Origin of the sequence: Paenibacillus sp. USDA918EY, from assembly GCF_009870825.1 — a bacterium.
Classification (GTDB): domain Bacteria; phylum Bacillota; class Bacilli; order Paenibacillales; family Paenibacillaceae; genus Paenibacillus_AQ; species Paenibacillus_AQ albilobatus.
In genome coordinates this window covers 1-57,671 of the sequence record NZ_WTWY01000005.1, presented here as the reverse complement: position 1 = coordinate 57,671, position 57,671 = coordinate 1, and the positions used below count along the sequence as shown (strand labels likewise).

Annotated in this window: 48 protein-coding genes and 1 pseudogene; 11 read left to right on the top strand and 38 right to left on the bottom strand. The window is 47.8% G+C overall.

Annotated elements, in window-relative coordinates; genetic code table 11:
• Positions 1-76 precede the first annotated feature (76 nt).
• A complete protein-coding gene (locus GQY55_RS12350) occupies positions 77-814 on the bottom strand; it encodes a hypothetical protein (protein ID WP_160041735.1) in 738 nt (245 codons plus the stop codon).
• Positions 815-1,463: 649 nt separating this feature from the next.
• Here GQY55_RS12350 and GQY55_RS12345 point away from each other — a divergent pair.
• Positions 1,464-2,276: a class I SAM-dependent methyltransferase gene (locus tag GQY55_RS12345; protein ID WP_160041733.1), complete on the top strand. Its 813-nt coding sequence runs from the start codon at positions 1,464-1,466 to the stop codon at positions 2,274-2,276.
• Positions 2,277-2,498: 222 nt separating this feature from the next.
• Here GQY55_RS12345 and GQY55_RS12340 read toward each other — a convergent pair whose 3' ends face one another.
• From GQY55_RS12340 to GQY55_RS12325, 4 genes are all read right to left on the bottom strand, one after another.
• Entirely contained in the window at positions 2,499-3,470 is a 972-nt protein-coding gene (locus tag GQY55_RS12340) for an alpha/beta hydrolase fold domain-containing protein (protein ID WP_160041731.1), read from the bottom strand.
• A 284-nt stretch (positions 3,471-3,754) separates the two neighbouring features.
• A complete protein-coding gene (locus GQY55_RS12335; protein WP_160041729.1) occupies positions 3,755-4,039 on the bottom strand; it encodes a CD3324 family protein in 285 nt (94 codons plus the stop codon).
• Positions 4,040-4,788: 749 nt separating this feature from the next.
• On the bottom strand, positions 4,789-5,811 hold the full coding sequence (locus tag GQY55_RS12330; protein ID WP_160041727.1) for a 2,3-butanediol dehydrogenase: 1,023 nt from the start codon (positions 5,809-5,811) through the stop codon (positions 4,789-4,791).
• Positions 5,812-6,036: 225 nt separating this feature from the next.
• Complete coding sequence (locus GQY55_RS12325) at positions 6,037-6,573, bottom strand: TetR/AcrR family transcriptional regulator C-terminal domain-containing protein (RefSeq protein ID WP_160041725.1); 537 nt, start codon at positions 6,571-6,573, stop codon at positions 6,037-6,039.
• Positions 6,574-7,075: 502 nt separating this feature from the next.
• On the opposite strand from GQY55_RS12325, the gene GQY55_RS12320 reads away from it, so the two are divergent.
• The gene (locus GQY55_RS12320; protein ID WP_306434032.1) at positions 7,076-8,005 is read left to right on the top strand and encodes an alpha/beta hydrolase; all 930 of its coding nucleotides are present in this window, start codon (positions 7,076-7,078) and stop codon (positions 8,003-8,005) included.
• 84 nt (positions 8,006-8,089) lie between these two features.
• Here the strand turns inward: GQY55_RS12320 and GQY55_RS12315 are convergent, their stop codons facing one another.
• From GQY55_RS12315 to GQY55_RS12240, 16 genes are all read right to left on the bottom strand, one after another.
• Positions 8,090-9,358, bottom strand: a complete 1,269-nt coding sequence (locus GQY55_RS12315; RefSeq protein WP_160041723.1) for a cytosine deaminase — start codon at positions 9,356-9,358, stop codon at positions 8,090-8,092.
• Positions 9,327-10,604 carry a cytosine permease gene (codB, locus tag GQY55_RS12310; protein WP_160041721.1) on the bottom strand — a complete coding sequence of 426 codons (1,278 nt, stop codon included), beginning with the start codon at positions 10,602-10,604 and terminating at the stop codon, positions 9,327-9,329. Before codB ends, GQY55_RS12315 begins: the two co-directional genes overlap by 32 nt.
• Positions 10,605-11,134: 530 nt before the next feature.
• On the bottom strand, positions 11,135-11,521 hold the full coding sequence (locus GQY55_RS12305; protein WP_160041719.1) for a cupredoxin domain-containing protein: 387 nt from the start codon (positions 11,519-11,521) through the stop codon (positions 11,135-11,137).
• A 57-nt stretch (positions 11,522-11,578) separates the two neighbouring features.
• Positions 11,579-11,773, bottom strand: a complete 195-nt coding sequence (locus GQY55_RS12300; RefSeq protein ID WP_160041717.1) for a twin-arginine translocase TatA/TatE family subunit — start codon at positions 11,771-11,773, stop codon at positions 11,579-11,581.
• 62 nt (positions 11,774-11,835) lie between these two features.
• On the bottom strand, positions 11,836-13,515 hold the full coding sequence (locus tag GQY55_RS12295; RefSeq protein ID WP_160042268.1) for a GMC family oxidoreductase: 1,680 nt from the start codon (positions 13,513-13,515) through the stop codon (positions 11,836-11,838).
• Between the two features lie 67 nt (positions 13,516-13,582).
• Positions 13,583-14,368, bottom strand: a complete 786-nt coding sequence (locus tag GQY55_RS12290; protein WP_236575571.1) for a gluconate 2-dehydrogenase subunit 3 family protein — start codon at positions 14,366-14,368, stop codon at positions 13,583-13,585.
• Positions 14,369-14,852: 484 nt separating this feature from the next.
• Positions 14,853-15,887 (bottom strand): hypothetical protein, encoded by a 1,035-nt coding sequence (locus GQY55_RS12285; protein ID WP_236575595.1) that lies wholly within the window; start codon positions 15,885-15,887, stop codon positions 14,853-14,855.
• On the bottom strand, positions 15,856-17,508 hold the full coding sequence (locus GQY55_RS12280; protein WP_160041713.1) for a glycoside hydrolase family 3 protein: 1,653 nt from the start codon (positions 17,506-17,508) through the stop codon (positions 15,856-15,858). The genes GQY55_RS12285 and GQY55_RS12280 overlap by 32 nt, the downstream gene beginning before the upstream one ends.
• Before the next feature lie 20 nt (positions 17,509-17,528).
• Complete coding sequence (locus GQY55_RS12275; protein WP_160041711.1) at positions 17,529-18,554, bottom strand: zinc-dependent alcohol dehydrogenase; 1,026 nt, start codon at positions 18,552-18,554, stop codon at positions 17,529-17,531.
• Positions 18,555-18,700: 146 nt separating this feature from the next.
• A complete protein-coding gene (locus tag GQY55_RS12270) occupies positions 18,701-19,504 on the bottom strand; it encodes an ABC transporter permease (RefSeq protein ID WP_160041709.1) in 804 nt (267 codons plus the stop codon).
• A 12-nt stretch (positions 19,505-19,516) separates the two neighbouring features.
• The gene (locus GQY55_RS12265; RefSeq protein WP_160041707.1) at positions 19,517-20,326 is read right to left on the bottom strand and encodes an ABC transporter permease; all 810 of its coding nucleotides are present in this window, start codon (positions 20,324-20,326) and stop codon (positions 19,517-19,519) included.
• Positions 20,323-21,306 carry an ABC transporter ATP-binding protein gene (locus GQY55_RS12260; protein WP_160041705.1) on the bottom strand — a complete coding sequence of 328 codons (984 nt, stop codon included), beginning with the start codon at positions 21,304-21,306 and terminating at the stop codon, positions 20,323-20,325. Before GQY55_RS12260 ends, GQY55_RS12265 begins: the two co-directional genes overlap by 4 nt.
• 60 nt (positions 21,307-21,366) lie before the next feature.
• On the bottom strand, positions 21,367-22,542 hold the full coding sequence (locus tag GQY55_RS12255; protein WP_160041703.1) for a radical SAM protein: 1,176 nt from the start codon (positions 22,540-22,542) through the stop codon (positions 21,367-21,369).
• Entirely contained in the window at positions 22,514-23,620 is a 1,107-nt protein-coding gene (locus tag GQY55_RS12250) for a hypothetical protein (protein WP_160041701.1), read from the bottom strand. Before GQY55_RS12250 ends, GQY55_RS12255 begins: the two co-directional genes overlap by 29 nt.
• Positions 23,621-23,644: 24 nt before the next feature.
• Positions 23,645-25,015 (bottom strand): hypothetical protein, encoded by a 1,371-nt coding sequence (locus GQY55_RS12245; RefSeq protein WP_236575570.1) that lies wholly within the window; start codon positions 25,013-25,015, stop codon positions 23,645-23,647.
• A gap of 25 nt (positions 25,016-25,040) precedes the next feature.
• Positions 25,041-25,316, bottom strand: a complete 276-nt coding sequence (locus GQY55_RS12240) for an acyl carrier protein (RefSeq protein ID WP_160041697.1) — start codon at positions 25,314-25,316, stop codon at positions 25,041-25,043.
• 347 nt (positions 25,317-25,663) lie between these two features.
• On the opposite strand from GQY55_RS12240, the gene GQY55_RS12235 reads away from it, so the two are divergent.
• The gene (locus GQY55_RS12235; protein ID WP_160041695.1) at positions 25,664-27,283 is read left to right on the top strand and encodes a GMC family oxidoreductase; all 1,620 of its coding nucleotides are present in this window, start codon (positions 25,664-25,666) and stop codon (positions 27,281-27,283) included.
• An 86-nt stretch (positions 27,284-27,369) separates the two neighbouring features.
• On the opposite strand, the gene GQY55_RS12230 is transcribed toward GQY55_RS12235, so the two are convergent.
• Positions 27,370-28,338 carry a cation diffusion facilitator family transporter gene (locus GQY55_RS12230; protein WP_236575569.1) on the bottom strand — a complete coding sequence of 323 codons (969 nt, stop codon included), beginning with the start codon at positions 28,336-28,338 and terminating at the stop codon, positions 27,370-27,372.
• Between the two features lie 258 nt (positions 28,339-28,596).
• Between GQY55_RS12230 and GQY55_RS12225 the strand changes: the two genes are divergently transcribed.
• Positions 28,597-28,722 carry a sporulation protein YjcZ gene (locus GQY55_RS12225; RefSeq protein WP_160041693.1) on the top strand — a complete coding sequence of 42 codons (126 nt, stop codon included), beginning with the start codon at positions 28,597-28,599 and terminating at the stop codon, positions 28,720-28,722.
• Between the two features lie 52 nt (positions 28,723-28,774).
• Here the strand turns inward: GQY55_RS12225 and GQY55_RS12220 are convergent, their stop codons facing one another.
• Positions 28,775-30,811: a penicillin-binding transpeptidase domain-containing protein gene (locus GQY55_RS12220; protein ID WP_160041691.1), complete on the bottom strand. Its 2,037-nt coding sequence runs from the start codon at positions 30,809-30,811 to the stop codon at positions 28,775-28,777.
• 360 nt (positions 30,812-31,171) lie between these two features.
• Between GQY55_RS12220 and GQY55_RS12215 the strand changes: the two genes are divergently transcribed.
• Entirely contained in the window at positions 31,172-31,639 is a 468-nt protein-coding gene (locus GQY55_RS12215) for a DinB family protein (RefSeq protein WP_160041689.1), read from the top strand.
• A 135-nt stretch (positions 31,640-31,774) separates the two neighbouring features.
• Here the strand turns inward: GQY55_RS12215 and GQY55_RS12210 are convergent, their stop codons facing one another.
• Together GQY55_RS12210 and GQY55_RS12205 are read right to left on the bottom strand one after the other, a co-directional pair.
• The gene (locus GQY55_RS12210; RefSeq protein WP_160041687.1) at positions 31,775-32,230 is read right to left on the bottom strand and encodes a GNAT family N-acetyltransferase; all 456 of its coding nucleotides are present in this window, start codon (positions 32,228-32,230) and stop codon (positions 31,775-31,777) included.
• 170 nt (positions 32,231-32,400) lie between these two features.
• Positions 32,401-32,814, bottom strand: a complete 414-nt coding sequence (locus tag GQY55_RS12205) for a nuclear transport factor 2 family protein (RefSeq protein ID WP_160041685.1) — start codon at positions 32,812-32,814, stop codon at positions 32,401-32,403.
• Between the two features lie 476 nt (positions 32,815-33,290).
• Between GQY55_RS12205 and GQY55_RS12200 the strand changes: the two genes are divergently transcribed.
• The 4 genes from GQY55_RS12200 (at position 33,291) to GQY55_RS12185 (ending at position 37,754) form a co-directional block, all read left to right on the top strand.
• Entirely contained in the window at positions 33,291-34,082 is a 792-nt protein-coding gene (locus GQY55_RS12200; RefSeq protein ID WP_160041682.1) for a hypothetical protein, read from the top strand.
• A 4-nt stretch (positions 34,083-34,086) separates the two neighbouring features.
• Positions 34,087-34,548, top strand: a complete 462-nt coding sequence (locus tag GQY55_RS12195) for a hypothetical protein (protein ID WP_160041680.1) — start codon at positions 34,087-34,089, stop codon at positions 34,546-34,548.
• A 272-nt stretch (positions 34,549-34,820) separates the two neighbouring features.
• A complete protein-coding gene (locus GQY55_RS12190) occupies positions 34,821-35,513 on the top strand; it encodes a hypothetical protein (RefSeq protein WP_160041678.1) in 693 nt (230 codons plus the stop codon).
• Between the two features lie 81 nt (positions 35,514-35,594).
• Positions 35,595-37,754 (top strand): catalase, encoded by a 2,160-nt coding sequence (locus GQY55_RS12185; protein ID WP_160041676.1) that lies wholly within the window; start codon positions 35,595-35,597, stop codon positions 37,752-37,754.
• Positions 37,755-37,790: 36 nt separating this feature from the next.
• Here GQY55_RS12185 and GQY55_RS12180 read toward each other — a convergent pair whose 3' ends face one another.
• From GQY55_RS12180 to GQY55_RS12165, 4 genes and pseudogenes are all read right to left on the bottom strand, one after another.
• A complete protein-coding gene (locus tag GQY55_RS12180) occupies positions 37,791-39,026 on the bottom strand; it encodes an RNA polymerase sigma factor (RefSeq protein ID WP_160041674.1) in 1,236 nt (411 codons plus the stop codon).
• A gap of 186 nt (positions 39,027-39,212) precedes the next feature.
• Positions 39,213-39,587 carry a GyrI-like domain-containing protein gene (locus tag GQY55_RS12175; RefSeq protein WP_160042262.1) on the bottom strand — a complete coding sequence of 125 codons (375 nt, stop codon included), beginning with the start codon at positions 39,585-39,587 and terminating at the stop codon, positions 39,213-39,215.
• A 192-nt stretch (positions 39,588-39,779) separates the two neighbouring features.
• Complete coding sequence (locus GQY55_RS12170; protein WP_160041672.1) at positions 39,780-40,283, bottom strand: DinB family protein; 504 nt, start codon at positions 40,281-40,283, stop codon at positions 39,780-39,782.
• A 474-nt stretch (positions 40,284-40,757) separates the two neighbouring features.
• A pseudogene (locus GQY55_RS12165) lies at positions 40,758-41,507 on the bottom strand (aldo/keto reductase); the annotation flags it as partial.
• A gap of 324 nt (positions 41,508-41,831) precedes the next feature.
• Between GQY55_RS12165 and GQY55_RS12160 the strand changes: the two are divergent.
• Positions 41,832-43,403 (top strand): alkaline phosphatase family protein, encoded by a 1,572-nt coding sequence (locus GQY55_RS12160; protein WP_160041670.1) that lies wholly within the window; start codon positions 41,832-41,834, stop codon positions 43,401-43,403.
• Between the two features lie 130 nt (positions 43,404-43,533).
• Here the strand turns inward: GQY55_RS12160 and GQY55_RS12155 are convergent, their stop codons facing one another.
• Positions 43,534-44,388, bottom strand: coding sequence for a stalk domain-containing protein (locus GQY55_RS12155; protein WP_160041668.1), 855 nt, complete (start codon positions 44,386-44,388; stop codon positions 43,534-43,536).
• Between the two features lie 745 nt (positions 44,389-45,133).
• Between GQY55_RS12155 and GQY55_RS12150 the strand changes: the two genes are divergently transcribed.
• Positions 45,134-45,928, top strand: coding sequence for an SDR family NAD(P)-dependent oxidoreductase (locus GQY55_RS12150; protein WP_160041666.1), 795 nt, complete (start codon positions 45,134-45,136; stop codon positions 45,926-45,928).
• A 217-nt stretch (positions 45,929-46,145) separates the two neighbouring features.
• Here the strand turns inward: GQY55_RS12150 and GQY55_RS12145 are convergent, their stop codons facing one another.
• From GQY55_RS12145 to GQY55_RS12110, 8 genes are all read right to left on the bottom strand, one after another.
• Positions 46,146-47,114, bottom strand: a complete 969-nt coding sequence (locus GQY55_RS12145; protein WP_160041664.1) for a glycoside hydrolase family 43 protein — start codon at positions 47,112-47,114, stop codon at positions 46,146-46,148.
• A 10-nt stretch (positions 47,115-47,124) separates the two neighbouring features.
• Positions 47,125-48,888, bottom strand: a complete 1,764-nt coding sequence (locus GQY55_RS12140) for a glycoside hydrolase family 2 protein (RefSeq protein WP_160041662.1) — start codon at positions 48,886-48,888, stop codon at positions 47,125-47,127.
• Between the two features lie 62 nt (positions 48,889-48,950).
• Positions 48,951-51,392: a family 43 glycosylhydrolase gene (locus GQY55_RS12135; RefSeq protein ID WP_160041660.1), complete on the bottom strand. Its 2,442-nt coding sequence runs from the start codon at positions 51,390-51,392 to the stop codon at positions 48,951-48,953.
• A 3-nt stretch (positions 51,393-51,395) separates the two neighbouring features.
• Positions 51,396-52,235 carry a carbohydrate ABC transporter permease gene (locus GQY55_RS12130; RefSeq protein ID WP_160041658.1) on the bottom strand — a complete coding sequence of 280 codons (840 nt, stop codon included), beginning with the start codon at positions 52,233-52,235 and terminating at the stop codon, positions 51,396-51,398.
• Positions 52,236-52,265: 30 nt separating this feature from the next.
• Positions 52,266-53,159 carry a carbohydrate ABC transporter permease gene (locus tag GQY55_RS12125; protein ID WP_160041656.1) on the bottom strand — a complete coding sequence of 298 codons (894 nt, stop codon included), beginning with the start codon at positions 53,157-53,159 and terminating at the stop codon, positions 52,266-52,268.
• Between the two features lie 97 nt (positions 53,160-53,256).
• The gene (locus GQY55_RS12120) at positions 53,257-54,645 is read right to left on the bottom strand and encodes an ABC transporter substrate-binding protein (RefSeq protein ID WP_160041654.1); all 1,389 of its coding nucleotides are present in this window, start codon (positions 54,643-54,645) and stop codon (positions 53,257-53,259) included.
• Positions 54,646-54,880: 235 nt separating this feature from the next.
• Positions 54,881-55,804 (bottom strand): ArsR/SmtB family transcription factor, encoded by a 924-nt coding sequence (locus GQY55_RS12115; RefSeq protein WP_160041652.1) that lies wholly within the window; start codon positions 55,802-55,804, stop codon positions 54,881-54,883.
• A 232-nt stretch (positions 55,805-56,036) separates the two neighbouring features.
• Complete coding sequence (locus GQY55_RS12110; protein WP_160041651.1) at positions 56,037-57,554, bottom strand: S-layer homology domain-containing protein; 1,518 nt, start codon at positions 57,552-57,554, stop codon at positions 56,037-56,039.
• Between the last annotated feature and the right edge of the window lie 117 nt (positions 57,555-57,671).

The window sequence follows — 57,671 nt, the reverse complement described above, 5'->3', positions numbered from 1 at the left end:
GTGATGTCAACATTTAATAGAGATAAGATTCCCAATTTTTGTTACATGCACAAATCCGCGCCGCTTCCCAAACATATTATTTCTTTACCGCAGCCTTGAGCATCGCGATTTTCTTTTCTCTAGGGATATCCGAAGTGGCAGAGACCCCGTATTCGTATTTGCCGCCATCATACCAGAAAACGGATTTTGGATAGATATTCGCAGGAAGCGTATCGTTAAAGAACCCTTGCTTTTTGCTTCCCTCCGGATCTTTTGTATACTTTGAGAAAGTTAACGTGCTCTTTCCGTTCGTATACTTGAGACGGATATCCGCCGCTTCCTTCCACTCTATTTTCTTCGCATAGATCGGCTTGCCGCTTTTTTTGCCTTCGGCCTTTACTTCATCAACGAATTTCCCTTTTGTTGGACCTTCGATGGTCGCTGACAAGAACTTGTATCCAGCTGGCAGGTTTGCAGGCTGCTTCAGGATCGAACCCTCCAATGTGGAAGCTCTTTTCAAGTAGGCTTCGTAAGAAGAGAACTCTTCCACCAGTCCCCAATAGCTAAGTGAAAGTCCGCTATTTAATTGAGGATATTTATGATATAGGACATACGACTCGCCTGGCTTTTTGGATAGCTCCTTTATTCTGTTGATCTCATCTTCGATAAACTTTTTGTCCTTTTCAGGTATAGATTTGGTCGCCTCGGCTGTTTTTTTAACAGTTTCTTTCTGAGCTTCCTTATAGGATTTCGTTTCCGCCGCAAAGCTCGCCGAGGAACCCAGCAGTAATACACTGCTTAATGTTACGATTGCTGCTTTTGATGCTACATTCATTTTGTAATGCTCCTTTCCTGGGATTGTTTAGCAAACTACAATTGTAGTTGACATTAATTTATACTACAGTTGTAGTTGAATGATGTCAACCCATTTTTTATAAAATACATCTTGTTATACGGACAGTTTGTTTTTTCAGTGGATGATTAAACCTCTAACAACCGCGGGTTTAAGCGTTCATGTTGGAGATTTTCACTTATTTCATAGCAGTTTCATTCATTTCGTACCGATGAGCTGCAGCAACTCAAAAAAGGCTTTTCTTGCTATTTAAGATTCCCCTTTCGGTTCTAAAGCTTTAAAGAAAATGTCAACAGCCACCGATCAGTTTGGATGTATACAGTTTGATTTCGAAGTGTTAGAGTACGTATACAGTGTTCGACTCAAAATCTGAAAGGCGGAAACCAACCATGAATAACTTAAAAGGGAAAACAGCGATTGTTACGGGATTTTCGAAAGGAACTGGCCGTGTTATAGCCGAACTGCTTGCGAGAAATAGACACTTTTTGGATAATTTTGGGTGGAATTATTCATGGACAAATGTTACATTATTTGGGGATCATTCGTTCGTGTTTGTTAGGTGTTATTGGAATAACGGCAGGTCCGGATATACGTTTAGGCTCATATTTTTTATATTTGGGAGGGCGTCGATATGGATAAAAATCCGGTTCGAAGAACAAACATTATTGGTGCTGGCGAGGTTGGCAGCGCCATCTCGGTCGACATGGATAAGAGTTCCATACATAAAACAAACAGCATCTTTTGGGACTCAAAAGGAAATGACATCTTAGGGGCAACCGCGCTTCCTTTCTATGGAGCATTTGTCTCAGAAGAAACATGCCGACTTTTTGGCGATGTCTCGGGAAAAAAGATGCTGGAGATCGGCTGTGGAACCGGTCATTCCTTGCAATATCAGGGGGAACGCAATGCATCTGAACTATGGGCTCTGGATATGTCCGAAAAACAGATCGAAAAAGCAAAGCAACATTTGACCGCATGCGGACTTTCGGCAACCTTTATCTGCTCTCCCATGGAAGAAGAATGCGGCATACCAAAGGATTATTTCGACTTTGTTTATTCGGTTTACGCCATAGGCTGGACCACCGACCTTGAGGGTACATTTTGCCGAATCGCCTCCTACCTGAAAAAAGACGGCGTGTTTATTTTCAGTTGGTCTCACCCTATACACAAATGTGTTGCCGCAGAAAATGATATGCTTGTTTTTAAAAAATGTTATTTCGATGAATCCTGGTATTCGGTATCACTTGGCGAAAGTACGCTAACATTATCGGACCGTAAACTATCAACCTATGTAAATGCCTTGGCAAAAGCGGGATTTGTCATTGAACAGCTGATTGAGGAATCGGAGGATGAAATGATGCAATCGCGGCACGCTAACAGCGATTTTGCAAAAAAAGCAAAGTTGCTGCCTGTCACTTTTGTAATCCAGGCAAGAAAACTATAGTATCCGATGGTTCCTCCCTATGCGTTCAGATCTTGCACCCTCAAATGTGCGGCGTCCCTGATTGAAAATCCTGTCCGGTAGCAGGGGCGCCAATTCGAGAGCATGGATATACGCATATATGGTCCCGTCAGAATGTGCGTATTTTTATCGCCCTGCTGAGCGTTCGCCGGGAAGGCTCCTCCCCACCTGAACGCTCAGCCGCCGGGCATAATTTAAAGTGAATTACAATAAATCCAGGGCTTTCAGTAAGGCGTACTCACTTGATTTGGCGCCTTCTAGAGAAAAATGCGCATTCGGAAACATTGGAGCCAAATGGTGGTATCCAGGGAATACATGTAATTCAACTAAGACACCGTCAAAAGCCAATTGTTTTGCAAACATTAAAGCTTCATCTATGAACAAATCAATGCTGCCTATGCTTATATAAGTGGGGGGTAAACCGGCTAGCGATTTTGCACGTGCAGGCACGTAATACTCGCTTGTCCCCTCTTGACCGGGCTCATGCCCTAATACCGATTTCCAGCCGAAATAATTGCTTCCCTTTGTCCAAACAAACTCGCCGGCATACGGATGTTCTGGCGAAATACTCGTCCGGTCATCGAGCATAGGGCTGCGCAGTCGCAGATGGTGGATGTCGAATTCCTTCTGATCGCGAATGTATAGGGCTAGACCTGCTGCTAATCCGGCGCCTGCGCTGCTGCCTGCAACGGCAACTTTTTGAGTATCGATCGCCAATTCCCCGGCATGTTCAATGCACCATTTCAGGCCCGAATAACAATCCTGTAACTGACTTGGCTGAGTATGTTCCGGCGCTAAGCGGTAATATACGGATACGCAGCAAAAACCATGCTGCGCAGCCAGTGCGGCATTTCCTTGACGATCACCGACCGGGCTGCCCATAACCATCCCCCCACCGTGAATGGAATAATACAACGGCATTTGATTATATTTGGGCTCACGGGGTTTAATGATTTCTATGCGGATATCGGGACCGCCAAAATAACTTGGCACCGCCCTTTCTTCAAACGTGACAGGAAACTGCTGCGCGATATCGGTTTGCGGTAACATTTTTGCTGAATTTTCCCGGGATTCCATTAGCGTGCTTTCGGTAAGATCGCTTGTCGGAAATAAATCAATCGCACGGATAATCTCCTGGTCGACCAAATGTCTGCTCCTGCTTTGTTGTTCGTTCATCGTTCGTGTTTCCTCGCTTTCTTGTTCATTCCATTCTATTGCTGCACACTCGGAATTCGAATGGGGATGGGTAAAGCATTCCCTTCTTGGATCGATTTCAAAAGGCGCATCTTTCTCCCGCCTTAACAGTTCCTCTTTCGTCCTATATTTATTCTAAAGAACTCATGAAGCGATTGAAACGTAAACAATAACTTAGAATTGTATTCGACATAAAACAACATCTCTCGTCGTCATTCAAGGAAGATACTTTCTACCACTAAAAAACACTGACGAAGAAGTCTTCATCAGTGTCGTTCGCTACTTTTATTTTCCGAATAAACAATTTTCTTAATGGTTTCAATGGAGAGAAAATAGTCTTTAGCAAGCTGTTCAATACTGCTATTACTCTTAAAAGCCTGTCTAATCGCGGCATTTCGGCGATCTAACCACTGTCTTCCGCCACTCAAGCTTCCCCAATGTTTATATTCCTTCTTCTGTTTAGGAATGTAAATGGTCTCTCCCTGCACATACTGTTGGATTTCTATAATTAGCTTTTCGGGTAATATTTTTTTTGCATTCGTATATTTCAATTCGCTTCACTCCTTATTATATAAACAAGGTGCAAAGCCAAATATTGAAAAACTGTTAAGCGTTAATAATCATTCCGCCCCATGCAAAGTAACGCTTCTCCAATATTGGCTTTGCATGAGTGAAAGAAGTCACAGACAATCTCAAGAGATTCTCCATCAGTAAAGCACCCCCTTACTTTCTTACTTTGCCAATATACCATATTCCAATGAATTCGGCATAGGACGTACAACTAAACATTCCTTTGAAGCTTGACATTACATTCTGACGTTGTCGCAGTAACGTACCCCATATAATTCACGGAGCCGTTAAAATTCAGCATGCGGATTGCGGGTAAAGTAATCCAATCCAGAACATGTTCCTTAGGAACCCACCTGCATTCGCTTGTTTCATCAGAAGCAGCTAACTCTCCCCCCCCACAGCTTTACACACAAAATCAAACATGACCTTCGTAGGAACATCCGTTACACCGTCATACCACTTATGGATCGCCGTATTCGAAACGACATTAATTAAATGGCTCAACCAACTCTTCAAACGAAGGATCGCCAATGTGGTTTATTTAAAAACAAGAAAATCCCGTATGCAATAAAATACGGGATTGTTATAAATCAGTTTATCTTTTTTTAACGTAAGTAACGCCTATTTAAAAAATTCATTAGTTAAATATTACTTATTTAGAGAAAAATTCAGATTCCGGCTCAAACACCTTTTCTGTATCGTTCTTCACGCTGCAAATGATTCAAGAAAATTAATGTGTACCACTTAATTTAACTAGAATTTTTGCTTGAGACTTATCATTAATTAACGCTTCAAAGCCTTGTTCAGCAATATTATCTATATCAACTTTACTTGTAATAATTGATTGCGCTGGCAATCTTCCATCAGCAAGTAATTGAATGACCTCATTATAAGTTTCATTACTGTATCCCACAGATCCCATTAATTGTACACCACTAAAGAGCAGGGAAGCAGGAGCATTAAATTGGATTTCTTGAGTGTGGAAGCTGATAACCATCATTATGCCACGAACCTTCGTTGATTGAATGGCTTGATTAAAAGTTGACTCAACACCTGCAGCTTCAATTGTCACATCTGCTCCATTTGGGAATAAGTTACGAATTGCTTCAACAGGGTTCACATCTTTAGCATTAAAGACATGTGTCGCACCAACTTCAGTCGCTTTGTCGAGTCGACTATCAAATAAATCGATAACAATAATATTAGAAGCGCCTGCGGCTTTCGCACCTAAAACAGCAAATAGCCCAATAGGACCCGCTCCGTAGACGACGACAGTATCTCCTTCTTTTACGTTTGCATCCTTGATTGATTGGAAAGATACAGCTGCTGGTTCAATCATTGCTGCTAATTCTAGCGGTAAATGATCTGGAATTTTAAAAATCGTTTTTTGAGGAAGTATCGCGTATTCAGCAAACCCTCCGTCGATTTGTGCCCCAACTGCGTCTAAAGTGACGAAACGTTCGGTTTCAGCATTTGAAGGATCTTTAAGCATCATTGGATAGATGCATACTCTGTCACCTTCTTTAAATTTTGTTACATGAGAACCAACTTCTACAATTTCACCGGAAAATTCATGTCCGAGTACCGTATTCTTATTCATTGGTACTGAATCCGGGTGCAAGTATGCATGCAAATCAGAACCACAAATACCAGCCCATGCCACTTTAACTTTTACATCATTGGGTTGTAATTCTTTCGTTTCTCTTTCCTCGATGCGAATATCTTTTTCACCATACCACACTGCAGCTTTCATAAAAAATCCTCCCTTCAATAATTCAAATATTACATATTTTTTTATTTAACATTTTAGGTGTAATTCGTTTTTTAAAGCAGGAAAGCCATTTTCTTTTGCTCTTTAACCTTACTCAATCCTCCTTTGCTATGTTCATTAATCTATCATAGGTTTTTGAGGAAATCGATGAACAAAAAATAATATTCGTCTCAAAAAGAGACATTTGTTTTAAATCGGTTCATTCATTTATAAATTCTTAGAAATCTGAATTAATTCTTCTTTTGTATATGAATATTCATTGCTTAACCATTTTTTAATAATCTCAAAAAAACCACTACAGTAAAAATCACATAGTACCATCGGGTAGTCAGAGCTTTGGATTTTTTTAGAAAGTGGATCATTACATTTTATTGAATTTTCATATAAATTTTCTGCACCAAATTGAATCAATTTTTCGTATAACTCAAGGCTATTATTTTTACTGGTAATATTTAAAAAAAATTTGCGATTAACATCGATGTATTCGATTATTTCCTCAAACAATGTATGTTCTAGATCCAACCCTTGTTTTGTTTGTTCAAAGAGGTTTATCGCGATGGAATTTGATAGATCACTAAATAGCTCATATTTATCTTCATAATGACGGTAAAATGTACTTCTATGAATCATTGCTTTTTCACAAATATGATTAATGGTGATGGATGAAAATTTTTTCTCTTTTAATAAGTCCATAAACGCATTCTTTATTATGGTCTGTGTGCGTAAACGTGTAAGATTACTCAATTTAAGTACCTCCTATATTTAACTTAAGTCATGCTTGAAATTATACTAGTTTGCATAGGCTTATTTTTTTTAGTATGCCTGAATTAGTAATATCCAAAACATACTACTTTTAACGAAACTAAGATGGATAATATAAAATTGGCTCTGGTGCACCTACACCAGAGCCAATTTTATATATCCCGTTGTAATTGCTCATAAACATTTGGATATTCTATGAAACAATATAATGCGTTTTCCAAGGTGTACTGAGGATTATACACCAAAGATCTTAAATATTTAAAAAATTTATCGAGAAAAGAAGCATTTTGAGATAAATGTCGCATTTTGATGCATGTAATCTTTTTTGTTTGTCGCTTTGCATTAATCCCTATGATAAAACGCTAAACATAGCTAGTTTACAATTTAGATTTCGTCACTATTAAATTATTTCAAGTTATATTTCACTTTTAAAAAAAATAAAAAAAGGAGTTTTCTAAACCCAGAGTTATTACCAGGCTTAGAAATGTATCCGGATCAAGATTTACGTCCAGAATGTTTGCAAGCAATGAGAGAAGAAGCCGCAAAAGTCTTTCCGGCTACCGTTGTTGATGAATCCCTTTCGTTAACAGATGAAGTCATTGAAGGACCTGATGCGAATCCGGTACGACTAAAAATTTATCGTCCAAAAACTAATACTGAAGCCTTACCTGCCCTGTTATGGATACATGGTGGTGGTTATATCTTAGGCTCTATAAATGATAATGAAGATCTTTGCGTAAAATTTGCAAAAGAAGATGGCTGTGTGGTCGTTTCTGTAGACTACCGTTTAGCTCCTGAACATCCTTATCCTGCTCCAATTGAAGATTGTTATGCAGCATTAAAATGGATTGCTGATAACGCAGAGACATTAAACATTGATTCGAATCGAATTGGTGTTGCAGGAGTGAGCGCTGGGGGCGGACTAACAGCAGCATTAACGTTATTAGCCCGGGATCGACAATACCCTTCTATTTGTTTCCAAATGCCACTTTATCCAATGATTGATGATCGTAATAATACACCTTCTGCGAATGAAATTAAAGAAGGGTTTGTTTGGAATCAAAAATCAAATGAAGCTGGCTGGAAAATGTATTTAGGAAAATTACATGGAACAGATCATATTCCTGCCTATGCAGCCGCTGCGCGAGCAGAAGATTATCGTAATCTGCCACGCACCTACACCTGTGTTGGTCAATTAGATCCATTTCGTAGTGAAACATTAACCTATGTAACCAAACTTGCGGAAGGCGTTCTGCGTTCTCTCGTTGCATCGGCAAATACAAATTGGTATAGACCATACAAAAAAAGCCGCAACAATGCGGCTTTTAAGCGTTTATGTCCTTGTCGTTCCAGAAAAAAAACTTCTCCAAAATCCCCTCATGTTTTGTGTGCGGTAAGATTTTCCATTCGATAACGAGCTCTTGTTGCCCTACTCTCCATGAGGGGGTTTTTGGCCTAATGTGCGGGATCCGCTTGATGCATCGAATGCTTCATTCGGCTATTTATTGAAAGTGACCTTCTCCGGACCGCCCTCAAGAATGATCGATGTGTCGCGCGGCTTCGTTTCCGCGATTTTGCGGCCGCCTCTGAACGAATAAAGCACTGCGGCCTGTTTGCGTATTGCTTCATATTCGTTCTCTGCTTCAAGCACGATGAAGTTGGCTGGCTTGCCTTCTTCAATGCCGTACACATCCTCGATGTGCAACGTTCTTGCGCTATTTTTCGTAATGAGATCGATCGAATTCACGATTTGATCGTAACCGAGCAGCTGCGAAGCATGGATGCCCATGTGCAGTACCTGGAGCATGTTGCCCGTGCCTAGCGGATACCATGGATCAAAGATGTCATCGTGACCGAAGCACACATTAAGACCGGCTTCCTGCAGCTCTTTGACGCGGGTCAGCCCTCTTCTTTTCGGATACGTGTCGAAGCGTCCCTGTAAATGGATGTTAACCAGAGGATTGGAGACAAAATTGAGGTTAGCCATCTTCAGCAATCTAAACAATTTGTACGTATAAGCATCATTGTACGACCCCATCGCCGTCGTGTGGCTTGCCGTCGTACGGGAGCCGAGCCCGCGTTCGTAGGCTTCTTTGGCGACGACTTCCACGAAACGGGATTGCTCGTCATCGATTTCGTCGCAATGGATGTCGATGAGACGGTCGTATTTTTCGGCGAGATCAAACGCAACCTTCATCGAATCGACGCCGTATTCCCTCGTGAATTCGAAGTGCGGTATGCCGCCGACCACGTCAACGCCCATTTTCAGCGACTCTTCCAGCAATTCCGCGCCGTTCGGGTAGGAATGAATGCCTTCCTGCGGAAAAGCGACAAGCTGGATGTCGATGTATGGTGCCATTTCTTCTTTCACTTCAAGCATCGCTTTAACTGCCGTCAAGCTTGGATCCGTGACGTCCACATGCGTCCGTACATGCTGGATGCCTTGCGCGATCTGCCACTTGAGTGCCGTTTTGGAGCGCGTTTTGACGTCTTCATGCGTCAGGAATGCCTTGCGTTCCGACCAACGCTGGATGCCTTCGAAGAGCGTTCCGCTCAAATTCCATTCCGGCTCTCCCGCCGTTAACGTTGTGTCCAGATGAATATGAGGTTCAATGAACGGCGGCAGTACAAGCGAGCCGTTGACGTCAAAGACTTCCTCATTTGCAGCCGCTACCTGTGACTGCGTGATAAGTTCAAATTTCCCGTCTTTTATGACAATACTCCATAAACCTTCTTTACCCCGCAATTTTGCGTTCCGAATAATCATTTGTTTTCCCCTTTTCTTTGGATTGTTTGGCAGGAACGATCAGCATGAATACGATGTAAACCACGGCCGTACCGATCAGCGCGTTCAACGGCGTTACGCCCGGAGCCAGCTGGGCGAAAGCCACGCCGATGGCCCAAGCCGCCATCGCTACCCAGTTTACCTTCTTAAAAGTCATCTCGGCAAACGGTTTATAATTTCTACGCTTCACAAAGAAGTAGTCCGCGATGAGGATGGCCCCGATCGACGGTATCGCCGCGCCCAGCACGTTCAGGAAACCGACGAAATTGTTGTACATCCACATGGCGAATACGGTGCCCACGATGCCGTTTACAACAACGAAAAACTTTTTCGAAATTTTCGTGATATTGGCGAAGCCCAACCCGGATGCATAAAGGGCATTATCGTTGGTCGTCCAGATGTTCAGCCCCAGAACGATGATCGCGGGAATGATCAGACCTTGCAGGAACATGACCTCCGAGATATCTGCCAGGTTATAAGCCATTGCGCCGACCGCACCGAACAGGAACATAAGCGAGTTCCCCAGGAAAAACGATATGACCGTTGCGGTAACCGCCTGCCGGGACGTCTGGGAAAACCGGGCGAAATCGGGCGTCAGCGTTCCGCCGCTAATGAATGATCCGATGCAAATGGTCAACGCTGCCGCAACGGTCAGCGACTGTGTCGGCATGTAATCGAGCAATCCTTGCAGGCCGCCCAGAGAACTTGCTCCTTCGAACATGGAGTATCCGCCGAGAATGGCAATGGCCGGAACCGCTACATAGCCCAGAATAACGAGCGACTTCATGCCGAAAATGGCTGATGCCGTCATGGCGAGACCAAACAAGAAGATCAACAGGTACACGTTCCAATCCATTGCTCTCGCGACCGGGACCGCGAACATGGCCACGCCGACGCCAAACCAACCGACCTGCGTGAAGCCGAGCAGGAACGAAGGCAGGTACGAACCTTTCTCACCGAACGCATATTTTGCAAGCAAATGCGTGGAAAGGCCCGTTTTAGCAGCGATATGTGCCAGCGCCCCCGTATAGATGCCGAGTACTAAATTACCCGCGAGCACAATACCAATGAACTCCATGAACGTCAAGCTGACTCCCAGCGTCCCTCCTGCCAGCATGCTTGCCGAGAAGAACGTGAACGCCAACATGACGGAGAACGTCTTCATAAAACTGTTTCTCTGCGTTTTTGGCACCTCTTGCCACGAAAACTCTTGATCTTGTTTGCTCATCCGAATACCTCCAGGTTAAAGTGTCCTGGCACCAAAAAAAGCAGAAAAAAGAGGCTACTCGTCAAGTCTCAAACTGACAAGTAGCCTCATTTCACCTCATAACCCGCGCGAAGACGCAGAGCATCCCCTTGCGAAATGCACTGATTCCCGCGTGATTACAAACATCCGCTGCCCTTGCCAGCCTCTCTGGACTGATTTAAAGGTACCAGTATTCAATTACATACTATTATTTTGGAAAAGCTTATCGTTGTCAATGTCATTATTATCCAATGATTATCATCCTCCCCTTTCAAACCCTTGATAAGTTGCCTGATCGCTTGTTTTCGTGCTTCGGTGTTTGATAGAATCGACACCACAAACGGTTCGGCCGTCGTTGATCATCAATCCTTTACATTTAACCCATATATGCAAATAGAAAGAAAGCGCTGCCTGCGCGTACCTTTACGGTCCGGCTGGTCGGCGCTTTCTTCAAAATTGCCTCCCGCTTTCAACCAGGCGACAATTCCTGCGGTATCAACCGCCATGCGTATTTATTCAACGATCAGGGTTCCCTTCATATCGCTGTGGCCGGCTCCGCACATGACCGAGCAGTGAAATTCATGCTTACCGGCCTGATCGGCGGTAAATTCGGCCGAGCCCGGCTGCTGCAAATCCACGTTGAAATCGGGAATCGCCAAGCCGTGGTTTCCATCTTTGTTCTCCAGCGTAATTTTGACTTTTTCGCCTTTTTTGACTTTGATCTCGGAAGGCTCGAACTTAAAGTTTGACGCCGTCACCTTGATTTCCTTTACGCCGTCCGATCCGCCTGAAGACGAGGATTCGTCCGACGAGCTGCTGCCGCTTCCGCCTTTGCTTCCGCAGGCGCTCAGCACCAAAACCAGCAGCAGTGTAAGTCCCATCATCATCCATTTTTTCATGTCAAATCCCTCCGTTGAAATAATTAAGTCGCCGTCGTCGACGTTAAACCAACCATTCTAGTAATTTTCCCGGCGTTGCTCCGCGTCTTGCTTCTCTTCGTCCTCTTCCGTCAGCTGATGAGCCGAGTTGCGGAATTCGCGAAGCGTCGTTCCCACCGCCCTGCCGAGCTGCGGCAGCTTGGACGGCCCGAACAACAGCAGGGCGAGCAGCACGAGCAGCAGCAGCCCCGGTATTCCGATTGTTGAAAGCATGGCCGATCCCTCCTTTTCTGAAGTTGTAAGACCATCGGATGGGTCCGGAAGCGCTGGCCCGTTCAGGCAAGCATGCCTCCCTGTTTCAAATATTTCTGGATCCCTTCCGCCGCCCTGTAGGCCAGCGCGCCGACGGTATCGGTCGGATTGTATCCGCTGTTGTGCGGGAATGCCGAAGCACCCACCACAAACACGTTTTCCGCTTCCCACATCTGGAGGTAGCTGTTTACCGCCGACGTTTCCGGGTCCGAGCCCATAATGACGCCGCCGGTATTGTGGGTGGATTGGTAAGGAACGATATTATACGGGTCCAGCTTGTCTTTGATCTCTACATGGGAAGGACCCATTTCCTTCATGACCTCGCCCGCCTTGCCGGCCAGAAACTTCGTCAGCTCGCGGTCCTGGTCCTCGAAATCGAACGTAATCCGCAGCAGCGGCTTACCGTAAATGTCTTTATAGGTCGGATCGAGATCCAGGTAATGGTGCTTCCAGGGCAGGCTGGCACCCTGCGTCGCTACGGTCAGCACCCGATTGGCATACTTCAGCGTGGTCTCCTTCCACTTCTTGCCCCAGGTCGGGGTGCCCTGAGGCGCCGGGTTATTTTCGATCGGTCGCAGTCCGTTCTGGCTGATGCGGATGCCCGCCCCGTGCAGAAATTTCAAATCGGTATGGTCGAAATTGTCCCCGTTGAAGTCGTCGAACTCCATGCCGAGCGCCCCGGCGCCCATGAACGTGCTGAATTCTTCATCATCGTAAAAGCCGACCGCGTGCCCGGAGTTGACCTGATACGCATAATTCCGTCCGATGGTTCCCCGGCCGCTCTTCCGGTCATAAGGCGTCCCGAGCTTGGAGTTCAGCAGCAGACGCACATTATTCAGCACGAAGCTGCCGAGTATGACCACGTCCGCCGGCTGGGTCACCTCTTCCCCGGTCACCGTGTTGATGTACACCACGCCGGTCGCTTTTTTACCGTCATGCAGAATTTCCGTCACGTTCGAGAAGGTGCGCACCTCCAGCTTGCCGGTGGCCATCGCCGTTGGGATGACGGTAACGACAGGGTCGGCCTTGGCGCCGTACTCGCAGCCGAACCGCTCGCAAAAACCGCAGTACTGGCAGGCTGCCCGGGAGACGCCGTCCGGATTTTTGTAGTTCTCGCTCAGATTCGCCGAAGGGATCATGTACGGATGGTATCCGAGCTTCTTCGACGCCTCTTCGAACCTTTGCAGGATCGGCGTTTTTTTCATCGGCGGCGTCGGAAACGGATTGGAGCGTTTGCCGAGCATCGGGTTCGCTTCGGATTCTCCCGAAATGCCGGCCATCTGCTCAAACTTGTCGTAGTACGGTTCAATTTCGTCATACGTGATTCCCCAATCCTGCAGCTGCATGCCCTCGGGAATTTTGCCTTTTCCATACCGCTCCACCGTCTTGCTGTGAATCTCAAAGTCGTACGGCAGGAAACGGTGCGTCTGCCCATTCCAATGCGATCCGGCACCGCCGAGCCCGTCCCCCAAAAGGAAGGAGCCGTAGCTGCGCATGGGCAGCGCCCTCATGGACTCCGTATTTCGGAACGTAATCGTTTCCTTGGATAGATCCTGCATCAGTTCAAAACGCCGCGCGTACCGCAGCTCGTCATGATCCATAAAATAATCCGCCGTGCTCCGGCTTTTTCCGCGTTCCAGTCCGACGACCTGGATGCCCGCTTTGGTCAGCTCGGCCGCAATAATGCCGCCGACCCAGCCCATTCCAACAATAACCACTGGTACTTTAGGTAATTTGGCCACGTCTGATGTCCCCTTATATCTGTGAAATTTATTCGCTCATGTGAGCCTGCAGGCTTTTCGGCTGGATTTGGACCAGCCCTTCCTTCGTAATCTGCTGGGCGTAGCTCATCTGGTTGCCCGGAAATTTCCGCATCTTCCACCCGTTCATATTCCGGTTGCCGCCATAAAGCGGATCCGCGTAGACTCCCTCGATCGTCAAATTTCTCAGCATCTTGAAGAAACTGCTGCTCGTTACCCCGCGCATGGGGAATTTGTCGCCTTTTTCCATGGCGGTCAGCACTTCATCCTGCTGCTGGGCCTCAAGCTCCGTAAACGCCTTTTGATACTTTTGCTGGCAGTAGCTTTTCAGCCCTTCCAGGCCCAGCGTGAACATCTCGTTGCGTTTCAGGCGCGACTGTTCTCCCTGCGTTGCCTGGGCCTGGACGAAAGGACCCATCATATAGTCCCGCGCGTTATACCCCCATGGGCCTGCGAGCTGATGATCAATAAAGAACGCCACGCCCAGCGCCTTGGCTCCGGGACCGTTCTCATCTTCGGGATAAATCCGTTCGACCGCTGCTTCGGTCATTTTAAACTGCTCCTGATTAAAAAACATCAGCGCATCCTGCAGCGAAGCCTCGGGCTTGCTGCTGGCCGGCGCGGGCGCGGGTGCATGTTTTTTCTCCAGACTGTCCGTCAGGACGCCGCCGAACACGCTGCCGACGACCAGACCGCCCAGCGTCATGCCCGAGGCTTTCAAAAATTTCCGCCGGGATTCATCCGGTTCTTTTGACCGGGCCGGCTTTCTGCTATTTCCCAATTTCAGTCCTGGCAAGATGATCCCTCCGATTATGAATATTGTGGATACAATAATAAACACCACTGCGAATGAGTTACCCAGAATTTCTCTGTTTCAAACGGCAGCATCTGACATCAGGCGTCATATTGAACCTAATCGCCAGCAGGACTGCCGGCGCTTTCGGGAGCCGCGTTCAGATCTCCGTTAAGAATCGGCGCCCTCCCTATTTACGTCAAAATTTTGAATTAAGCGAGCTGTGAGCTGCTTTTTCGAACACCAAAAAGAGAGCCCGGGGTGTCTTATAGGAGGGCGGCCGTGCTCCTCGTGCTGACAGCAACATATATCGTTAAAATACAAAAAGCCGCAATTATGCGGCTTTTAAGCGTGTGCGTTCATGCTGTCTATTAAATTGGATTAACATTACATCCTAGCAACAAATCTCATTCTGAGAGCCTGGTAGCATACCCGCCCTTCCGATATGCAGCCCATCCGGTGTCGGAGTTTCTCCCCGCGGCTTTTTTCAGCCTTCGAGCAGTTTAATCAGTTTTTGCAGGAGAACAGGCTCTTCATCGCGGAATTCGTCGAACCGAAGCCTCAGGCGTTCAAACACTTCTTTGTCTTCGCGGATTTCATGACGAATGTATTGATCCCTCAGCTTCATCGCTCTTTTGGTTATGTCCTTGTAGCCATCTACAAGTTCTTCGTCGTACGGGATGATGCCCTGATCCACCAAAAATCCGATCCGCTCGATCATCATTTTTTTATGCTCCCAGAGCACATGAAGGTGCCTCACATCGTTGCGGCTACCCAGTCGGGAATCGTTGTTCTCTACGGCATCAAAGTACATTTGCAAATAGTCGTATACCTTGATTCCGAAAGCATCCTCATTGTCGAAATTGTAATTGACCCGGTTTAAATGGGTCTCCCCGTTAATGTAATCGCGCAGCTGGTCGATCGCGGCCGTTTTGTCGAAAGGATAAGGAGAATGCGGTTCGTATTTGTAAAAATACGTATGATGATCGGCTGCGAGATTCTCTCTCAAAAGCTGCCTCATGGATTGGACGGCATCCTGGAACTCCCCGAACGGAATCTGCAAATTGCGGTATACTCCCGTACGGTCGAACATGGAAGCATGGAAGGCCCTTTCGTCCCAGTCGAAGCCATATAGAAATAGATGATGAGGGAATGGCCCTTTTTGATAGGTAGCCGCCGGCGATAGCTTGGACTCATCCAAAAACACGACGCAATAGTATCCGTTGCGAATTTGATCCGCGAAAAATTTTGGCCAGGCGCCCAATGCCAAATTCTCCAGAATCGTGTAATTGACGGAGCAGGTGAGGAGAAACGGGTTGTTGAAATTCAGCTCGTTGGGTTTGCCCCGGAAAAAATCGAGAAAGCACTGCCTGCCGTCCTCCAGAAACTTTTTGGTGCAGGATAACTGAATAAAATTGCTGTAGTACCAAGGAATGGTTTCTTCGTGGGCGCTCGTGATCGAAAGCGTGTAAGCCCACCGCAAAAATCCTTTAAGTGGCGGATTCAACACCGGAAGCTGCATGGCGTTCACTGGAATACCTCCCTTCCAGGTGATCCGGAATCGTGACCGGCAGTACTCCGGCAGGCTCTGCCATGCCCATTAGTACACGGGATAGGACCTGCAGAGTCTGCGGATGGTGCTCGTAACAGGCCAGAAAGCCCTGTACCTCCGGGAATGCCGCCAAATCGACGGGATTCCGCAAGGAGACCGGGATGACTTTGCCCCCAACCGTCAAAAGTTTGTGAACCAAAGCTGGCTGCCCGGGATTAGAAGCCGCGTGAAAAACGCCTACGATGATCTGCCCATACTCTTTCGCTTCGGAAACCAAGGTGGTGATCTCATCCGGATTCGGACTGGTCCCGTACACATGCTCCGTTAATTTTGCCGTGATAAAAGGACGCAGACAGTTGCCGAGGGTGTCATCATATAACGGCTCGTCCTCGGATTTGCAGGCGGCTGTCATTGGCGGCCAGAGCACGAGCGTGTCGATTTCGGGAGACAACCGGCAAAAATCTGGTACATGATTGACGGCGGTGATGCTTTTTTCGCGAAGCCGCTCAATCGTCCGAAGCGTCTGCGGATTTTCCAGCAAGGCCCGCGCCTCTTCCCAATTGCGCTTCTGCAGCTCGATGCGGCGCTTCTTGAGACGGAGGATACGCTCCACGGAAGCATCGATCCGCTCTTCCGGAAGGCGCCCGTTTGCCACAGCATGTTCCAGGGCAGCCACCGCCTCCAGCTGGCTTTCGTACGTATGGCTGACGAGAAGAAGGTCAGCCCCGGCCAGCACGGCCCGGACGACTGCTTCCCCCACGCCGATTCCCTGCGTGACGGCGTTCATCTCCATGCAGTCGGTTACGATCATCCCATCGAATCCCAGCTCTTCCCGCAGCAGACCCGTCAGTATATCCCGGGAGAGCGTGGCCGGAACGGATTCTCCGCCGGTGAGCAGCGGAATCCCGACATGGGCCGTCATGACGGCTTCCGCCCCGAGCTGCGCGGCCTGCCGGAACGGCACGAATTCCACGGTCCGCAATCGCTCAAGGGTATGCCTCACGACCGGCAGCTCCGCATGGGAATCCGTCTCCGTGTCGCCGTGCCCGGGAAAATGCTTGATGACGGATATGATTCCTCCATCTTGAAAGCCGAGCATGGCCGCGATCCCCAGCTCCGCAACAAGTTCGGCATCGTCTCCGAACGAGCGGACGTCAATGATCGGATTTCGCGGATTGACGTTGATGTCCACCACAGGCGCGAAATTCATATTGATGCCCAGCGTCTTCAGTTCCTCCGCCGTTCCCTTGGCGGCTTCGTAGAGCAGCACGGGATCGCGTGCCGCTCCCAAGGCCATCGCCGCGGGCAGCTGCGCAATCCCCTGCCTTACCCGGACGACCATCCCCCCCTCCTGATCCGTTCCGATCCAGAGCGGTATGCCCGTCGCAGCCATAGCCAACCGCTGGAGTTCCTGCGTTAATGCAAACGCCTGCCGAGGGTTGTCCAGATTACGGGAAAACAACACGATTCCCCCGATGAAATGGTTTTGCAACAGGTCGCTGATATTTGCATCCGGCATGCCGTTTTCGAAGCCGGCCATCAACAATTGGCCGATTTTCTCCTTCAACGTAAGTTCGTTACACGCTCTCATTTTGTTTCCCCCTCCAGCCGTTACAATTGCGTCCAATCAAACAGAACACCGGTGAAATCGGATTTACGCCCGGCCAGCCGCGAATAGACCGATATGGCTTCGAGCGGGCTTGCTACTTCGGTAATAAGACTTGCGACGTCCAGTTTTCCCCGGCGGATCGATTCGAATATGAATTCGTTCATGTCCGCTTCGGTCCAGCCTTTAAAACCCGTCATCATCCGGCCGTGAATCCCTAGTATGCTGACCGAATTAAAGACTACTTTCGGCCCGATCGTCTGCTTAGAAGGTTCCGTCGAATCACCCAACAGGATTACTTTGCCCAGGTCCCGGGTCAACTGCGTACAGTAGGGCAGTACGGCGTAAGAACCCGTCACGTCATAGATCGTGTCCAGCATTCTGCCGCCGGTAAGTTCTTCTACCGGTCCTAATGCTTCAGCCACCGGAAGATTCAGCAGGTCGGTCGCCCCGTTTCTGCGGGCATGGGCCATGCGGGAGCTTTCCGGTGCAATCGCGATAATCTGGCGAGCACCACCCGCATTCAAATACTGGATCACAAGCTGGCCGATAAGACCAAGCCCAACGACGCCCACTCTTTCTCCGAATGCAGGCTCGGCTCGCAGGACCCCCAGCAGGGCAACCTTCGCAATCTGCGTAAAGACCGCCTCCTCGTCACGGATCGAATCAGGGATAACCGCCGCTTCCTTGGCATCCGCGAGAAAGTACTGGCGGTGTCCGGCCGGACAGATGATCCTGTCGCCGGCTTTTATTCCCTCCACCCCGCTTCCGGTCTCCAACACTTGCGCGGCCATGGAATATCCCGGATAGAATGGGTACCGAACCCAAGACGACCAGACCGTCCCCTCGTCGAAACGTCCCTTCAGACAAGCCAATTCCGTTCCCGTGCTGATCAGTGACTTTTTGGCCGCGCATAAAATTTGTCCCGGTCCCGGCTTAGGCACCCTTTCCTCGATAAGTTCGATCCGATCCGGCCCCTGAAATACGCAATTTAACGATATGCGGCTTACGGTTGTCGCAATGTTTGGCATGCGTTAGCACTTCCTTTTCTAAAATGTAGAATAGAAACCCTGTACATTTCATGGCCGGGAGCTTCCCGCAGATACAGGCAAACAGCAGCCTAGACAGGTTCCCCTAACATACAGCCGCCAAGAGATGCCTATTATAATATGCCGTCTTAACTGCTCGCGCTGCTGTATCCCTTCACGGCCTGCTTCCAGAGCAGCCGTACGGCTGCGAAGAACAGAAGCGAACCGGCCAGCGCCAGTCCTACATGGAGCCAGCTGAGTTGTCCAATCAGAAACATCGGCCCGAAATTGGTAATAAGGAACAGAGGAATGATAAAGGTTCCTATCCGTCGGACCCAAGCCGGGTAAATAGCCATGGGAAAATTGTTGGCGTCCCAGACGGAATGGGCGATATCCGACACGGAACCCGTCTGGACGAACCAGAAGGAAAGCAGTGCCGGAATAATCATCAAGCAATACGTGATAACAACGGAGACAAACAACAGCAGGGCAAACCCTGCGAGCTGCAGAAACGTCAGCGGAATATCCATGGCATGCCAGCCGATGCCGACCATGACGAACCCGACCAGAATGTCGGGGATCGGCAGCGCCAGATCGACGTAACGCAAGGAAGCCATGAACTGTAGGGAGACCGGCTTCGTCAGCATTAAATCAAGCGAGCCGTCTTTGATGTACTCAGGAATTTTCATGAAATTTGTCAAAAACAGGCCTACATAAATCCCGGTCACCACGGTGTGCATGCCTATAAATAAAAGCAGCCCTTCCGGCGGTATGCCTTCGACGTGAAGATCGGTGCGGAACACGACAAGCACATATAACAGTTTGGCAAGCAAATAGACGGATTCGACCAGCATGCTCATCATAAAGTTGCCCCGAAACTCCATCTGGGCGATGAGGCAATTTTTGATGAATATGCCGTACAGGCGCATGTATTTCCTCGCGATTTTAAACATTCGTAACGTCCGCTACCCCCCAACCGCCGAGTATTTCTTCAGAGAGACGCGCCACGTCAGACGCGAGAGCCAGAAGAACAGCAAAATCCACCCGCATTGAGTGAGTAGCCCCTGATACATCGCTGGCCCTTCCATTTTGCCGCTGAGGACGTTGACCGGAAAATAAATCGTATACGGGAACGGGGTGTACTGAAGCGCCTTCACAACCGATTGCCCGAAAATCTCCAACGGAAACATGCCTCCGCTTAAAATATTGATAAGCAGACTTGTAATTACGAAAAAATACGAGATTTCATGCAGATAAAACGCGCTTGCGCAGATGCAGTAGACGATCAGGAAGTTGAGCAGAAGCGCACCCCACAGCGTGACGGCGAACAAGGCCAAACGTAAGACCTGGACATCGAGCACATCCATGGCGGACGCCAGCCATATAATCGCGATCAGCAGAAGAGCCGTGATGCCATAGTAAACCGCCTTCTGGCCGAAAAAGGACACCAACCGATAAGCGAAGTAACTTACCGGCTTGATCAAATATTTGTTAAGCCCGCCGTTTTTAATATCGTCGGCGATCTGGTGCTCGAACTGGGTAGCGATCAGCTTGGACACCAACCCCGCCAAGATCGTATACAAAATAATTTGACCGTACGAATACGAAAACAACGCCGTCTCGCCGGAATGCCGGTACACCGCCGTCCAGATGAAATATTGGACAAGAATCGGAAATGCGGCCCCAAGTAGGCCGAGAAAGAAATGAAACCGGTATTCCATCGAATGCTGGACGCCCATCGAAAAAACAGCCATGTACAATTTGCGTCTGTTCATCCGGCGGATTCCTTTTGGTAGAGCATGGAAATGCTCTCCTCGATCGGCACGTCCTCTATCGTCCAGTCAACGATTGGAAACGAGTCGAGCACGGCGCGCGACACTTCCTTCAAGCGGTGTCTAGGCAGTTTGAGAACAGCGTTATAGCCGTCTGTGCTGACAATGATCCCGAATTTGGCCAACCGCTGCTCGGTTACGGGTTCGGCGAACTGCAGCTTTACAATTTTCTGTTCGCCCATAAGTTCGTTGATTTTGTGAAGCTCCCCGTCATACAGCAGACTTCCTTCGTTAATGACGATCGTCCGCTTACACAGGTCCTCCACATCCTTCATGTAGTGGCTCGTAAGCAGGATCGTGGCGCCGAACTGCTCATTGTAGTATTTCAGAAACTCCCTGACCTTCTGCTGGGAAGGGAAATCGAGGCCGATCGTCGGCTCATCGAGATACAGCAGCCGGGGCCTGTGGATAAGCGCGGCGATCAGCTCCATTTTCATCCGTTCTCCCAGGGAAAGCCGGCGCACCTGCACGTCCAGAAGCTCCTGCACATCGAGCATTTCCGACAGTTCGGCAAGACTCCGGCGGTAGAGATCATCGTCCACGTCATAAATACATTTGTTCAAATAAATCGATTCGCTGGCGGGAAGGTCCCACCAAAGCTGGTTTTTCTGGCCCATCACTATGGAGAAAAGCCGTTTGAATTCGTTCTTTCGCTCCCAAGGCACATAACCGAGTACATTCGCCTCCCCGCTTGTGGGATACAGAATGCCCGACAGCATTTTGAGCGTCGTGGTTTTCCCCGCTCCGTTGGGACCGAGAAATCCGACGCACTCCCCGGGGCCGATGTCGAAGGAAACGGATTTAACCGCTTCCTTCACCAGCGACTTGCGGGCGAATAAATTTTTGAGAGAATTTTTAAGCCCGGCTTGTTTCCGGTAATACACGAATGATTTGCGTAGTTGACGCACACGGATGTAGTCCATTACTGCCCCTCCTGAACCATTGCCTGTTTTGCCTGATTGGGCGGCATAAAATATAAACGCTTAAATTCCATTGTTATAAAGAAGCACGCATTTGGAGCAAATCGGCATCAGACCACAGGCCAGAACCTCGCGCTGTTTGCGGAGATCGTCCCCGTGAAAAATATCGGCCATGCTTTCTTCGTACAAATTGCCGACACTGAATTCCGGAAAAAATTTGCATGGATTCACTTTTCCGTCCGGCATGACGTCTATGCGGTTTGAGATCGACAAGCATTTCGTCCGGTTCATGGCCGGCTTTTCGCTGCCCCGGATAAACCCTTCCACCTCTTCAGGCTCCAATGCGGGCTGATAGCGGATGCGTATATTCCACACGCGGGAGTTGACTCGTTTAAGCTCTTCGATCAGCGTATCGAAATGGTCCGGTGAAATGTGAAACGTGAAGGAATGCCAGCTGTTCTTGTGGTTGTCAGCAAAGCGGGAGGCAAGGTGCGGGAAATGGGCATCGAAGTAAGCGTCCATTTTTTCCGCCGTATTCGGAGGGATGTACCAAGGGAAGCAGAAGTAGACGGAATCTACGCCCATCTCTTCGAAAAATTCCATAAAGCTGTAAAGCTGGCCGACCATCTGGTCGTTTACCGTCAGGGCGACGGACACTTTGCCTTTGTACAGGCCCTGTTTTTGCAGATCCAGCAGCAGCTGTATGGCATGAATCACTTTTTTGAACGTGCCTTTGCCCCGGATCGCGTCGTTCTCTTTCTCGAAACCTTCCAGGCTGACCAGCATGACCAGATTTTCCGACATTTTCAGAATGGAATCCAGCTTTTGCTCAATGAGAATCGCATTCGTACAAATGGTCGTGTACCGATCTTCTTTGGCCAGCAGCTCCGCCAGTTCATCGAACTTGGAGTAGAACAGCGGCTCCCCGCCCCACAGGAACACACGCGATTTGCGTTCTCTTGTTTCAGCCAGAAGTTTCTCCACGACGGGTATTTCGATTTCATCCTTCTTCGCTTCTTTGGCAAAGCCATGATGGAAGCCGTCCGGATTCCATTCGAAGCAGTGCTTGCAGCGCAGGTTGCAGCCGTTGTTGAGCTTGATCCCGATTTCGTAAGGCACGGGGGCCGCATAAGTCGGATCTTCCCGCCGCTTTCTTCCCGTTTCCGCCAACGGAACCAGGGTTCTTTTCATATTGCGGAACGTCAGTTGGTCAAACGTAACTGCTGTTTTCGGCTGCATACATATTCCTCCCAAAATGGTTGATTTTTAATCGCTGCTCCAGCAAACGACTATAAATCCCCTCCAGATGATGTTCCGAAAAATCCCGGGCTTTCCATTCCGCAAACCGGATGCCGAAACCGCAGGATTCCCAATAGGTTGAATTATGAAGCTCGTGATCGCCGAACGGCTCCAGCATGATAAAAGGGATTCCGAACGCCAGCGATTCGTTTAAGGTTGCTCCTCCCGGCTTGCTGATGACCGCCGCGCAATTGCGCAGCAGGTCCGTGTAAACGGAGTACTCCCCGAGCGGGTACTCCCGGAGAACGCCGTCTTCACGAACATAACGGATCATCGGCGGAAACGTGTGCTTCCCCTGCGTGTCCCGGATCCATGGCTCCCAGGAGGCGTCCGTTCCGAAGTAACGCGTAACCCCGTCGTCCTCCTCCACCTCGGAAGGATCGTAGACGATCACATCGAGCTTGCGGCCAAGCGCGCGAAGTTCGCGGATCGTCTCGGCGTAAGTGCCGATTCCCCAGCCGCCGCCATGGATCATAATGCGTCCGACGCGCTGCCCGTAAGGCAGCGGCTCCGCTTCGTCCGAAGCGATGTAACTGTCCGGGGACAGCTTCGAAGGCTGGTAGAACCAGACGTTGTCATAGCCGGGATACAACTGCTTGTGTACCTTATAAGAGGGTGTATCCGATGCATCCAGCCGGATCAGCTTGATGTCCAGGGGCCTGCCGGCAGCAGCCTTGTAGCGCTCCAGGATCGGCAGCCAGAAGCCGGTAAATACCCCGAAACGGTACGCATCGGCCCGCATCCAAGCGTCAAGAAGCCTCCCGACCGCATCGTCGTTCAGGGAAGGTCCAACGGGCTTGGCCAGCTTATGCCCCATACGGGCAACGGAGAAATCGGCATGGAATGCTTTTTTGGTGGACCGGATCTTGCGCCGGATTTCTTCGTGATACAAATTCTCCAGAACGTGAACGTCCGTTCCGACTCCTTTGCCTTGCAGGTATGAGTGCAAATGCATTGCCGGAATGTATGCGCCGAACGAATTTCCCGACGCCAGCAAGGTAACCGGAGATGAATTCATGCGAGAGCCCCCCGTGTTCCAGATTTAGTTGTACACTTTAACGGACAAGTCGGCGAGCACCTGCCGCAATCTTTCGAGCAGTTCGCCGCGGTGTCCATCGTCACGTCCCACCACCGATACATACAACCGTCCCTTCGGCATGCCTCGTTTGTGCAACGTTCCCTCAGCGATCCGGCGGCGGGTCAGCATCTCGTTCACCATGACGGTATTCGATGAGAGAGGGACGATTCCGTACTCCCCGGGTGATGTCAACAGAAGACCGGATGCGTGCAATGCGTGCAGCAGTCTCCCAATCGTGAAGTCGCCTTCCGGAAGACCGAGGGACAAGAACGTAAGCCATCCGGTAAGGCCATACATTTCCCAGCATTTATCAAGATAAGCGTTAATGAGGCCCATGGACTTGCGGGCGTTAATCTCCACAATGGATGCGACTTCCCCGTCTTCCAGCACCATGGAGTCGAAGCAGGCGAAGCCGTGGTAGCCGTCCTCCGCCAGCAGCCGGAGCGCTTTCTCTATCACGGTGAAATAGCCGGCGTTCTCAAGCAGGCGGATCAAAGCTTCATCCGCTTGAATAGACCCGCCGTAATTTTGCTGGCGATTCACCATCCGCTGAACGGAGATGAATTCCGTCTCGCCGTTCTCCCGGATGAACCAGTGGGAACTGAAGTCGGTTTCTTTCATCAGCAAGGGCTCAAGCAGAAATTGAGAGCGCAGTCCGCTTCCCTCCTGTTTATGCAGGTGCTCTACTATCCTCCGCTGAATGGCTTCACTGTCGATGAGCAGATTGCCCTTGCCCGAGACACCGAAGGGATCTTTCAGCAGATATGGGCCCCGCTTCAGAAGAGCATGTCCGATCGTCTTTATTTCCGCTGCGCTGTTCGCCTCTGTGCCGTAGCACTTCTCTCCAATGCTGGATAGGAGCCGGTTGGAGTACAGCTTTGAGTTAACGCGTGCAACTGTCTCAAGGTCCGGCAAAGGTCTAAACGGCCCGGCGGCCTGCAGGTAAGCTAGCGTATCTGCCGTAATGGCGTACGGGGACAGAATCTTCGTGGCGTGGGTGGATGCCGCTTCATCCGGTGACGGCGTTTTCCTTACATGATCGGCCGCAAGCCTGAACATGCACTGCTTGAAAACATCCGGTTCGGGTAAGGGCTCCTTCTCGTCGTTCAAATCATAGTGATAGCGTGTTCGAAAAGAAAAGCCAAGCCCGTCCAGGTACTCGTGCAGCGCTGGATCGATGTTGCAACGGCTGTAGAGGACATCGTCCGGCCCGCAGAACGGGAAAAGAAGCTCGTCCATACACAGGACAATCGACTCCCGGTCCTTATCGGGCATCGAGGGCAACCGGGCCAGCTCCGGATCTCTCCAACGCGTTTCGGGGTCAAAGGTACCCATAACGATTTTCGGAATCACACCGGCTTCATGGCTTGGCATCTTCGTATATTGGCTGGCCTTGCGGCTGGCAGCTTTTCAAAAAAGTAATAAAAGCGTCGATGGACCGGAGATGTTCGTAATCGAATTGGTCATAGTCGATGGTCACGTTCAACTGATCCTCGACCTGAAGCATAAACTGGATCATTTGCAGAGAATCGAGGCCGATATCGTTGTTCAGATCCATTTCGGGGGACAGGGATTGGCGGAGTTCAGGCTGGTCTTCTTTGATAGCGCACAAAATGTCTACAATTTTATCGTACATGACTACACTCCTTTAAAGGGGTAATGTATGAAGTACAACCGTATCCTTGCGCTTACAAATTCCACTCAAAAAAACTGCTTTGTTATCTCCCTCCCTTTTCCATTAGTTACATTTATTATCTTTCTTATGTTAATTTCTGTCAATAAAAATCGCAGTCATAGGAGCACCGGCTCTGATGCGGCTGCGAATGTACATCCAACAATGCGCAGCTGATCTAACCCTATTTTGGGTTGGAGCAAATATCCGCATAGTTCACCGTTCGGTGCACTGGTCTCATGCAGAAAAAATAGGCACCTTTTTCAGATCTACATAATATCCTGCATTAGTTTACTAAAGGGAGAGCCTGAATGAAAAAGAACTTAACTTATGATTACATTGTGGTGGGCACAGGTCCGGCGGGTTCCGTTATCGCGAAGACGCTTACCGACGACAAACGAACCTCCGTACTTGTCTTGGAAGCGGGGGGAAATCATGATAAAGATAAACCGATCAAGGATTCCACTTTTGCACCGGAACTTGAAGAAAGCTTTTCCCCAAATTATTTTTGGCAAGGCGAAGGTGTTCCCCTGGAGGGCCTGGATGGCCGCACATTCGAGTGGACTACGGGACGTCTCTCAGGAGGCGGATCCTCTATAAATGGAGAGCAATATGTGCGTCCGACAACAGCTGTACTCGAAAAATGGGAACGGCTGCTTGGACCCCTATGGTCACCTGAAAAAGCCATACGGCGATTCAAACAATTGGAGAATTTCAATGGATCAACGACAAATCGGGCTGCGCACGGTTATAAAGGAAGAATCGATATCAGGCAAGCGCCCGAAAATCCAACATCGATGGCTCAAAAACTGGCAACGGCCATCGAGCGTGCTTCCGGTCATCCGATAATTCTTGACTATAATGATCCTGATACCCCTATTGGACCGTTCACACGCTGGCAATTGTACCAACAACCCGATGGCCGAAGGGAAAGCTCGTCGACCGCATTTTTGTCTTCGGATATCATGACGCCTTCAGGCGTAGGGGTTCATAATCGTAAACTAACCGTATTGTTCAGGACAACGGCTCTTCGTATTCTCTTTTCCGGCAAACGTGCCATTGGAGTTGAATTTTTGAAGGATGGTAAATGCTCTCGTGCATATTCCCGTAAAAAGGTGATCATTTCGGCAGGAATCAACAGCCCGCAGATCTTGATGCTGTCCGGGATCGGATCCGCTAAAATGTTAAAAAAGGCAGGTATCCCCGTCGTTTTTAATAATCCGAACGTAGGGCAGCGATTAAAAAACCACACTTTAAACTTCGCTGTATTTTCCGTCAATTCAAATGATCGCCCCCTCCCTGCCCAAGATCCAAACGCACTGTATACAGGGGGAGCTTTTTTGCCGGATCCATCCGGTAAAGATCCAGAAGAGCGGGCCGTTCAACTGCTTGGCATCGGAGCCGATGATCAATTGACAATAGCGATTCTGTACTTACGCCCCAAGAGCAAAGGGAATATCCGCCTACAAAGCAAAGATCCGCTTAACATAGTATTGGCAGACGAAGGATTTCTTTCGGATCCGGACGACATGGATGCCGTAAAAAGGATCTATCGAACGTATATCAAAAACATTGCTCTCGAGCTATCGCGAATGGATCCCTCTTATCAGCTCCTCTCGCCTACGTTTGATGTGATTGACGATGATGAAAAACTCGAAGAATTCATTAAAGAAAATTTTGATCATAATCATCATCAGCAAGGGTTTCTGCGAATGGCTCCTTTGTCAAAAGGGGGAGTCGTCGATTCTAGGGAAAATTTACACGGGGTCAAGGATTTGATCGTTGCAGATGCCTCCATAATCCCTTTTACAGTGGATGGAAACACCTCTTCGGCTGCCTATCTTATCGGCTATACAATCGCGAAGCAATTATGTAAAAAAACAACCCGCAATAAAAAGCAGCGAACACGAACAGAATGGGTAGAAGAGTAAAATGAAAAGGGGCTATCCGGCCCCTCCAGCCCCTTTGAAGTTCTCCCTCATTGTCAAAATCCCTTACTAAAAAGAAGAATTTTCGTCTATTCATTTGACTCCTTAAATTCACTTCTATCGCCTTCATACCATGGATTTAAATGAACCAAAACCTCTTCCACGTCAGAATGCTGCTCCATAATGGTCTGTTTAATTTTCCGGGATATGTCATGCCCTTCTTGGACGCTAAGTTCTGCCGGAACGCCGACTCTGACATCTACGATGATATAATGTCCGTGGTCCCTGCCCCGGATTCTGTCAAGGCGTTTTACTTCCGGTATTTGGTGAATCAGCTCAACGAGCTCATCTATTTTATCCGAATCGATATTTTTCTCCATCAATACATCTACCGATGATTTCCCCATGTGAAAAGCCAACTTGAAAACAAGAATAGCTACGATAATTCCTGCAACGGGATCTCCGTAGGAAAGAATTCCGATATGATAATGATCGCCAACCATGGCCAATCCGATCCCTACAACTGCAGCAATGGATGCATACACGTCTGCCAGATGATCATAAGCAGTTGCAATCAAGCCGTTACTTTTTAATCTCTTCCCGATCGACATGGTATAGAGATATAAAATTTGTTTTAAAATCAGTGAAAACACGGCTGCAAAGAGGGCAATAACCGTAGCTTTATGCGGCGGTTCAAAAAGGATCGCAACGGAATGGAAGGCCATGTAAATAGCTGCCAGCGCCAAAATAATCGCTACGATTCCAGCTCCTACTACTTCCGCCTTCCCGTGACCATAGGGATGATCATCATCGGGAGGCATTTTAGAGACACGCATAGAGCTGAGCGCAGCTCCAGTAGCAACGACATCCCCTGCATTGTGTACTCCGTCCGCGACCAATACCGGGCTGCCGAATACCATGCCTACTGCGAGTTTGATTGCAGTTAATGCAACATTGCTTATAAAACTGAGCCAAATCGCAATAGACGATTGTCTATTTTCGTTAACCAAAGCTTCATTTCTCCCTAAACCGTATTTAATCATCATTTGACTTGTCATATGTTTGCACGAAATAACGATCAGAATCTAATAGTAGCTTATAACCTTTGTGTGGGTCCAGAGAAACAGTTTTTGTCTTAATCTAAAAAATATGATAGATCATAAAATGTTGGATAAGCGAAAATCAAGTTTACATAATTATTTTGATGTTAATCCGTGTGCTGAAATGCGAATTGTAATTATTTACCGTTTTGCCCTTACTCCATTCGAAGAAATCCATATGATACATTGTATTTTATTTCAAGGAGGTAGCAGGAAATGAGTGAAGTCGTAGGGGGAGTTGGCGCAGGCTACGGTTATGGAGGATTATGGGGAGGAAATATCGGAGTTATTTTGGTTTTATTCATACTGCTGGTTATCATTACAAGATCTTTTGTATGGTAAACCATTGCAACTTTAAAAACCCTGCAAACGCTGCAGGGTCTATTCGACTTTTTCAATCTTTTCGGGAAAGGCTCTTCATATACTCTCTTAGGACAGGCGCCGTTTTGCGTACGACATGAGCGCTTCCGCCGCGATTTTGGACATCCTCGATCATCATCGCCATCATCAATTCGGCTCCCGCCGCATCATAAGCAACGAACCAACCGTTTTCCCGGCCTTTCTCCTCTTTTGTCCTTTTTAATTCGGCGGTGCCGGTCTTTCCCGCAATCTTGTAGCCTTTGATATAAGCTCCATGCCCTGTACCCTTCGGGTTGTCGACCACTTCCAGCAGCATGCCGTTTACCGCCGCGGCCGTTTCCGGCGTGAGCACCGGTTCTCGTCCTGTATCCTCCTGCGGCTCCTTGCCGTCCGTAAGCTCAAATACGGGAGAGATCAGCTTCCCCTCATTTATAAACGGGGTATAAGACAAAGCCAGGTGCAGCGAACTCATGATAACTTCACCTTGTCCGTAGGAAGAATCGGCTAGCAGGATTTCATTCGTTATCCCTTTATTCGACAAACTGGCTTTTGGAAAAGGATATGAAATCGGCAGAATCTTTCCGAATCCGAATTTTTCTGCTTCCCGGCTAAAATGTTCCGCTCCGATCTCGAGAGCCTCCTGAGCCAAATAAATGTTGTCGGAGTTTACGATTGCGTCCGTAAGGCTTTCCACGGAAACATCCCGCACCCTTTTCACGTAATAGTTGCCCCAGCTTTCATCTTTCGCCCACCGTAATCCCTTGATCGTTTTGGCCTTATCGACAGAGCTTATGCCAAGCTGCAAACCAATGGAAGCGGTGATCGGCTTAAAAACGGAACCGGGCGAGTATAGCTTCGTAAACCGGTTTAACAGCGGCTTTTGCGGATCTTCGATCCACGAATTCCATTGTTCCTCGGACAACCCTTGAATAAACAGGTTCGGATCATAGGCCGGGCTGCTGACCAAGGCCAAAATTTCGCCTGTCCGAGGCTTTATGGCAGCCCCTGTCCCCGCGTCTCCGTCAAACGACTGATACATGGAGCGCTGCAGCTGCGCATCGATCGTCACGTGGATGTCCTCTCCATCTACCGGATCGACTTTCGCAAGCGTCTCTTTTACCACCCCGTCCGCTTGAACGATCGTGATTTGGGAGCCATCCCGCCCTCTTAGGCGCTTGTCGTAAATTTGTTCCATGCCGGCTTTCCCGATCACGTCGGTTGAATCCAGCCGTTGTTCCGGATGCCTCTCGATATCTTGAGCGGTGACCTGCCGAACATATCCGGTCAAATGGGCAGCCGCCTCTCCATAAGGGTAGATTCTTGCGCTTTTGTTTCTTTTGGCCACCCCTGGCATGTCGCTGAAATCAAGATGAAGCCGATCCCCCGTCACATTGACGATGGGCACGAAAAGATCGGCCTTGACCCACGGAGCCGCGAGTTTTTCTTCAATAAAGGATTCCGGAACCGCAAGCCTCTTCGAGAGTTCGGCGATCGTTGCCTCCCTGTCTTCCCCGAGCTTGCCCGGTACGATGCCCAAAACTTCAATGCTTCCGTTCATGGCAAGTTCCCGGCCAAACCGGTCATAGATGGCCCCTCTTTCCGCTTTCAACGAACGTACGTTCACCTTATCCCCTTGTTTCATCGAAGGGAACAGTAAGGAAGGCTTCCAATCGACCTTCCATTCATGATTGTTATCTTGGTTTCTAGCGATTTGCATGGCGCCGTCGACGGCAATCGGTCCTGCGGCGGTGTCCATCCTAAGCCGATAATGAAATGTATGGATGTCGGAAGCTCCTTTTTTCGGTTGATCATCTTGAAGATCGGGAGCTACGCTAAGGTCGTTCATTTTGATCCCCTCGTAAATGGAGTTATACCGCGCGGCGAACTCTTTCGGCGTCATCGTATGTTGGGCGGATTCCGATATCAATTCGTACATTTGATCATAACGACCCTGCTGCCAATAACTGATGTAACTTTCGAAGACCTCTTCCGGTTGGACCTCCTCCTTTTTGCAGCCCGACAAAACGAGCACCAACAGCACAATGCAGATTAGCAAACGAATCATTTTCATATCCATACTCCTTCTGTCGACATGGTCTACATCAGGGGCTGTTTGTTGAACCATCGTTCATTTTTTGCCCTGCATACCCATCGCCCATGCATAATCCTCCTTCCTGCCTGACCGCTCATGAATTAAATGGTATAGTTTACCTCTAAGGCAAACAATGGAAATAATCTGATAAAATTATCATGATTGATATAGGTAGGAGTGATCTCCGAACATCTTTGCCTCAATCGATAAGGATCAACAGTCCTACACTGACACCATTTCGCCTAATCTGCTTTTAAAAACATGAACCAGGATATTTGCCTAAAAACGAGAATATCTTATTTCTAGTAGGCGGTTTACTGATAAAGGAGGGGGATTGAATTGGAGGATATCATTAAGGAGTATGCCTCTGGCTATGAAATGCTTCGGGATGCCATCGAAGGATTGACGGAGGAGGAGCTTCGTTACAAGCCTGCACCGGACAAATGGAGCATTCATCAAATCCTCATTCATGTGACGGATTCAGAGATCTCGTCCACAGCTCGACTAAAAAAAGTCTTGGCGGAAGATGAGCCGGCTCTGATTTCATTTGATCAGGATGCATGGGCGAATAACTTGGGGTATGATTTATTGGACCGCGAACAGTACCTGCTTCTGTTCAACATGCTGCGTTCCAGCATGCAACCTATTCTAAGCAATCTAACTAGTGAACAATGGGAGCGGGTCGGAGTGTATCCGGATCAAGAGCGGTACACATTTAAGCAATTGTTGGTCTACCGCGTCGAACATGTCCGCGGCCACCTTGCTCAAATTGAAAGGGTTAAGAAGGCTTATCGGGAGAATCAATGAACCAAATAAACTTAACTTCCTTAATCCTTTTTGCCCGGCGACAATAATATTCACTAACGTAAGCCCCTTGGCGATGAGAAAAGGACATGCTACGTCATCGATGACTGGAGCATGTCCTTTCTAGTTCCGATCATCTTATAGCTCTTTAGTCATAAAGGTGCTGTAAGGATCAAGGATATAGTCCGCAAAAGGCCCGCACTCTTTGAATCCGAAGGCCTGATACAGCCGCCTCGCCGGCTGGAACGATTCCATTGAGCCGGTTTCCAGGCTTAACCGCCGATACCCCCGGTTCCGCGCCTCTTCAATGATGTGAGCCAAAATGGATCTGGCCACACCCTTTCGCAAATGGGCGGATGCGGTCCGCATCGATTTGATCTCGCCGTGCCCCGGATCCAGCTCCTTGAGCGCCCCGCAGCCAAGCAGCTCTCCCTGCTCCCATGCACTCCAGAACGTCACGTCCGGCTGCCGGAGCCTGTCCAGATTGAGGGCATGCACGCTCTCCGGCGGCGACTCCTTTGCCATGCTCTGCAAATGCTCGCGGATCAATCCGGCAATTTCAGGCCCTGTTAAATCATCCACTATAATTTCCATACCGTTCACCCCGCCGACAGATTTTTGCATATGCGCGCTGTGATCATTGTACTGCCGAACCTGCCCGAACAAAAGGCAATTATCCGGGAAACGCTCCGCTTTTTTATTGAGTGTAACACTATATTATCCTCGATTTCCAAAAAAGAAAACTAGCACTCATGTCTCGTTTGCTATTTTGAAATGTCAATGATAAAAGAAGTAATTTCCTTGATTTTTGTTTTGTTTAAACTGCTATTGAAACGATAAATATTACAGAAAGCGTAGCTAATATTATTTTCGAGGTTCAGGATGCCATTTAAAGAACCGGAATATCCGTGCGTTATTATATTGCTGATAACTAACTCCGTTGGCTTTTTATCCATCAGTTTTTCAAGCATTCTTAGAACTTGATCCTTGCCTTGTAATGTATCGCTACCGATAAAACTCCATCGGATATCTTCAATGATGTTCTCCATGATCAAGCCAATATCGTTGCTAACAAAAGCAACATTAAACGCTCTAAGCAATTCTTTTTTCGGTGCGTTTCCGCAATCTTCTGCACAAATAATTTTCACTTGTTCGTATCGAATATTATCCTCTGACATGCTCACGATCTCCCTTTCTTCAAAAGCGATCATCTTCAAACCATAACTTTACAAAACATTTTTCTTATTCGACATCGTGCTTTCATATTCCTTGTTGTCTGAGGAACGAACTCACGCCGGATAATTTGTCTGTCCGTTGTCTTAGCACAGTAACCGGCATGTCAGGGGTTTATTATCATCTCAATCATCCAATAATACGTATAAGGTAATCATAGTGCGGGGTAAAAACGGGAAGCGGTCGATTCATATGTCCATGTTTTCGGTTTTTTATTGCTGAACGCGGTATCTTTTTTTAGTCTCCAAAAATTTGAGCAAAATCGAGATTTACGCTACTTCCTTTTTGCTTACGCGTTTGTTCTTGCGACAGCTCTAATCTGAAATTCGTGAAAAAGCAGGATAATAGTTAAGAACGGTAGCGCATGCAAGCTTTTTTGAATATACGTCATTTAAATGGACATTCATGGAGGGAAACCTTTTTGGACAATTACAGAAATATCGAAAACAAGTTCCGCCGGTACAAGGCCCATATTTCCATTGCCGGTACCACCCAAATTCATATCCGCAATCCGTATTTCATTGCTTGGTGGTCTGCAGCCTTTCCAGGTTTTGGTCACCTCCTGTTAAGCAAATATTTACGTGGTCTCTCCTTGTTTATGTGGGAAGTGATTGTCAATTGCAACGCAAAGATCAATCTGGCCATGGTATATTCCTTCTGCGGAAATATTGAGGAAGCGAAAAAGGTGCTGGATCCCAGATGGATGCTCATGTATATTCCGGTGTATCTGTTTGGCATTTGGGACAGTTACCGGACCTCGGTCGATATGAACAAAGTTTATTTGCTGGCGGAAAGGGAAAATGCGCCGTTTAACTCATTTTCCATCGGAGCGATGGAGATCAATTATTTGGACAAACGAAAGCCCGCCATGTCGGTCATATGGTCCTTATTTATGCCAGGCCTTGGGCAGCTGCACATCCATCGCGTGCTTACCGCGTTTTTCGCGCTGGCTTGGACGATCGCTTTTGTATATTTCTCCAAGATGCTTTTGGCCGTTCATTACCTGTTTATGGGTCAAATTACAATGTCAACCTCTGTGCTCGACAAACAATGGCTGCTGTTTATGCCTTCCATGTGGGGATTTGCAGTGTATGATTCGTATGCAAACACCGTAGAAAACAACAAGTTATTTGACTCCGAGCAAAAGGACTTCCTGATCAAACATTACCAAAACCCCTCTTTTCAAGTAAAAAAGGGAAAAGTGGTGGTATAAAACGATGGTACAGATTTTTTCAACGTTTGAGCATTCCACCAATTTAGAAATAGCGATTACTGAGCTGGAGAAAAACGGAATTAAAAAAGAACATATTTTTGCCGTACCCTTAACGAATCGCAAAACGGAGCGGCGATTGTTTGACAGCATTCATAACGCGGACGGCATTTCCTTGATTAGCACCGGAGCAACCCTTGGGACTGCGTTTGCCGTCATTGGGGCTAGCGTTGGTTTCAAACTGGCATGGGGGCCGATTTATTGTGGGCTGATCGGTGCAGCAAGCGGTTTTTGTCTTGGGATTTGCATCGACGTATTCTACTATAAGGTCATCAAAAAGAAACAACGACTGTTACGCGGAAAAAATTCAGAAGTAATCCTCATCATTGAGTGCGATGAAACCCAAGCTGATACGGTGGAGGATATTTTGTGGCATCATTATGCATTCGGGACGGCACGGATAATTTAAGAATTATATTTTGGAAGTCCAATCCTCCATTCTTCAACTTTAAGCAGAGTAACCTAAAGCAGCACCGAGCATGGGCAGCCGATCAGAAGAAGTCGGCTGCTTTTGATTGTTTTTTTATTGAGTTATCGATTCCCGACCACTTCCACTTCCCTACGGTACAAGCCCTATCAAGTAGTTCAGGAACAGCGGATAGAAATCCGGCTTGCGTACATAAATCATTGGGTCAAGCCATATGGTTCATATTATATAGGGTAAGGGGGCATGGTAAGTGCATGGACTTGATTATCATGGGTTCTTTGTGTGGTTTGCTTTCGGTTTGGATTGCGGTGTTTATCGTCTTCTTTCGCAGGAATTTAACCAGTATGGTCGGAATGATGGCCGCCATGTGCTTGGGAATGACAAGTGGATTAGCGATGGGATCATTGCTCGCCATCTGGCTGCCGGGTCAGTTTTTTGAATCTACGATGTTCGGAATGTTGATAGGCGGGGCAATCGGGGTTGTTACCGGTGCGCCGATCAGCTTAATGGCCGTCCTGGACGGTTTATTGTCTGGTATGATGGGCGGCATGATGGGAACGATGCTGATGGTGATGATGCCTTCCCCATATGCAGGGCTCACAGTCAAAATCATGTCCGTTCTATGCTGCGGAATAATGTTTCTTCTCTTCATCCTGCTGCAAGGGGAAATCAAAATCGATGTATTAAAACAAAGATCATTCCTGTTGTCGAATCCCCTCTTTATGTTTGCGGTCATTATATTGGCTTTTGTATTTATCCTGCTCACTTCACCCCATCAGAACTCCAATCTCCAGATGTCGCCTCCCGGTCAAACCCATGAAGATTCAGGACATGATCATCACTCATCCAACACGCTTGGATTACGTGAATCAGATCATGAATTGCTCATCAAAGCGACGGAATTCCCTTTCTCCCCTGCCGCTATTCTCTTTCCTATTCCCGTTTAGGCGGATTTTTATCCGGGTAAATAAACGTGTGTAAATACTCGGACATCGTATCGTCCGTAACCAACAGGAGGGGATTCATTGATGGACCGTAATAAGGAGCAGCACCCACAGAAGGATAAAAAGGACAGCCAGCTAGAGGAATTCCGTGTAAGCGATGCGGGCGAAGCAATGACTACCAACCAAGGCGTTCGAATTTCCGAGGACGAACATTCGCTCAAAGCGGGCGAACGCGGGCCGACGTTAATGGAGGATTTTCATTTCCGGGAGAAGTTGACCCACTTTGACCATGAGCGCATTCCTGAGCGTGTGGTTCATGCCCGAGGCTTTGGAGCGCACGGTTATTTTCAGGTGTACAAGCCGATGACGAAGTACACGAAGGCTAAGTTTCTGCAGGACCCTTCGATAAAAACGCCGGTATTCGTGCGATTCTCCACCGTGGCCGGTTCGCGCGGCTCGGCCGATACCGTTCGGGATGCCCGGGGCTTTGCCACCAAGTTTTACACGGAGGACGGCAACTTCGACCTCGTAGGCAACAACATCCCGGTCTTTTTCATCCAGGATGCGCTGAAGTTTCCTGATTTGGTTCATGCGTTCAAGCCGGAGCCCCATAACGAAATCCCGCAGGCGTCCACCGCGCATGATACACATTGGGATTTTGTCGCCAGCAACACGGAATCGGCCCACATGATCATGTGGACGATGTCGGACCGAGCGATCCCGCGCAGCTACCGGATGATGGAAGGCTTCGGCGTACATACCTTTCGTTTTGTCAATGACCAGGGCGAAGCGCATTTCGTGAAATTCCATTGGAAACCGCTGCTGGGCGTGCATTCCCTGGTTTGGGACGAAGCGCAAAAAATCGCCGGCAAGGATCCCGACTTTCACCGCCGCGACCTGTGGGAAGCGATTGAAATGGGCAACTATCCCGAATATGAATTTGGCGTGCAAATCATCCGGGAGGATGAGGAGTTCAACTTCGATTTCGATATTCTCGACCCGACCAAAATTTGGCCGGAGGAGCTCATTCCTGTTCAGCGCATCGGGAAAATGACACTGAACCGCAACGTGGACAACGTGTTCGCAGAAACAGAGCAGGCGGCCTTCCACGTAGGCAACGTGGTGCCGGGAATCGATTTCTCCAATGATCCACTGCTGCAGGGACGCCTGTTCTCTTATACCGATACGCAGCTGATCCGTCTGGGCGGACCGAACTTCCATGAAATTCCGATCAATCGGCCGGTGGCGGAGGTTCACAACAACCAGCGCGATGGTTACCACCGCATGACAATCAACCGGGGCCAAACCAGCTATCATAAAAACTCCCTTGGAAACAACGCCCCCCGCCCCGTTTCAGAGCAGGAAGGCGGATACGTTCACTATCAGGAAAAAGTGGATGGGCGCAAAGTCCGGGCCCGCAGCGACAGCTTCAAGGACCACTACACCCAAGCCAAGCTGTTCTGGAACAGCATGTCCGACGTGGAGAAGCAGCATATCATTAAGGCTTTCCGCTTCGAAGTGGGCAAGGTGAAAAGCAAAAACGTACAACAGCAGGTCGTCGATATGTTCGCCAACGTGGATCTGCTGCTGGCAGAAAAAATCGCCCTGGGCGTCGGCGTCAACCCGCCGAAGGCCGGAGAAGAAGCATCAGGGACGGCGGCGGCAAGAGGTGCCCATGCCCAGGCCTCGCCGGCGCTGAGCCAGCTTCATACCGCCATGTCACCGGCCACCCGCAAGGTGGCGGTGCTGGCCGCTGACGGATTCGACGCGGACGAAATGAAGGCCGTGCTCGATGCTTTCGCTGAAGCAGGCGTCGTGCCGGAAGTCGTCAGCGAGAATCTGGGGATGATTGCCGGAACCGACGGCAGGCGGCTGGAGGCAGTGCATACCTTCCTAACGGCCGACTCCGTGCTGTTTGACGCCGTCTATGTAGCCGGCGGGGAGCAGAGCATCGATAAGCTGCTGGTTATCAAAGAAGCGGCCAATTTCGTGACAGAGGCCTACAACCACTTCAAAACCATAGGTGCTTCCGCGCCGGCCATCAGGCTGCTGTCCGGCTCAGGCATGCATTTGGCTGACGCTTCGGCGTCTTCCGGCCACCTGACGTCTCCGGGCGAGGATACCGGACTGGTGATCCGCAAGGAGACGGAAGACGGCAGCGTCTTTGCCCGGCAGCTGGTCGACGCCATCGCCATGCACCGCCATTGGGGCCGGGAAATGCAGATGAACTCACCTTTTAAGTGAATCAATTGAAAATGGATGAAGGATGTCCGGCTTCGCTCATTGCGGGGCCGGACTTCTTAAATATTCGACCATTTTCATATGCAATTCAGACTCGGAGCATTGAAAAATCTCATTAAAAGCATGAGGAGCTCGGATCAACTTGTTTAATGCATCTATTCCGTATTTCTCCACAACAAATTCCACGAACATATAGGAGAACTGAAAACCTTTCATCGTTTCGAAATCCCAAGTATCGTTGTTTAATTCTTCAAAAGACGGGATTTCGAGATTGCGGATGGCTTCTTCCGTAGAGCCTTTTAGAAAGTCTTCGGTCATCTGTTTAGCTTCATATCCACCGATCCCCTGCCTTATCCATTTTGGTACATTGGGATTAATATCACTGATCAACCACATGGTGAACAAGTGGACCGTGCTTTTCAGGATGGATTGATACGTGTGCTCGGGTCCCGGGTTCAAGGGAGATACTATTTTAAGGATATGCCCCTCATACGTGCCCATAAACCAATTGGGAGCATCAGCTTCTCCTACTGCCTGATGAAACGTTGGCAGATCGGGGTATATTTCAATAACTACTTTTCGTGACGGATCGTGATTATATTTTGACGAGACTCTTTCGACATGTTTGCTGAGTTCAACGAACAAGTCATGATGTACTTTCTTCAGACGATTATTCGTGCCCTCGTTGTTGCCCTTATTTACAATTGAAATCAAATCTTGAATAGACATGATGGTAATGTCCCCCCATTCTTTTAGTTCTTTCCTCAGTTTTTCCAAAGATCGGTACAATCTGTTCTTCACGGCACTCTCGCGCATCTCAACGATCTTGGCGATTTCAGGCAGCGTGCAGTCCACAAAAAAGCGTAATGCAATAATTTCCTGGTCAACCTCATCTAATTGATTGAGCGCAGCTCCAATATCAATCCGAAAATCCACATAATTTGTAAATTCAAGAGAAATTGACTGTGATTCATAAGCTGTAAAATCAAATGGAGATTCTTTTTTTCTCGATATCCTCCTATATTCGTTTTTCACAGTATTCTGAGCGATGTTAAATATCCATGTGAATAAATTAGAGCGGCCTTTAAAGGTGTGAATGTTTTCGACGGCTTTCAAAAAAACCTGTTGAGTCAAGTCATCTGCTACCATTGGGTTCAATTTTAACGAGAAGTACTTGCGGATTCTTGGACGATACAGCTCATACGTGCTTTCAAAGCCGGTAACGCTCTCCTGTTTATCCGGATAAACAGGTTTTGTGTCTTGAGCTCTTGACATGGTGAGAACCTCCTCTTGATTTACAATGAATTAGACACCGGAGGGAGCCAAAAAGCCACGCCATTTGCAAAAAAAATAAATGATTACGATTAACAGCGGTTAGCCCAGCAAAAAAGGGCCGTTTCAGATAACCTAAAGGGCCCACAAGTACGTTCTATTAATTATTCTCTACTCTTGAGTAATAAGTTATTTTCTTCTTACCGGTATCCAGATCTCCCCCGTAACATGCTCTCCTGTTCCATAATACATTTCGAAACTAGGGCCTTCAATCTGCTCGTATTCGGATGCCGGAAACCACTCGGAATAGATTCGATCCCATAGTTTTTGCAAATCGCATTCCGGCTCCGGGAATATTGCCCATGTGAATGCCGGAACAGAAAGTTTTGTAAATCTCTCCAGAATTTCGAGTCCCTTTGGTAAATGATAACATATCATGTATTTGAAAGATTCCCCATTGTCATCATATAAGGCCGCATGCAATAGGGTGTCGCCAAAACGTCCCAGTATTCCCTCTCCTTTCAAGTTCAATATTATCGAAGATAAAAAATGAATGCCGTGCATTTCCTGCACGAAAAAGTCAGCATGCCGAAGCTATTCAAACTCATTTTTTCGCCCCAGCTCCACGCTGGTTTAAACAATCGATGGAGGTATCGATTATGTCACTTTCGTTATCAAGTCCGGGAACATGTTACGCAAGCCATTTTAGCACCTGCTGAAATCATTGCTTGCAGGAAGAGTTAAGTATGTATACTTTTACATCTCCCAATCCAGATGCCCCTTCCGCATTTTTGCAATGTAAATGATTTGTCCCGTATGACTAGGCAAGTGTCTAAATTGATGTAAAAGCATTTCGAGAGCGGTGGCTTGATTATCTAAGGCGCCATTAAGCGTTGAGTAATTTATGTATGGCTGCTCCAGCAATTTTTCAGGATTTGCTTTCATGATTTCAAGAACCTTAATGATGCAATCGTATGATTTCTCTGAAAGTTCTAATGCTTGTTCTTTCGACATTTGCAGACCGCGATCAAATTCTTTACTCCGATCCAGGTTATTTGGAGCACCAAAATATACGGTTTCAAACCATTCATATACCGCCCCTGAAATGTGTGCGACCAAATTAGCGATACTATTGCTTTCTGGCGTAGGTGACCATAAAATATCTTCTTCGGATAATTGCTCAATGACAATACGAGTCCACTTCTGATCGGCTTTGTATTTCCTCATCAGAAAATCAATCACTACGGTAGCAGTATCCAAATTTGTTCACGCCCCTCTTTACGGATAGTTTTTATTAGGAAAAAAATAATACGAACAACTTCATATCGTTAAAAAAAGCCCCAACTTCGAGGCTCTTATAAGTTGTATTCGACCAACCTGTTTACCCGATCCCTCCTCCATCTATATTTGTGGAACAGAATGCATTCGATATGTTATTCTTCGTTATAGAACAAACACCTCCTCGGCTTTAACCTGTACATAAGTCCCTTAGAACAAGTTAGATTTATTCAATTCAAAGTCTTATATGATTTTCTGACCCAACTCCTAAATGATTCGTTTTGGCCCACGAACGTAGCATACTTATAACTTTCTTCATATTGCTGTAGCTTACTTACAAACTACGGATACGCAGCGCATTCGCTGCATCGGCGTAAGGACTTGAACGACAAGTGAAAAAGGAGTGTCCCAAAGTTCCTATTTCAACTTTGAGACACCCCTTTTTTACTTCATAAATTTTTGATATTCGAAGTGAGTACCTCCAGCAAGAACACCTGAGCTATACGGACCCCCAACGACAATGTCCATATTATGTTTTACAGCCGCTGGCATTAGCCGTTGCAGCGCACGCTCATGGTCCAACAATGTGTAACGACCAGCCAGCAAGGATACGTCTGGCTTGGCTTCTTCCAAATCGAGCATGAGTTCAATCGATTCTACCCGGTTAACTCCGAGTCCCCAACCCTTAATGACTCCTTCTTCACGTAAACGTGTGAGCGCACGGAATGCCCCTGTTCGGGCAATTTCAAATTGCGAAATCCACTCATCGCCATAAAAGTCTTGCGCTACATCATGAATATATACAAAATCGATACGATCTGTTTTTAAACGTTTCAAACTATCCTCGATCGAGCGAAGGGTTGCATCCGCGCTATAGTCGTTGATGATTTTATTCTTACGGCCGAATTCGAAAAGACCGCCTTTTTCACCAAGATCGCGTTTGGATGGATCTTCCAATTCATCCGAAATGATTCGGCCCACTTTTGTACTCAAAACGTACTCGTCCCGATTTCTTTTCGACAGCGCTTCACCAAGACGCATCTCCGCCAAGCCGGATCCATAAAGCGGTGCTGTGTCAAAATAACGGATGCCGCTCTCCCAAGCCGCGTCTACCGTTGCAATCGCTTCTTCCTCCGGGATATCACGGTACATATTGCCTAGCGGCGCCGTACCAAAACCAAGTTTTCCTTGCAGCATATTTCTCATCTAAGATGCCCTCCTAAAATTTATATATATATTTTCAGTTCATTGATATGGGAATCAATGACTGGCCAGATCAACAATGTTGATTACATCGTGTGACAGAAATTAATTATGAAGCATCTCAACCGAAAAAAAAGTACGCACTTTCGAGTAACATGGGAACTAAAAAGTACCTGCTAAAGAATGATACCAGAGGCAGCAGGTGTTCATTTCTTCGATCAGAGGGGGCATATTCTTTGTTGCGGTGGTTATTGAACATAAATAAAACCTGCAGTGACGCTCACTGTGGGTTCAGATGCCGAATATTTTGAATGCTGAAAGCAAATAATGTGGCTGAAGAGAATGCTGACAAAAGATTGGCAGGTGAAAAGGTTGCAGCAACAAAGCGATTTCATGTTAAGCGGAGCTCAGGCTAAATCCGGAACCATTCCGGTTTCGCCCAAAATGATCCTCATTGTTGTCGATACATTAATGAGTCAGTCGATTGATAAGGGAATCGAACAAAATAAACTGCCAACCTTTCAGTTCTTGATTGAACACGGTCAATATTACAAGGATGTTGTTACCTCGTTTCCGACGATGTCCGTATCGATCGACAGCACCCTGCTTACGGGAACGTATCCGGATGAACATCGCGTACCGGGACTAGTCTGGTATTCTGAGCAAGACAAGAAACTCATTAACTATGGCAGCGGATTTTGGGAAATATACCGGAACGGAATCAATCAATATCTAAAGGATGCATTGATCCGTATGAACGGAACCCACTTGAATCCGCAAGTTCCGACCATTTTTGAAGAATTGGCCCGTATGGGATTAAAATCAGGGTCCGTTAACGGATTGATTTACCGGGGAAGCTGCGATCACCAGCTGAATTTTCCTTTTTGGATTCATAAACCTACCGTACTACCCAAGAACCACAAGGTAAAAGGTCCGGATTTGTTGGCCTATGGCGCTTTCTCAAATCCACTGAAAAGCGTGAAAAATTTGCCGGTTGGGCCAATCGGCCGATTCGGCTTTAACAATGGATACTCCCTTGAAATGGTGACCCATCTCATTCGGAACGAGCAATTGCCTGATTTTCTTTACGTCTATTTTCCCGATCTCGACACCAAGATACATAAAAAGGGTCCTTCCGATTTGAACGGCGTGATCCGCACGGATAACCAATTGCAGACTTTGTTGCAAGCATTCGGTTCACGGGAACAGGCTTTGAAAAAAGCCGTGATCATCATTATGGGAGATAACGGTATGACGCATGTCCTCCCGAAAAATGAACAACCGGTGATTGATTTAGGCCAATCCTTGGAGGGATATCGCGTATTAAAGCAAGGTGGCGCCGTAACGGACCAAACCGAGATCATTCTTGCCGTAAATGACAGAATGGCCTATCTATATAAGCTAACCCATCAATATTCTTTTGAACAACTATCGGACGCTCTGAAAACGGACCGGAGAATCGATCTTTTGGCGTGGAAAGAAAATGGATGGATTCGCGTTGTTCGATCGGGATCTTCCAAAGAATTCGCCTATCGCCCCCATGGAGATATGGTCGATCGTTATAAACAATCATGGACATTGGATAAAGACCCGGAAGTGCTGGACTTACAAATCAATACCCAGGAGCACGCAGTGGATTATGGACAATATCCCGATGTTTTACGGCGATTGTACGCAGCCTTACATTCGCATGACGGCGAATACATGGTAATCACCGCAAAACCGGGATATGAATTGAAGTATGGCAGTTCGCCCACCCATAAAGGAGGCGCTGGACATGGTGGTATAAGTCAGATGGAATCGCTCGTCCCTCTGATTATTGCCGGAACGGACCATAAACCGGAGTCGCTGCGGGTCGTCGATTTAAAATCGTTTTTTCTTCAACATTTAAAGGGTTAAGCCGCGAAACCTACGGAGCTTAACCCTTGTGGAATTGATATGTTATTCATCCGGTTAACTATATAATATCTTGTTCTCCGGTCGTGACGACAACTTATATTGTCCGTTCGGGTAAAGAATCATTGCCGCGTTACCGAGCGGTTACCTCAAGTACGCTGCCGCTTCCGTCATCAATAACACGTAGATTCTGGTCGTCCATGAGTTGAATCGTACCGTCCGGCTTCAGGATTTCAAACTTCTCCATTAACCCGTGAGCCGCGGATTTGCGAATCAGCCCTTGATTCTTGAATATCAACGTATACAGATCATAGTCTTTCGTCTTTCGATTAGTATATTCAACGGTTACAACAAGCAGATTTTTGGGAGTCAACTTGAAGTCGATAGTGAGATCATGCGTATTCACATCAATGTCCTTGATGCCTAACGGAATCGAATTCTTTTGACCCGTATAGACATTCGTAATTTCAATATCCCCAGTTGCTGCGCGTATTGTATAGTTGTATCCCATCACGCTTCCATAAAAGGTATCCTTATAGTTGCTGAGTCCCGTCACGGTTACTTTCCCCGTTTTCAAGTCCTGATTGGCCAATTCTCCGTCTAAAGCAGATGCAAGGAATTTGATCGGCACATACAGGTGACTAATATACCATACAGGTTCTCTGCCCATGTCCACTTTTCGACCATTTACTTCGGCAATTTTGCTTCCCATGCGTACAACAACACGCTTGTTATAGCCGCTCAGAACAGCCGTATTTTCACCTTCCATTTTCCAATTCAGACCGGCTCCGCTGCCCAGCGAAAAAAAGCTTCCGTAAGTCACTCCGTCCTTAAGCAGCGTCTGAATATGATTGATCCGGCCGTCTTTCCATTGCAATTCCAGCTCGACGTACTTGGAAGCCGCGTCAGATTTCGGAGCTCCAAACGGAAAAAGCACTGACATCATAAATATAATGGCGACGGCATATTTCCAACGCTTTGTTTTCACAGTAACTCTCACCCACTAATTGCATATTTTTATTACTATATTAGTAACGTCTGTATCTTAAAAAAGTTGCTGATTTTGCAAAAATCCAAAAAGCGACTTCCAATCAGCAATTTATAGAGCGAAACGGTTTAATTCGTATGTATATTGTACCCTGGAGCGGCAGGAATCGAATTTTGCAAAAATCCTGATATAGAAACCAAAAAGTGCCTATGGAGCTGTTAAGTATCTAAAGCACTTCAAAGTGCGTACTTTTCTAACATGCTTATATCTCTCATAATCATATTTACCGGCTGACTTTGACCCTTCTCTTTTTATTTATGTCACTCGGTGATATCTATATAAGTTGAACCAATATTTTGTGCGGATAAAGGCAGCCGGGTGAAATGTTCTTTCGATCGCTGTTGCTCCCAGATTTCTTTGATTTAACTCATTCATGGTCGAAATCCGCTCACAAAGGCGAACACTTCGCTTCTTCAGAATCATTTCTCCCTCTTGCCTATTCCTTGTCACGTTTCTTTAGTTCAACTTATATAGTGTGCCAAGCAAATTGCTATGGGGTATGATTCATTTTATTGTTGGTAATGCTACTGTCAGCGTAAATTTACTACCGGAAGATCGCAGATCAGGTGTAATTTTCATTATGTTCTCAGGACTCCATCTTCTGCGCAAGTCATTTTACATTGGGGCCGGTCCGGATCCGGACACGATTTTGACTCTTAGAAACATAAATTTGGGAGGGATATTCATGGATTTGCATTTAAAAGGAAAAACGGCACTGGTTACGGGTTCTACAGCAGGAATCGGAAAAGCAATCGCCATGTCCTTAGTGGCTGAAGGCGCCGCTGTACTTATTAATGGACGCCGCGAAGAAAAAGTGAATCAGACTATACAAGAAATTCAAGCACAATACCCTGACGCCGTCCTTCAGCCCGTTGTCGCCGACCTGGGAACGGAGCAAGGATGCCAAGAGGTTATTGAGAAGTACGCTGACCTAGATATTCTGATTAACAACCTGGGAATTTTCGAGCCGAAAGAATATTTCGATATTCCGGATGAAGATTGGTTCAAGATGTTTGAAGTCAATATCATGAGCGGCGTCAGGCTCACTCGCCGGTACCTAAAACAAATGATTCAGAAAAAAGAAGGCAGAGTCATCTTTATCGCCAGCGAGGCAGCGATGATGCCGTCTCTGGAAATGGCTCATTATAGCGCGACCAAAACGATGCAGCTCTCGCTCTCCCGCAGTTTGGCCGAGTTGACGAAAGGAACAAATGTGACCGTAAATACGGTTATGCCCGGCTCTACTTTAACAGAAGGCGTGGAAACGATGTTAAATAGCCTGTATCCTAATGAGAAATTGACCATGGAAGAAGCCGAAAAGCGATTTATGAAAGAAAATCGGCCGACCTCCATTATTCAAAGGCTTATTCGACCGGAAGAAATTGCACACCTCGTTACTTTTTTAAGCAGCCCTCTCTCTTCTGCCATAAATGGTTCCGCGTTAAGAATAGACGGGGGATTAGTACGAAGCGTGTTTTAATCAACCAATTCTTGCTGCTGCTCCCGTTTATTTCCCCAATCTTTTGTAGCCGCACTCTCAATTTGTGAAGCAAATGCGGTTGCATAACGACCGATAATGATATTGATTGTTATGCGACTAATTATTGCTTCATAAATTTGTAGGTGTTAATAGCATCGCACCCTTAAACAAAAGAATACCCGGGCAAGCCGCTGGCTTACTCGGGTATTCTTCCGAGTTATTCCTCTCCCGCAGGCAAAGGAATACGAACCTCTGTAGATAGGGGAACTCCGAAATCCGGAGTTCCGTCTTCCTTCCAGCCAAACCGCTGGATCCGCATGCTTCGCGGCGTCCCGGATGAACGGTCCTGTTCGGACTCGGAGTAGGAGTAGGCGTGATAAGCTATCCAATCTTCCGAGCCGTCCGGCGAAACGGTAAAGCTATTATGTCCCGGGGCGTATACCCCCTGTCCGGGATTTTTGGCAAACACGGGACCTTCATGCTTCGTCCATGCCGAGGCATCCAGCAGATCAGCGGAATCCTGAATCGTGGCCATCCCCAGGCAGTAGTCATCGGACCAAGTGGCGCTGGCGGAAAATATAAGAAAAATCCGCCCATTACGCCGCAAAAATACGGGACCCTCGTTAATCGCCATTCCGCCCTGCTTCTCCCAAGGTGCCGTGGGTGCCGTAATTAAGACATTCGGCCCGGTCAAGGTCCACGGATTGATCATGCGCGCGGCATATATCGCTGACCCATAATCCGGGAAATGTCCATATCCGGCATAGAAGAAATACCATTGACCATGATGTTGCAGCACCGTTCCGTCGAGGCCTTGAAATTCCGTATTGACGGCCCCCTTAAAAATCCACGGATCCTTCATCGGGTCATCTCCCGATAGTTGAAGAACGCATACTCTTCGTGTATCATCGCCGGCGCCGTCGTCGGCTGTATAATAGATGTACCAGCATCCGTCGATAAAATGCAGCTCCGGCGCCCACAAACGATGCGAATACGGGCCGTTCAGCTCAGGAGTCCATATGGTTGTCGGCTCTGCATCAGCCAACCCCGTCAAAGTCCGGCTCCGCCAAAGGTCAATGCGGTCACGCAAGGTAACGCTCATATAATAAAACCCATCCGTATGCTTAATCACCCAGGGATCGGCCCCGCTGGCAAGCATCGGGTTTTGGAAAGTTTGCCGTGACATGTTACTCCCCCTATTTGGACATGTTGATTTCACGGATGACCTCGAGCGGCACCTTCGGTTTGCGATCCTCCGTCAACAAGCCGTTCATCTCTTGTTGAACATCCGTGATTTGCGTGTAGCAGTACCCGACAATGTAGTCCGTTTCCTTAATCGCCTGATGAATGGACCGGAACCGTGAAAGGAAAGCCTCTTCCGAGGACTCTTGCTTGCCGTAGCCCCATCCGGCTTCCGATTGGAAGGCGATGCCCCCGAATTCGCTGATGATAATCGGCTGTCCTTTGTAATGATAGCCGTCCGCGAACGCATACTTCCAATGGTTAAAGGACTTGCCGTTATGAACGATTTCGTCTTTTGCGGCATATCGTTTCATAAATTCATCCCCGGATTCGACGTAATCATGCAGGGTTAAAATATCTGAAACCGTATGCTCCCAGCCGTCATTGGTAATGACCGGTCTGTACGGGTCGAAGGATTTCGTCAAATGATAGATCGATTCCGTGAATTTCTGTTGCTTTTTGTCTTTGAAAATCTGCATGATTCCCCAGGATTCATTGAACGGGACCCATGTAATAATACTCGGATGATTATATTGTTGACGAACAACCTCCATCCATTCGGAAGTGAATCTCTGGATCGCGTTATCGTTGAATTCAAAAGTAGCGGCCATCTCCGACCAAACCAAAAGTCCTTTCACGTCGCACCAGTACAGGAAACGCGAATCCTCCACTTTCATATGCTTGCGGACTCCGTTATACCCCATCTGCATGATCTTATCGATATCTTCCAGGATCGCTTCTTCCGACGGCGGGGTCAGATGACTCTCAGGCCAGTACCCCTGGTCCAATACAAGCCGCTGATAGATCGGTACATTGTTGAGCAGTACTTTGTCCTTTTCGATGGATATTTTCCGCATCCCGAAATACGAATAAACGTGGTCGATTTTCTCTTCCCCTTGGTAAAGGATAAATTCCACATCGTACAAGTTAGGCCGTTCCGGAGACCATAAATACTGCTTCCACGGACCGTTGGCTTCATGGACCAAATCCACATCCAGTTGAAGCCATGGACGGTCGATGACAAGGCTTGCTTTTTTCATCTGCTTGCCTTTCAAACTGATGATCGTCTCCAGCCGAATTTCTTTGCCGGCCAAGCTTCCATCCACCTGATACTCGAAACGTACAGCGCGCGCGTCGACATCCGGCGTGATTTTCACCGCATCGAGATGAACGGGTTCAACGACTTCAAGCCATACGGTTTGCCATATACCTGTCGTCTGCACGTAGAAACATTCAAAATTGTTCTCCACCCACCGTTGCTTGCCCCGGGGCTGCGTGGCGTCCATCGTGTCTTCCACTTTGACAGTTAGCTGATTGGTCGCGCCCACCGAGATATAGGGGGTGATATCGAAGGTGAATGCCGAATATCCGCCTTGATGACAGCCTACATAAGTCCCGTTGATCCATACTTTGGCTACATAATCTACGGCCTGAAAGTGCAAAAGCACCCTTTTCCCGGCATATTCCCGGGGAACCTCAAGCGGACGGTGATACCAGACGTGGCTATGATGCTCCTCTCTTCCAATTCCGCTGGCCTTGGTTTCATACGTAAAAGGAACGTTGATCTTCAGATCGCTCTGGAAACCCTCTTGCCATTTCTCCTGCTCGCCTACATCGGCGTCATCAAACCTGAAGTTCCACGCTCCATTTAAATTAGTCCAGTTCTCTCTCACAAATTGGGGACGGGGGTAGTCTTTGATATACATTGCGGTTGCCATTAATCTCCTGCTCCTTTATTGCACTGTATTCTGTGCTTGTATTTATATAGGTATCATTTCGTCTATTTGATAGGCGTAACAGTGACCGGTGAAAATAACCAGTCCTGCGATGCCGTGCGTAATCCAACACGTCCTGTCAGAAAAGCATTCGGATCGGTCCAGGTTAACAAAGGCTTTTTCGAGTCGCCGATAAATACGCTGATAGCAGCACCTTCGAGCCTTACCCGGATGTTTACGGCCTTGTTGTTTTCAAGCTCCAGGAGCTCCGACGCCTTCTCTTCGTTCACCTCGTAATTGACCCGGTTCAGCCTCATGAACCCATTATTGAAGGAGAGTTCATACCCCATAAAAGAATCGTTTACCTGATCCTTAAAATCGGATTCATTGGCTGTTCTGAATAACAAAGCAACTTTCGAAGGCGCCTCGCCCGTGGGGGTCAATTGAAGGTTCACCTCGTAATCGCTCCAGTCCGAATCTCCGCCGAACAACTTGCCTTCCCGGGCTTCCGATTGAAGCGTTATTTGTTTGCCGCTCACATCCCAACTCCCGAATTGATCCGTGAATTCGACGGTTTGCCGGGATGGCGCAGGGACTGTTTTATCGGCTTCGATGTACCGGATGGATACTTCTCCCTTCTCTTTCGACAGGGAAATCCATTGGGGCCCTTTGCCGAGATGGAACGAAGCCAACGGGATCTTTGACCATTCCGACTCATTCGAGAAGTCTTCTGCCTTTAACGGTATCTCTTTGCGCTTGCCTCCCGCATGAACGGTCAGCTTGCCTCCCGCGCTATCCTTTGCCGCCATAGCGGAGATCAGATAAGTCCCTTCTTCCTTGACATAAACCGGAAAGGTCAACTCCGAGTCATTTTTCAGGAGGGTTACCGAGTAGCTTCCATCCGGCGTATCCCCGTCATTTACGGAAAATGCCCGGCCGTCGTCCTCGCCTGTTATGCAGTGAATGGCCTCCATCGTTCCCGGAAGGGGGTGAAGAACCTTATGATCGCTGCTGCCGCCCGATTCGTTCGAAAAAGCCGTATAGCCCAAAGTCGGGTTCAGAGCCGTTGACCAGCGGTAACCGATCGCACCGGCGACCCCTTTCATTTGCTTATCGCTCAGCAGGAGCAGTCCATCCCAATAGACCAAAGTCCCTTCTTGATCCGATTCCGTCCGCAAGGTATGATGTTTGGTCAAGTCCATTCCTTTGGGCAAATCCCCGGTTTGGACGACCCGTTCCTTTCCCTGCTCCATTTCAAATAAAGATAACGTTTTTGAATGCATATCCACACGAATTCCGCGGAAACGGTCTGCATCTTGATATGAAAACAGCGTCTCAAACGCGCGGGAATCCGAAGCTTTCTGATCCTCCCGTTCGGAGAACACAGCATTAAACTCAGCCGTAAACTTGCTGCCGGTACTTTCCTTGGTAATCCATGTCTCTTTGTTTTGCTTCGTTTCTTGATGCTGCCAATGTTCTTCACCAGGCAACCCCGTCAAATAATCATAAAAGGCGGGCCGGGCGGGCGCTTGGACCGGCATCCCATGCGTCGGGCCGGCAACGGACATCTTATCCCCGTTAAAAAGCAGCCGATCCATGTTCATCATCCGAACCGGCGGGCCTTCAGCCGACCTGCCGGCCAGATTGTGGTACACGATATAATAGGAGTCCATATCCGGCCCCATCACGGTCGAACTGTGCCCTAAGCCGTTAAAGTCCTCTTTGGTCGATATGAGGATCGGGTTATTTTCCGGTATCGTATAGATGCCGTTTGGCGAGTCGTGAGCAACCGCATAATTGACGCGGTATCCGCGGCTAAAGACATGGTTGCCTGTATAGGTTATAAAATAACGGCCTTGACGCTTGATGATCATCGACCCTTCGGTCCAATGCCCTAACGACGTATTCAGCTTGTCTTCGGGGCCCATCGTGTAAGGATCCTCCATAAGGCTTGCCATGATTCCACCCGGTGCAGCGTGCGTAAAATACCATTTTGCATCATCATCAATAAACACGGATCCGTCGATGCTTAATCCCAAATTATCGGTTTCCACCTTAAACGGCCCCGTCGGACTGTCGCTTCTCAGCACATAATGCCCCTTGCCGCCGGGAGAAGTGTACATATAAAAGGATCCGTTCCAATAAACGACCTCCGGCGCGTAGGCTCCCTCCGTCAGGGGATCTTCCGTTACCAGCCCCTCATATTGCCAATGGATCAGGTCCTCTGAGCTCCACGCCTTGATTCCGACCCGCCAATCTTTCGTGCTGCAATACAAGTAATACTTCCCGTTGAATCTCAGTACATAGGGATCGCCTATGCCGTAGTCCTCCCACTCCTGATCCAGTTTCATCGGATTTTGGTAGGTTTGTTTCATTGCAATCTCTCCCCCGGATGTCTGCTCGTTCCCGTTGTTATTTTTTAAAACAAAGACCGTTGCCGCCACCGCAGCGACGGCCGTTGCCAGCGAAACCCCGATCAGCCCCCATACCTTGCCGTTTTGCTTCATGGGTTAGCCTTTGATGCCCGTGATGGCAAGAGATTCAATAAAGTACCGTTGGGCAAAGAAAAAGACGATAACGACCGGCAAAAGCGCAATGATCGAAGCGGCCATCAGCGACGGATAATTGGAGGTGGAGATATAATTGGATTGCATGCTTGCAATCAACACCTGAATGGTTTGCCGTTCCGGTGTGTGCAGATAAATAAGCGGTCCTAAGAAGTCGTTCCAAATTCCCATGAAGCCAAGCGCGGCCTGGGCTGCGATCGCGGGCTTCACGATGGGAAGCGCCACGGTCGTAAACGTACGGAAATACCCGCAACCGTCGATTTTTGCCGCATCAATCAGGTCGTTCGGAATGGAACCCTGCATAAATTGACGGAAGAAAAAGATCGTTACGATATTTCCGAACATGCCCGGAACGATTAACGGCAGCAGCGTATCAACCCATCCGAGTTCCGAAAACCCGATATATTGGGGAATCATGACGACAGAATAAGGGATCATCATCGTTCCCAACAGGGCAAGGAAAATGCCTTCTTTGAATGGAAAGTCAAACTTGGAAAACGAGTATGCCGCCATGGCCGCAACAAATAAACCGACGGACAAAACGGACACGACGACGATAGCGCTATTCATAAAACCGTACAGCAGAGGCGCTTTGGTCCACACATCCTCGTAATTCAGCCAGGTAATCGGATTCGGAATCCACTGAGGCGGAATATCAAAAACATGCTTTTGGTTCTTTAAGGACGTGGAAAGCGTCCATGCCAGCGGGCCAAGCATAATAAATGACCCTGCGATCAGCACGATATAGACGATCAAATTGATCAAACGGCGTTGTTTTACCATACTTTTCAATCCTCCTATTCCTGCGTGAGCTTAATCCTGGTAGACCCAGCGCTTGGAGATGCGGAACTGGAAAAGGGTCAGGATAAAAATCAAAATCCCCAGAACCCATGCCACTGCACTTGCGTATCCCATATTGAAATACTTGAAGGCCTCCTGGAAGATGTAATATACAATCGTCGCCCCGCTGTACTCCGGTCCGCCGTCGGCCGCCAGAATGTACATTTGGCTAAAGGATTGGAAAGTACCGATAACCCCCATCACAACCACATAAAAATGAATCGGCGACAACAGCGGAAGGGTGATATGCTTAAATTGGTGCCAACGTGAAGCTCCATCCACCTGAGCCGCTTCGTAATAACTGGACGATATCCCCTGTAAACCGGCCAGATAGAGAACCATGTTTCCGCCGACTCCGCCCCAAAGTCCCATAATAATAAACGACGGTTTTACCCAGTTGGGATCGCCAAGCCAGTTAGGCCCTTGAATTCCGAAAACGTCCCAAATAAATTCATTGATAATCCCGTAGTCGTAATTGAGGAGCCATTGCCAGAGCAATGAAATTGCAATGATCGGTGAAATGACCGGAATGTAGTAAATGGTGCGAAAAATCGAGATCCCTTTTAGCTGCCGGTTCATCAGGATGGCCAGCACCAGGGAAATGATCATGCCAAGCGGAACCCCAAGAAGCAGGAAAACCGTGTTAAAAAGAGACTTGTAAAACTTCTCGTCCGCGAACATATACCGGAAATTTTCCACGCCCGTGAATTTGGCGGGCGTGAACATATCCCATGACATGAAGCTTAATCCGAACGAAGTGACCAGCGGCGTCAAGCTGAAAATCAGGAAGCCCAATATTGGCGGGGCAATAAAAAGCAGAGACCAAATGATTTCTTTACGCCGATATCCCGGGGTTTTGTTCTTCATTCACATTTTCCTCCCTATACTGCAAACGGAAAAAGCGAAAACGCCGCAAACCGAGCTCTCGTCGTTTTCGCTCCTCCGCCTCAGCATTAGCAGTCCTTTACTTGTTGTTCTCGTCGTACAGCTTTTGCAGCTTAGGCTGCTCTGCTTTTACAAACTCCGCCGCCGTTTTTTGACCGGTCCATACCTGACTCGCATCCTGCCAGAACGTGTCCAGCCATTTGGTGTTCTTCGAGGATACTTCAATCGGCGGCCGGCCGTAATCTTCAATAATGTCGATGAATACCTGGCGTGATTTCGGCGCCTTATCCATGGCCATGAATTCGCCCTTCGCCATATCGATCAAGTTCGGTACGGCCTGCCCCAGAACATAGTTTTCTTTTTGGGAATCTCTGTCGAGACTCAGGTAAGAGGCAAGCGCGAATGAATCTTCCGGATATTTGGTATTTTTCGAAACCACGAATCCAAGGGAGCCGAGCCACGTCGCCGTTTTTCCTGTTTTAGGGCTTGCCGGCCATGCCGCGATATCCCATTGGAACGGCAAATCCCAGAAACCCGGCTGGTCCCATGGCCCCATCGGGAACATCGCCACTTTGCCGGCAACGAAGCGGGTATAACCATTCTGCGCCTTCTCGTCATCCGGAGACGGGCTGACCTTGTGGACCAGACTCAAATCGGCCACGAACTGCATCGCTTCGGCAAACTCCGGCGTATCAATCGTAATTTTGCCCGTGGACGGATCAACCCAATCCCCGCCATTCGCCCATACCGCCGATTCAAGCGAATAGGCGGCCACGCCAAAGGTATCGATTTTTCCGCGTGCATTGGTCGTAGTCAATTTTTTGGCATCGGCGATCATCTGATCCCAAGTGTATTCGCCGGCTTTTGCGCTCGGATATGGCAATCCGGCCTTGTCGAACAGATCCTTGTTGTAGGCAAGCGCCCATGGACCCACGTCTTTCGGCAACCCGTACAAATCTCCGGCGCCCACCTTCGTACCGTCATACCGATAACGGTCAAGCCCTTGTTTCCAAACGTTATTCGTATCCACCAACTCGCTGGATTTCAGATAGGATTCCAGGTTCAGCAGCACTCCGCTGGAGACAAGCTTGTTAAAGTGAGCTCCGCCGGCATAAAATACGTCCGGGGTTTTCTTGGCTGCAATCAAGGTATCAAGCTTCTGATAATATTCCGCAGGAGGAACGACGGTATATTTCACCTTTTTATTCGGATACTTCTTCATATAGGATGCGATCAGTTTCTCAAAAACGGCTTTCTCGGAATCTCCGCCCCACCCCATAAATTCGATTTCAGATTTTGCATCTTTGTCAGGAGTGGCATCTGTTGCTTCTTCTGTTTTATTTTGCGTTTTAGAATCTGCCGAGTTGTCTTCACTTTTGTTATTGCCGGAGTTACAACCGGAGAGCACCAACACGAAGCTGAGTACCAAAGTTAACGAAAGACTAAACCATTTCCATTTCCGAAACATAAACCCTCTTCCCCCTTTGATAAAGTCGAAATAAACAAAATAATTGAAGAACATGTTGCATCTAAAAAGCTTACAACTAAATTGTTTTATTTCAATTATTTCATTTATTAACAAGATAATAAGTAGAAAAACACGAATTGTCAACGCTTTCTTTCAATAATATTGTATTATTAAGCAAAAAAAAGACCAGATTGCTTTGTTGTCACAAAACATCTGGAACTTAATAGGTATCGCTTTAGTTATATTCCATTCTCATCATAATTCCCTGCTCATAATCGCCGAACCCTCTGCCGAACAAGTTTATTCCGCCCTGGTGCTTCGCATCCGGTTTAATTCCGATCCTGAGCGTAATATACGGCTTTTCACCCAACCGGAGATCATGAAGCGAAATATCGGAGCATTTCTCCTTGTCGATCATACTCTTCGTCAGGTCAATCGACCAGCTCTTCAGCAAACCGTGTTGCGTGCTGTTGTCATACCACCACGACGGGTTCAGCCTGCCTCGATGGTCGCCAAAATCCCCCGGCGATATCCACGAGCCAACCTCAACCTCGTTCACCCATATTGTAATTTCCGAAGGCCAATCATTATTATAGTTCGGAGCTTCCGAGCAAAGTTCCAGGGAGAATTCGAGCGTGTGGATTTGCGCTCCCGCAGGCAGCTTTTTTGGGAAACGATATTCAATCCATCCTTTCCGAAACCAGATGATTTCAGCCGTCCTGCTCTCCGGAAGATAGAAATTGACGGGCTCATCCTCTTGAAATACCATGCCTGACGTGTTTGCCATGCCGCAAGTCGGCACAATGTCAAAGTTGCTGAAATGTCCGATCGGCATTTCCATCTCTACGACTTTGGTTGTATTTGGATCATAAGCACCCGGATTCAAAATGAGACGAACGTCGTCAAAATTCCGGCTGCACACTTTCATAGCCCCTCGAGTTGCCGGTTGAAGTTCTGTTACAATCAATTCGGCCTCTTCCAGTACTTTGACATTGTTGGCGGCAGTGGAAACGGGGATATCCAGCTTTTCGGCAATTTCAAGAATATTGAGATTGGGTTTGTCCAACAGCAATTTGATGATATTGACCCTTGTATGCGTGCCGAGTGCATGCGCTACCTTAACCAATCGCTCGGAATCATTTATGGAAACTTCAAGCAACGGGATGTCACCTTCCTGTGAATTGATTTTTTTACAATATTATAAACAATAAATCACGTATATGTACAGAAATATTGTATTAAAACAATAAAAACATAATGACGCTTCAATTTACATCAATCCTCTAATCATAAACAGTAAATCGTATCCTAAAAAATTGAACTTCGACCCCTGCCCCCGTGACAAATGCTCAAAAAGCCGCAACGATGCGGCTTTTTCATGCAGTAAACCATTAATCGGGCAGAATAATGTCATGTTTTGAAAACAACTTCAGCAGGTCGTTCCATGTCATTAGGATGTCCCCGTTTTTGTAAGGCAGCTTTATGTCTTGCAATTCCGCGGGTTTGAGCTGTTCTTCGCGGCCATCTTCCTTGTAATACGTTATGTCCCCGCTAAACTCTAACATGCCTAAGGCGGTGCCGTTTACGATCGACCCGGTAAATTTGACCTCTTTAAATTTGTAAAAAAGATCGTCTTTGGAACTCCATCTCCAGGTGGCGTACACGTTTGTCCCCAAGCTTGGCTCAGTATACTCTTTCACCCATATGCTTTTGTTTACTTTACCTTCGCCTTCAAACCCGCCGTCACCGCCCGGACGCTTGTTTGTGCCATCCATGTTTTCCGAGGATGTGAGAACGTTTTGCTTGTAGGTATAAAACTTCAATTCGCTTTGATCCTCTTGCCCGTTGGCAATAACCATCATGTCGGCATATTTTTTCGCATCCTTATTTACGGCAAACCAAAGATTTTCTGTAGACTCCGCCGGTATCATAAAGACGCCGTTGATTTTTTTCATCGGGTTTTGCCCGTCGAGCGGAATCTCTTCGGACCCTAAAACCGGATTTTTCGGATTATTATGGATAAAGGAATCGACTTCGCCGCTTCTGAACGTATTCGTTTCGATTCCGTTTGTCGTCGTCACGCTGCCGTCGGCATTTTCTTGATAACTTATTCCAAATGCAGCGCATACTTCTTCAATCGGAAAATAGACGATTCCGTTCTGAACAACCGGCTTTGTTTTAAAAGCAATGGGTTTGTCATCCAGCTTTAATACGGGGATCATTGTATTTTGATTTTGAGTTTTTCCTGTTTCAATTGCGACCTTTTCATTTCCGAACGGAATGTCCGGCAGCTTGCTCGTGTCCGAACTTGTTGCCGGTCTTGCGTGCATTTCACCTGATCCGTGATCCGACAAGTTTTTGATAAACTGAACCGCCTCGGCACGCGTCAGCGTCTTGGAACCGTTAAAGCTGGTGATGGTCGGCTGACCGCCCTCGCCTTTGGCTAGACCCTTGCCGTACATAAACCGGATGGCATCATCGCCTTCATAATTCATCCCTTCCGCCGAGGCGATCAGCTCCGCCACACGGAGACGCGTAATCGGCTGGTTTTGTGCTTTGATGTCTGAAGAGCTTACGGGATAATTCAGGGATTCGGCAAGCATGTAATAAGGCTCTGCCCATCTGGGAGTACCGTTCGCGACATCCGGTCTGCAGCTATGTATGAGCATGGACAAAAACTCGGCCTCCGTTACCGGTTGATTCGGTTTGAACGTGCCGTCTTCATAGCCGCGTACGATGTTTTTGCTGAGCGCCCAAGCAACGCTGTCAGCCGACCAATGCGATTTCATGTCCGCAAAAGGGACCTTGGCCGTAAGACGATCCGCATGCAGCTCTGGCGCAAATAAACCGCCTATCCCTAAGGTTATCGCGGTCTGCACGGTTAACATCACTTTCAAAGATTTCTTCATTCGTTCATCCCTCTCTGCTGCTCTTGATCGTTGTCGATCAACAAAAGAAAACCACCTTGTATTGAAGTGACCCCATAAAGTTAGACAGGTTATAATCATTAGGCAACTTGTTGGGCA

Excerpts from the sequence above, each read along its gene's own strand:
- GQY55_RS12350 (WP_160041735.1), bottom strand. The coding sequence starts at position 814 with ATGAATGTAGCATCAAAAGCAGCAATCGTAACATTAAGCAGTGTATTA.
- GQY55_RS12345 (WP_160041733.1), top strand. The coding sequence starts at position 1,464 with ATGGATAAAAATCCGGTTCGAAGAACAAACATTATTGGTGCTGGCGAG.
- GQY55_RS12340 (WP_160041731.1), bottom strand. The coding sequence starts at position 3,470 with ATGAACGAACAACAAAGCAGGAGCAGACATTTGGTCGACCAGGAGATT.
- GQY55_RS12330 (WP_160041727.1), bottom strand. The coding sequence starts at position 5,811 with ATGAAAGCTGCAGTGTGGTATGGTGAAAAAGATATTCGCATCGAGGAA.
- GQY55_RS12320 (WP_306434032.1), top strand. The coding sequence starts at position 7,076 with ATGTATCCGGATCAAGATTTACGTCCAGAATGTTTGCAAGCAATGAGA.
- GQY55_RS12315 (WP_160041723.1), bottom strand. The coding sequence starts at position 9,358 with ATGATTATTCGGAACGCAAAATTGCGGGGTAAAGAAGGTTTATGGAGT.
- codB (WP_160041721.1), bottom strand. The coding sequence starts at position 10,604 with ATGAGCAAACAAGATCAAGAGTTTTCGTGGCAAGAGGTGCCAAAAACG.
- GQY55_RS12305 (WP_160041719.1), bottom strand. The coding sequence starts at position 11,521 with ATGAAAAAATGGATGATGATGGGACTTACACTGCTGCTGGTTTTGGTG.
- GQY55_RS12300 (WP_160041717.1), bottom strand. The coding sequence starts at position 11,773 with ATGCTTTCAACAATCGGAATACCGGGGCTGCTGCTGCTCGTGCTGCTC.
- GQY55_RS12295 (WP_160042268.1), bottom strand. The coding sequence starts at position 13,515 with ATGGGCTGGGTCGGCGGCATTATTGCGGCCGAGCTGACCAAAGCGGGC.
- GQY55_RS12285 (WP_236575595.1), bottom strand. The coding sequence starts at position 15,887 with ATGCAGCTTCCGGTGTTGAATCCGCCACTTAAAGGATTTTTGCGGTGG.
- GQY55_RS12280 (WP_160041713.1), bottom strand. The coding sequence starts at position 17,508 with ATGAGAGCGTGTAACGAACTTACGTTGAAGGAGAAAATCGGCCAATTG.
- GQY55_RS12275 (WP_160041711.1), bottom strand. The coding sequence starts at position 18,554 with ATGCCAAACATTGCGACAACCGTAAGCCGCATATCGTTAAATTGCGTA.
- GQY55_RS12270 (WP_160041709.1), bottom strand. The coding sequence starts at position 19,504 with ATGTTTAAAATCGCGAGGAAATACATGCGCCTGTACGGCATATTCATC.
- GQY55_RS12265 (WP_160041707.1), bottom strand. The coding sequence starts at position 20,326 with ATGAACAGACGCAAATTGTACATGGCTGTTTTTTCGATGGGCGTCCAG.
- GQY55_RS12260 (WP_160041705.1), bottom strand. The coding sequence starts at position 21,306 with ATGGACTACATCCGTGTGCGTCAACTACGCAAATCATTCGTGTATTAC.
- GQY55_RS12255 (WP_160041703.1), bottom strand. The coding sequence starts at position 22,542 with ATGCAGCCGAAAACAGCAGTTACGTTTGACCAACTGACGTTCCGCAAT.
- GQY55_RS12250 (WP_160041701.1), bottom strand. The coding sequence starts at position 23,620 with ATGAATTCATCTCCGGTTACCTTGCTGGCGTCGGGAAATTCGTTCGGC.
- GQY55_RS12245 (WP_236575570.1), bottom strand. The coding sequence starts at position 25,015 with ATGGGTACCTTTGACCCCGAAACGCGTTGGAGAGATCCGGAGCTGGCC.
- GQY55_RS12240 (WP_160041697.1), bottom strand. The coding sequence starts at position 25,316 with ATGTACGATAAAATTGTAGACATTTTGTGCGCTATCAAAGAAGACCAG.
- GQY55_RS12235 (WP_160041695.1), top strand. The coding sequence starts at position 25,664 with ATGAAAAAGAACTTAACTTATGATTACATTGTGGTGGGCACAGGTCCG.
- GQY55_RS12230 (WP_236575569.1), bottom strand. The coding sequence starts at position 28,338 with ATGACAAGTCAAATGATGATTAAATACGGTTTAGGGAGAAATGAAGCT.
- GQY55_RS12225 (WP_160041693.1), top strand. The coding sequence starts at position 28,597 with ATGAGTGAAGTCGTAGGGGGAGTTGGCGCAGGCTACGGTTATGGAGGA.
- GQY55_RS12220 (WP_160041691.1), bottom strand. The coding sequence starts at position 30,811 with ATGAAAATGATTCGTTTGCTAATCTGCATTGTGCTGTTGGTGCTCGTT.
- GQY55_RS12210 (WP_160041687.1), bottom strand. The coding sequence starts at position 32,230 with ATGGAAATTATAGTGGATGATTTAACAGGGCCTGAAATTGCCGGATTG.
- GQY55_RS12205 (WP_160041685.1), bottom strand. The coding sequence starts at position 32,814 with ATGTCAGAGGATAATATTCGATACGAACAAGTGAAAATTATTTGTGCA.
- GQY55_RS12195 (WP_160041680.1), top strand. The coding sequence starts at position 34,087 with ATGGTACAGATTTTTTCAACGTTTGAGCATTCCACCAATTTAGAAATA.
- GQY55_RS12190 (WP_160041678.1), top strand. The coding sequence starts at position 34,821 with ATGGACTTGATTATCATGGGTTCTTTGTGTGGTTTGCTTTCGGTTTGG.
- GQY55_RS12185 (WP_160041676.1), top strand. The coding sequence starts at position 35,595 with ATGGACCGTAATAAGGAGCAGCACCCACAGAAGGATAAAAAGGACAGC.
- GQY55_RS12180 (WP_160041674.1), bottom strand. The coding sequence starts at position 39,026 with ATGTCAAGAGCTCAAGACACAAAACCTGTTTATCCGGATAAACAGGAG.
- GQY55_RS12175 (WP_160042262.1), bottom strand. The coding sequence starts at position 39,587 with ATGCACGGCATTCATTTTTTATCTTCGATAATATTGAACTTGAAAGGA.
- GQY55_RS12160 (WP_160041670.1), top strand. The coding sequence starts at position 41,832 with ATGTGGCTGAAGAGAATGCTGACAAAAGATTGGCAGGTGAAAAGGTTG.
- GQY55_RS12150 (WP_160041666.1), top strand. The coding sequence starts at position 45,134 with ATGGATTTGCATTTAAAAGGAAAAACGGCACTGGTTACGGGTTCTACA.
- GQY55_RS12145 (WP_160041664.1), bottom strand. The coding sequence starts at position 47,114 with ATGTCACGGCAAACTTTCCAAAACCCGATGCTTGCCAGCGGGGCCGAT.
- GQY55_RS12140 (WP_160041662.1), bottom strand. The coding sequence starts at position 48,888 with ATGGCAACCGCAATGTATATCAAAGACTACCCCCGTCCCCAATTTGTG.
- GQY55_RS12135 (WP_160041660.1), bottom strand. The coding sequence starts at position 51,392 with ATGAAGCAAAACGGCAAGGTATGGGGGCTGATCGGGGTTTCGCTGGCA.
- GQY55_RS12130 (WP_160041658.1), bottom strand. The coding sequence starts at position 52,235 with ATGGTAAAACAACGCCGTTTGATCAATTTGATCGTCTATATCGTGCTG.
- GQY55_RS12125 (WP_160041656.1), bottom strand. The coding sequence starts at position 53,159 with ATGAAGAACAAAACCCCGGGATATCGGCGTAAAGAAATCATTTGGTCT.
- GQY55_RS12120 (WP_160041654.1), bottom strand. The coding sequence starts at position 54,645 with ATGTTTCGGAAATGGAAATGGTTTAGTCTTTCGTTAACTTTGGTACTC.
- GQY55_RS12110 (WP_160041651.1), bottom strand. The coding sequence starts at position 57,554 with ATGAAGAAATCTTTGAAAGTGATGTTAACCGTGCAGACCGCGATAACC.